This is a genomic window from Prauserella sediminis (genome assembly GCF_014195435.1).
GTDB lineage: Bacteria > Actinomycetota > Actinomycetes > Mycobacteriales > Pseudonocardiaceae > Prauserella > Prauserella salsuginis.
The window spans coordinates 1-57671 of sequence record NZ_JACIBS010000001.1 but is presented as its reverse complement, the minus strand read 5'-3'; the positions used below and the strand labels follow the sequence as shown (position 1 = coordinate 57671).

Annotated in this window: 48 protein-coding genes and 1 riboswitch (1 of these 49 running past the window's edge); of the genes, 32 read left to right on the top strand and 16 right to left on the bottom strand. The window is 70.9% G+C overall.

Annotation, left to right across the window (positions count from 1 at the left end; translation table 11 throughout):
- A protein-coding gene (gene def, locus FB384_RS00245) for a peptide deformylase (RefSeq protein ID WP_183778036.1) crosses the window boundary here: on the bottom strand, window positions 1-214 show its beginning. 287 nt of this gene lie to the left of the window's left edge; 214 of the gene's 501 nt are visible here — the first part of the coding sequence; its start codon is at window positions 212-214; its stop codon lies beyond the left edge, outside the window.
- Between the two features lie 99 nt (window positions 215-313).
- Window positions 314-4993, bottom strand: a complete 4680-nt coding sequence (locus FB384_RS00240) for a DEAD/DEAH box helicase (RefSeq protein WP_183778034.1) — start codon at window positions 4991-4993, stop codon at window positions 314-316.
- 236 nt (window positions 4994-5229) lie between these two features.
- On the opposite strand from FB384_RS00240, the gene FB384_RS00235 reads away from it, so the two are divergent.
- The 3 genes from FB384_RS00235 (at window position 5230) to FB384_RS00225 (ending at window position 7361) form a co-directional block, all read left to right on the top strand.
- Window positions 5230-5424 (top strand): DUF3046 domain-containing protein, encoded by a 195-nt coding sequence (locus FB384_RS00235; protein ID WP_183778032.1) that lies wholly within the window; start codon window positions 5230-5232, stop codon window positions 5422-5424.
- A 291-nt stretch (window positions 5425-5715) separates the two neighbouring features.
- Window positions 5716-6777 carry a recombinase RecA gene (recA, locus tag FB384_RS00230; protein ID WP_183654841.1) on the top strand — a complete coding sequence of 354 codons (1062 nt, stop codon included), beginning with the start codon at window positions 5716-5718 and terminating at the stop codon, window positions 6775-6777.
- Window positions 6778-6839: 62 nt separating this feature from the next.
- Window positions 6840-7361, top strand: coding sequence for a regulatory protein RecX (locus tag FB384_RS00225; protein ID WP_183784728.1), 522 nt, complete (start codon window positions 6840-6842; stop codon window positions 7359-7361).
- A gap of 243 nt (window positions 7362-7604) precedes the next feature.
- Here the strand turns inward: FB384_RS00225 and FB384_RS00220 are convergent, their stop codons facing one another.
- From FB384_RS00220 to FB384_RS00200, 5 genes are all read right to left on the bottom strand, one after another.
- Entirely contained in the window at window positions 7605-8012 is a 408-nt protein-coding gene (locus FB384_RS00220; protein WP_183778030.1) for a hypothetical protein, read from the bottom strand.
- A gap of 287 nt (window positions 8013-8299) precedes the next feature.
- On the bottom strand, window positions 8300-9175 hold the full coding sequence (locus FB384_RS00215) for an amino acid ABC transporter permease (RefSeq protein WP_183778028.1): 876 nt from the start codon (window positions 9173-9175) through the stop codon (window positions 8300-8302).
- On the bottom strand, window positions 9172-9840 hold the full coding sequence (locus FB384_RS00210) for an amino acid ABC transporter permease (protein WP_183778026.1): 669 nt from the start codon (window positions 9838-9840) through the stop codon (window positions 9172-9174). The genes FB384_RS00215 and FB384_RS00210 overlap by 4 nt, the downstream gene beginning before the upstream one ends.
- A gap of 85 nt (window positions 9841-9925) precedes the next feature.
- Window positions 9926-10783, bottom strand: a complete 858-nt coding sequence (locus tag FB384_RS00205) for a glutamate ABC transporter substrate-binding protein (protein WP_183778024.1) — start codon at window positions 10781-10783, stop codon at window positions 9926-9928.
- Window positions 10784-10874: 91 nt separating this feature from the next.
- Window positions 10875-11603, bottom strand: a complete 729-nt coding sequence (locus FB384_RS00200; RefSeq protein ID WP_183784726.1) for an amino acid ABC transporter ATP-binding protein — start codon at window positions 11601-11603, stop codon at window positions 10875-10877.
- A gap of 255 nt (window positions 11604-11858) precedes the next feature.
- On the opposite strand from FB384_RS00200, the gene miaB reads away from it, so the two are divergent.
- Together miaB and FB384_RS00190 are read left to right on the top strand one after the other, a co-directional pair.
- The gene (miaB, locus tag FB384_RS00195) at window positions 11859-13373 is read left to right on the top strand and encodes a tRNA (N6-isopentenyl adenosine(37)-C2)-methylthiotransferase MiaB (RefSeq protein ID WP_183778022.1); all 1515 of its coding nucleotides are present in this window, start codon (window positions 11859-11861) and stop codon (window positions 13371-13373) included.
- On the top strand, window positions 13361-13843 hold the full coding sequence (locus tag FB384_RS00190) for an Rv2732c family membrane protein (protein ID WP_183778020.1): 483 nt from the start codon (window positions 13361-13363) through the stop codon (window positions 13841-13843). The genes miaB and FB384_RS00190 overlap by 13 nt, the downstream gene beginning before the upstream one ends.
- A gap of 124 nt (window positions 13844-13967) precedes the next feature.
- Here FB384_RS00190 and FB384_RS00185 read toward each other — a convergent pair whose 3' ends face one another.
- Window positions 13968-15278: a DUF349 domain-containing protein gene (locus FB384_RS00185; protein ID WP_183778018.1), complete on the bottom strand. Its 1311-nt coding sequence runs from the start codon at window positions 15276-15278 to the stop codon at window positions 13968-13970.
- Between the two features lie 207 nt (window positions 15279-15485).
- On the opposite strand from FB384_RS00185, the gene FB384_RS00180 reads away from it, so the two are divergent.
- From FB384_RS00180 to FB384_RS00135, 10 genes are all read left to right on the top strand, one after another.
- Complete coding sequence (locus FB384_RS00180; RefSeq protein WP_183778016.1) at window positions 15486-16202, top strand: class III extradiol ring-cleavage dioxygenase family protein; 717 nt, start codon at window positions 15486-15488, stop codon at window positions 16200-16202.
- The gene (gene miaA, locus FB384_RS00175) at window positions 16199-17107 is read left to right on the top strand and encodes a tRNA (adenosine(37)-N6)-dimethylallyltransferase MiaA (protein WP_183778014.1); all 909 of its coding nucleotides are present in this window, start codon (window positions 16199-16201) and stop codon (window positions 17105-17107) included. Before FB384_RS00180 ends, miaA begins: the two co-directional genes overlap by 4 nt.
- A gap of 10 nt (window positions 17108-17117) precedes the next feature.
- A complete protein-coding gene (gene dapF, locus FB384_RS00170) occupies window positions 17118-17960 on the top strand; it encodes a diaminopimelate epimerase (RefSeq protein WP_183778012.1) in 843 nt (280 codons plus the stop codon).
- Between the two features lie 504 nt (window positions 17961-18464).
- Window positions 18465-19949 (top strand): bifunctional tetrahydrofolate synthase/dihydrofolate synthase, encoded by a 1485-nt coding sequence (gene folC / locus FB384_RS00165; protein ID WP_183778010.1) that lies wholly within the window; start codon window positions 18465-18467, stop codon window positions 19947-19949.
- Window positions 19946-20374, top strand: coding sequence for a DUF4233 domain-containing protein (locus FB384_RS00160; RefSeq protein ID WP_183778007.1), 429 nt, complete (start codon window positions 19946-19948; stop codon window positions 20372-20374). The genes folC and FB384_RS00160 overlap by 4 nt, the downstream gene beginning before the upstream one ends.
- Before the next feature lie 131 nt (window positions 20375-20505).
- A complete protein-coding gene (locus tag FB384_RS00155; protein WP_183778005.1) occupies window positions 20506-22089 on the top strand; it encodes an alkaline phosphatase D family protein in 1584 nt (527 codons plus the stop codon).
- Between the two features lie 94 nt (window positions 22090-22183).
- On the top strand, window positions 22184-22594 hold the full coding sequence (gene ndk, locus FB384_RS00150; RefSeq protein ID WP_183778003.1) for a nucleoside-diphosphate kinase: 411 nt from the start codon (window positions 22184-22186) through the stop codon (window positions 22592-22594).
- Window positions 22595-23362: 768 nt separating this feature from the next.
- Window positions 23363-24331: an ABC transporter ATP-binding protein gene (locus tag FB384_RS00145; RefSeq protein ID WP_228725933.1), complete on the top strand. Its 969-nt coding sequence runs from the start codon at window positions 23363-23365 to the stop codon at window positions 24329-24331.
- Window positions 24332-24377: 46 nt separating this feature from the next.
- Window positions 24378-25208, top strand: coding sequence for an ABC transporter permease (locus FB384_RS00140; RefSeq protein ID WP_183784722.1), 831 nt, complete (start codon window positions 24378-24380; stop codon window positions 25206-25208).
- Between the two features lie 104 nt (window positions 25209-25312).
- The gene (locus FB384_RS00135) at window positions 25313-26095 is read left to right on the top strand and encodes an ABC transporter permease (RefSeq protein ID WP_228726071.1); all 783 of its coding nucleotides are present in this window, start codon (window positions 25313-25315) and stop codon (window positions 26093-26095) included.
- Window positions 26096-26102: 7 nt separating this feature from the next.
- Here FB384_RS00135 and FB384_RS00130 read toward each other — a convergent pair whose 3' ends face one another.
- Both FB384_RS00130 and FB384_RS00125 read right to left on the bottom strand, forming a co-directional pair.
- On the bottom strand, window positions 26103-26681 hold the full coding sequence (locus FB384_RS00130; RefSeq protein ID WP_183777999.1) for a TetR/AcrR family transcriptional regulator C-terminal domain-containing protein: 579 nt from the start codon (window positions 26679-26681) through the stop codon (window positions 26103-26105).
- Between the two features lie 128 nt (window positions 26682-26809).
- Entirely contained in the window at window positions 26810-28306 is a 1497-nt protein-coding gene (locus FB384_RS00125; RefSeq protein WP_323985074.1) for a S8 family peptidase, read from the bottom strand.
- Window positions 28307-28901: 595 nt separating this feature from the next.
- Between FB384_RS00125 and FB384_RS00120 the strand changes: the two genes are divergently transcribed.
- From FB384_RS00120 to proB, 5 genes are all read left to right on the top strand, one after another.
- Window positions 28902-32666, top strand: a complete 3765-nt coding sequence (locus FB384_RS00120) for an Rne/Rng family ribonuclease (protein ID WP_183777995.1) — start codon at window positions 28902-28904, stop codon at window positions 32664-32666.
- A gap of 153 nt (window positions 32667-32819) precedes the next feature.
- Complete coding sequence (gene rplU, locus FB384_RS00115; protein WP_183656051.1) at window positions 32820-33134, top strand: 50S ribosomal protein L21; 315 nt, start codon at window positions 32820-32822, stop codon at window positions 33132-33134.
- 35 nt (window positions 33135-33169) lie between these two features.
- Complete coding sequence (gene rpmA / locus FB384_RS00110) at window positions 33170-33427, top strand: 50S ribosomal protein L27 (protein ID WP_183654789.1); 258 nt, start codon at window positions 33170-33172, stop codon at window positions 33425-33427.
- 244 nt (window positions 33428-33671) lie between these two features.
- Window positions 33672-35174 (top strand): GTPase ObgE, encoded by a 1503-nt coding sequence (obgE, locus tag FB384_RS00105; protein WP_183777994.1) that lies wholly within the window; start codon window positions 33672-33674, stop codon window positions 35172-35174.
- A gap of 84 nt (window positions 35175-35258) precedes the next feature.
- A complete protein-coding gene (gene proB, locus FB384_RS00100; protein ID WP_183777992.1) occupies window positions 35259-36371 on the top strand; it encodes a glutamate 5-kinase in 1113 nt (370 codons plus the stop codon).
- 45 nt (window positions 36372-36416) lie between these two features.
- Here the strand turns inward: proB and FB384_RS00095 are convergent, their stop codons facing one another.
- On the bottom strand, window positions 36417-37703 hold the full coding sequence (locus FB384_RS00095) for an MFS transporter (protein ID WP_183777990.1): 1287 nt from the start codon (window positions 37701-37703) through the stop codon (window positions 36417-36419).
- 255 nt (window positions 37704-37958) lie between these two features.
- A complete protein-coding gene (locus tag FB384_RS00090) occupies window positions 37959-40082 on the bottom strand; it encodes a RecQ family ATP-dependent DNA helicase (protein WP_183777988.1) in 2124 nt (707 codons plus the stop codon).
- 302 nt (window positions 40083-40384) lie between these two features.
- Between FB384_RS00090 and nadD the strand changes: the two genes are divergently transcribed.
- The 7 genes from nadD to FB384_RS00055 all read left to right on the top strand — a co-directional run bounded on the left by nadD (window position 40385) and on the right by FB384_RS00055 (window position 47557).
- Entirely contained in the window at window positions 40385-40981 is a 597-nt protein-coding gene (gene nadD / locus FB384_RS00085) for a nicotinate-nucleotide adenylyltransferase (protein ID WP_183777985.1), read from the top strand.
- Between the two features lie 78 nt (window positions 40982-41059).
- Window positions 41060-41461: a ribosome silencing factor gene (rsfS, locus tag FB384_RS00080; RefSeq protein ID WP_183777983.1), complete on the top strand. Its 402-nt coding sequence runs from the start codon at window positions 41060-41062 to the stop codon at window positions 41459-41461.
- Window positions 41458-42069, top strand: a complete 612-nt coding sequence (locus FB384_RS00075; protein WP_183777981.1) for a histidine phosphatase family protein — start codon at window positions 41458-41460, stop codon at window positions 42067-42069. Before rsfS ends, FB384_RS00075 begins: the two co-directional genes overlap by 4 nt.
- 8 nt (window positions 42070-42077) lie before the next feature.
- Window positions 42078-42857 (top strand): diglucosylglycerate octanoyltransferase, encoded by a 780-nt coding sequence (gene octT / locus FB384_RS00070; protein ID WP_183777979.1) that lies wholly within the window; start codon window positions 42078-42080, stop codon window positions 42855-42857.
- Between the two features lie 9 nt (window positions 42858-42866).
- The gene (locus FB384_RS00065) at window positions 42867-43721 is read left to right on the top strand and encodes a DegV family protein (protein ID WP_183777977.1); all 855 of its coding nucleotides are present in this window, start codon (window positions 42867-42869) and stop codon (window positions 43719-43721) included.
- Between the two features lie 204 nt (window positions 43722-43925).
- A complete protein-coding gene (locus FB384_RS27235; protein WP_323985073.1) occupies window positions 43926-45101 on the top strand; it encodes a ComEA family DNA-binding protein in 1176 nt (391 codons plus the stop codon).
- Window positions 45098-47557, top strand: a complete 2460-nt coding sequence (locus tag FB384_RS00055) for a ComEC/Rec2 family competence protein (RefSeq protein WP_183777975.1) — start codon at window positions 45098-45100, stop codon at window positions 47555-47557. Before FB384_RS27235 ends, FB384_RS00055 begins: the two co-directional genes overlap by 4 nt.
- Before the next feature lie 59 nt (window positions 47558-47616).
- On the opposite strand, the gene thrC is transcribed toward FB384_RS00055, so the two are convergent.
- A complete protein-coding gene (thrC, locus tag FB384_RS00050) occupies window positions 47617-48879 on the bottom strand; it encodes a threonine synthase (RefSeq protein ID WP_183777973.1) in 1263 nt (420 codons plus the stop codon).
- Window positions 48880-48892: 13 nt separating this feature from the next.
- Window positions 48893-49025, bottom strand: a riboswitch (SAM riboswitch).
- A gap of 113 nt (window positions 49026-49138) precedes the next feature.
- On the opposite strand from thrC, the gene holA reads away from it, so the two are divergent.
- Complete coding sequence (gene holA, locus FB384_RS00045) at window positions 49139-50119, top strand: DNA polymerase III subunit delta (RefSeq protein ID WP_323985072.1); 981 nt, start codon at window positions 49139-49141, stop codon at window positions 50117-50119.
- A gap of 522 nt (window positions 50120-50641) precedes the next feature.
- Here holA and rpsT read toward each other — a convergent pair.
- Window positions 50642-50902 carry a 30S ribosomal protein S20 gene (rpsT, locus tag FB384_RS00040; RefSeq protein ID WP_183777969.1) on the bottom strand — a complete coding sequence of 87 codons (261 nt, stop codon included), beginning with the start codon at window positions 50900-50902 and terminating at the stop codon, window positions 50642-50644.
- A 355-nt stretch (window positions 50903-51257) separates the two neighbouring features.
- Here rpsT and FB384_RS26630 point away from each other — a divergent pair, with 355 nt between their 5' ends.
- The 3 genes from FB384_RS26630 to lepA all read left to right on the top strand — a co-directional run bounded on the left by FB384_RS26630 (window position 51258) and on the right by lepA (window position 54831).
- Window positions 51258-52412: a DMT family transporter gene (locus FB384_RS26630; protein ID WP_323985071.1), complete on the top strand. Its 1155-nt coding sequence runs from the start codon at window positions 51258-51260 to the stop codon at window positions 52410-52412.
- A gap of 30 nt (window positions 52413-52442) precedes the next feature.
- Window positions 52443-52829 carry a VOC family protein gene (locus tag FB384_RS00025; RefSeq protein WP_183777967.1) on the top strand — a complete coding sequence of 129 codons (387 nt, stop codon included), beginning with the start codon at window positions 52443-52445 and terminating at the stop codon, window positions 52827-52829.
- Window positions 52830-52965: 136 nt separating this feature from the next.
- Window positions 52966-54831 carry a translation elongation factor 4 gene (gene lepA / locus FB384_RS00020; RefSeq protein ID WP_183777965.1) on the top strand — a complete coding sequence of 622 codons (1866 nt, stop codon included), beginning with the start codon at window positions 52966-52968 and terminating at the stop codon, window positions 54829-54831.
- A 136-nt stretch (window positions 54832-54967) separates the two neighbouring features.
- Here the strand turns inward: lepA and FB384_RS00015 are convergent, their stop codons facing one another.
- Window positions 54968-55177: a hypothetical protein gene (locus FB384_RS00015; protein WP_183785743.1), complete on the bottom strand. Its 210-nt coding sequence runs from the start codon at window positions 55175-55177 to the stop codon at window positions 54968-54970.
- Window positions 55178-55431: 254 nt separating this feature from the next.
- Between FB384_RS00015 and FB384_RS00010 the strand changes: the two genes are divergently transcribed.
- Window positions 55432-56484: an NAD(P)H-dependent flavin oxidoreductase gene (locus FB384_RS00010; RefSeq protein ID WP_183777963.1), complete on the top strand. Its 1053-nt coding sequence runs from the start codon at window positions 55432-55434 to the stop codon at window positions 56482-56484.
- 61 nt (window positions 56485-56545) lie between these two features.
- Here the strand turns inward: FB384_RS00010 and FB384_RS00005 are convergent, their stop codons facing one another.
- Complete coding sequence (locus tag FB384_RS00005; protein WP_183777953.1) at window positions 56546-57658, bottom strand: alpha/beta fold hydrolase; 1113 nt, start codon at window positions 57656-57658, stop codon at window positions 56546-56548.
- Window positions 57659-57671: the final 13 nt, after the last annotated feature.

Sequence of the window (57671 nt, the reverse complement as noted above, 5' to 3'; positions counted from 1 at the left end):
TCAGCACGTAACCGACCGTGCCGTCGAGACGGTAACTGAAGGCGCGCAGCCCGACCCCGATCTGCGGCGCGGCCAGTCCGGCGCGGCCGGGCATGTCGACGGTGTCCAGCAGATCGTCGACCAGCCGTTTCGTCGTGTCGTCGAACCGGTTCACCGGATCGGCCACGCTCTTCAGTACCGGGTCACCGAAATACCGCAGTTCGCGTACGGCCATCGCCAGTCGTCCTCCGCCGGGCTCGTGCTGCTCGCGTGCGGCCCTGTCCGCACCGGGTTCGTCGGGATGCCAGCTTAGGACCGCTCCGGCCGCCGCCGATCAGGCCCGCAACCGCAGGCCTTTCGGGGTGGCGCGGAAACCGGCCTCCCGCAGCACGTCCGCGAGTTGCGAGGTCAGCGCCTGTTCGCCGTCGGCGCGCTGTACCTGCAGTTTGCCCAGCCATCCCTCCCTGACCGCGGCCGAGAGCGCCTCTGCCGCCTGGCGCAGCGACTCGGTGTGTTCGGTGAACGACAGCATGGACCGGCCGCCGCGTTCGACGTAGAGCGCGGGGACGCCGTCGACCAGTACGACCAGTGCCCCGGCCTTGCGTGCGGGCCGGTGTTTGGTGGTGCCGAGCGGCTCGGGCCACGGCAACGCCGCGCCGTAGGGCTGGGCGGGGTCGCTTGCCGCGAGCACCACCGCACCCTGCGTGTCCCGCGTTCCGGAGGTGTCGGACGCCGCGCGGAGCCGGTCGACGGCTCCGCGCGCGGCGAACTGCGCGGCGCCCAGGCCGTCGACGACGTAGCCGCGGATGACCTGTCCCGAGTCCTCCATGCTCCGCAGCACCTTGTAGATGCCGGAGAAGCCGCCCGTGACGCGTTCGGTGTCGAGCGCTCCCTTGGTCAGGACGCCGTGCCGTTCGAGGAACGACTCGGTGCGCGCGTGGGTTCGCCGGGTCGGGTCGGTCTCCCGCGGCGGCGTCAGCCCCCACCGGCCCGCGACGGTGGGCGGTCCGGTGCGTGACGGCATCGCGGGCCTGCCCGCGCGCATGCGGGCGTAGCGGCCGCGTGGTGCGGACCTGCGGGGTTTGTGCGCCGCGCCGCCACCGGAAACCTGGGCACGCAGCGGCGCGAGGGTGTCACCGGCGATGAGGCCGGCCCAGGTGAGGTCCCACAGTGCGGCCACGACGTCGGCGTCGTCCGGGGGAGCGTCGAGCAGCGGCGTCACGCGGTCGACGAGTTGGCGGAAGAACAGTGCGCCGTGTTCGACCGCGGACAGCACGGCCGCGTGGACCGGGCCCGCCTCGGCGACGTCGTCGTCGGCGTCGGGCAGGAGCAGGTCGGCCACGTCGGCCGGTGCGAGCGCGACCCAGCCGTCCCCGCCGGACAGCGCGCCGCAGCCCGCCCAGACGACTTCGCCCGCGGTCGTCAGCTCGTCCAGCAGCGCCGGGTGGTAGCCGGGCAGCCTGCTCGGCAGGATCAGCGATTCGACGGCGCTGGCCGGCAGGGGCGCCCCGGTGAGCTGTTCCACGACGGACAGCACGTCGTCGGCGGTCGGCGCCGAGCGCAGCCGGCCACCGATGCCGTGCCAGGAGGGCAGGAACCGGCCGAGTGCCGCCGGTTCGACGGGTTCGACCTCGGCCCGCAGTTTCGCCAGGGACGCGCGCCGCAGCCGCCGCAGCACAGCGGCGTCGCAGTATTCGACTCCGCCGGGTGCGTGGGGTTGCGGGCTCAGCTCGCCGCGGACGAGCCTGCCGTCGGCGGTCAGCCGGTCGAGCACACCCGTGGCGACGGCCGTGCCGATGCCGAACCGCTCGGCGAGCCGCGCGGCCGCGAACGGCCCGCGCCCGCGCGCATACCGGGTGACGAGGTCGCCGAGCGGGTCGTCGACCGGTTCGGTGAACGTCTCGGGTACGCCGACGGGCAGGGCCGCTCCCAGTGCGTCCCGCACCCGCCCTGCGTCCTCGATCGCCAGGTAGCGGTCCTCGCCCGCGATGCGCACCACGATCGCGCGGCGGCTCTCGACCAGTTCGGTCAGCCATTCGCGCCGCACCCCGCGCGCCGCGGCCTCGTCGGCCGTCATGTCCCCGAGGAAGCGCAACAGGTCGGCGGTGTCCTCCGGGCCGCGGGCGTGGCGGTCCTCGTCGAGCCGCTGGAGCCCGCGTTCCACGTCCGCGACGGCATCCGGATCGAGCAGCTCCCTGACCGCCTCGGTGCCGAGCAGTTCGGCCAGCAGCGTCGAATCGAGCGACAGGGCCGCAGCCCTGCGTTCGGCCAGCGGCGCGTCGGTCTCGTAGAGGAACATGCCGACGTAGCCGAACAGCAGGCTGCGCGCGAACGGCGACGCCGACGGTGTTTCCACCTCGACGAGCTTCACCGTGCGGCTGCGCACATCGGTCATCAGCTCGCGCAGCCCGTCCACGTCGTAGACGTCCTGCAGGCACTCCCGCATCGCCTCCAGCACGACGGGGAAGCGTTCGTACTTGGCCGCCACGCTCAGCAGTTGCGCGGCGCGTTGCCGTTGCTGCCACAGCGGACTCCGCCTGCCCGGGTTGCGCCGCGGCAGCAGCAGCGACCGCGCCGCACATTCGCGGAACCGGGCGGCGAACAGTGCCGATCCGCCGACCTCGGTGACGATGAGTGATTCCACCTCGTCCGGGTCGAGCAGCACGTCCTCGCCGGTCAGCGTGATCTCTTGGCCGTCGGCGTCGAGTGCGTCGGGAAGGCGCAACACGATGCCGTCGTCGGAATGGGCCGCCTGGGCGTCCACGCCGCGTGTCTCACGCAGCCTCGCCGTGATCGCCAGCGCCCACGGCGCGTTGACCTGCGCGCCGAACGGCGAGTGCACCACGACGCGCCAGTCGCCCAGTTCGTCGCGGAACCGTTCGAGCAGCAGGGTCCGGTCGTTGGGCACGTGGCGGGTGGCCTCGCGCTGTTCGCGCAGGTAGGCGAGCAGGTTCGTGGCCGCGCGCTCGTCGAGGCCCGCGTCGGCCGCGCGTCGCAGGGCGGTGTCGTCGCGGGCTCCTGACACCTCGCGCAGGAACGCACCGAGGGCTCTGCCGAGTTCGAGGGGTCTGCCGGGCGCGTCGCCCTTCCAGAACGGCATGCGTGCGGGGACGCCGGGTGCGGGAACGACGATGACGCGGTCGTGGGTGATGTCGGTGATCCGCCACGACGAGGTGCCGAGCAGGACGGTGTCACCCACGCGGGATTCGTAGACCATCTCCTCGTCGAGCTCGCCGACGCGACTGCCCGAGGCACGTCTTCCCGTCGAGGGCACATCGGCACTGCCCGAGGCACGTCTTCCCGTCGAGGGCACATCGGCGCTGCCGGAAGCGCCTGCCGGCCGGTCGCCGTCGTCGCCGGGGGTCATCACGGTGAAGAGTCCGCGGTCGGGGATGGTGCCGCCGGAGGTGACGGCCAGCCGTTGCGCACCGGGCCTGCCCTGCAGTTCGCCGGTGACGCGGTCCCAGGTGATGCGGGCGCGCAGTTCGCCGAACTCCTCGCTGGGGTAGCGCCCGGCCAGCATGTCGAGGACGGCGTGCAGGGCGTCGTCCGGCAGGGAGGCGAACGGCGCGGCCCTGCGCACGGTGGTGGCCACGTCGTCGACGGTGCGCGGTTCGAGTGCCACCATCGCCACGATCTGCTGGGCGAGCACGTCGAGTGGGTTGCGCGGGTAGCGGGTCGCTTCGATCGCGCCGGATCCCATGCGCTCGGCGGTGACCGCGCAGGAGACGAGGTCGCCGCGGAACTTGGGGAACATCACGCCGCTGGAGACCGCGCCGACGTGGTGGCCCGCGCGTCCGACGCGCTGGAGACCCGAGGCGACCGTGGGCGGTGCCTCGATCTGCACCACCAGGTCGACCGCGCCCATGTCGATGCCGAGCTCGAGGGACGACGTCGCCACCACGCACGGCAACCTGCCGGTCTTGAGTTCCTCCTCCACGCGTGTGCGCTGCTCGCGGGACATCGAACCGTGGTGGGCCTTCGCCACGGTCGGTTCGGCGCCGGTGGTCAGGCCGGATTCGCCGATGGCTTCGGCGGGGAACTCGTCGCCGGGTTCGAGTTCGGTGCGTTCGGCGGCGAGTTCGTTGAGCCGGGCGGTGAGCCGTTCGGCCAGCCGCCGCGAGTTGGCGAACACGATGGTCGATCGGTGCGCGCGCACGAGGTCCAGCACGCGTCCTTCGACCGACGGCCAGATGGACGGCTTCGGTGCCCCTGCGGCGGGCACCTCGTCCTCGAGGGAGCCCGGTTCGGGCTGCGGTGCGGGGCCGTCCAGTTGGGCCATGTCCTCGACCGGGACCTCGACGCGCACCTCGACGGTCTTCGCGGCCTCGGGTTGGACGACCGTGACCGGCCTGCCGCCTGCGAGCAGCGAGCTCACTTCGTCGACGGGACGGACCGTCGCCGAGAGCCCGATGCGCTGCGCCGGTGTCGGGAGCAGGTCGTCCAGGCGCTCCAGCGACAGCGCCAGGTGCGCGCCGCGTTTGCCACCGGTGACGGCGTGCACCTCGTCGACGATCACCGTCTCGACACCCCGTAGCGATTCCCTGGACGACGACGTGAGTAGGAGGAACAGCGACTCCGGAGTGGTCACCAGCACGTCGGGCGGGGTGCGCTGGAAGGACCGGCGTTCGGCCGGGGTGGTGTCGCCGGTGCGCATGCCGACGGTGATGTCCGGCGCAGGCAGGTCCAGTCGTTGCGAGGCCTGTGCGATGCCGGTGAGCGGTGAGCGCAGGTTGCGCTGGACGTCGACGGCGAGCGCCTTGAGCGGGGACACGTACAGGACCCGGCACCGGTGTTGGGCGTCCTCCGGCGGCGGTGCGGTGGCCAGCCGGTCGAGGGCCCAGAGGAAGGCTGCGAGTGTCTTGCCCGAGCCGGTCGGTGCGATGACCAGCGCGTGCTGACCCGCGTGCGCGGCCCGCCACGCGCCCTCCTGGGCGGAGGTGGGCGCAGCGAAGGCCCCGGCGAACCAGTCCCTGGTCGCAGGGGAGAAGAGGTCGAGCGCGCGGTCGGTCACGTCCCCATGATGCGGCCGGTCACCGACATTCCGGGTGCGGGCCGGGTCCGGTCCTGCGCGCCGCGGTGGTTAGCGGTGGTCATTTCCGCCGGTTGCGCCGGATCTGCACGAGCAGTACCACGAGTGTGGCGGTCACGGTCGCGATGGCGGCCAGGGTGAGTGCGGTGGAGCCGATTCCGGAGTCGGGTGGCATGGTGCCCACGATACGGCGCCGCGGCGCGGCTACGCTGGCGTCGATGCGGATCACGGTGTTCCGTCGGTTGATGGCCGACGAGTTCGGCGCCACCAGGGCGGAGATGCTGGCCAAGGACCACGTGCTGAGCGGTCTCGACGGCCGGACGGTCGAGGAGGCGCTCGAGGCGGGGGTTCCCGCGAAGGAGATCTGGAAGCAGGTCTGCACGGAGTTCGAGGTGCCCGTCGAGCGCCGGTGAAGAGCGAAAGATCCTATCGCATCGGGGTGTCGCTTTCGATCTCGAACAGATGTTCTCTAGGATGTTGTCCACATCGGGGTTGGCTGTCCACAGATTCAGCGTGACTCGCGCCGACTGTCGGACCCCGCCCGTAGTGTCGGCCCCCGGCGACCGGCACGCGTGACCCGGCATGCGTGCACCGACTCGGTGCCGGCGCACGAGCACGACCCGGATACAGCAGATCCGGACACCGCAACTTCGGATACAGCAACTTCGGATACAGCAACCGCGAAGGCCAATGAGGTGGGTTCCATGGCAGCAGCATCGGACAAGGGTGCACCGGACAAGGGCAAGGCGCTCGACCTGGCGCTGGCCCAGATCGACAAGCAGTTCGGCAAGGGCTCGGTGATGCGACTGGGCGAGGACACCCGTCCGCCGGTCGAGGTCGTCCCGACCGGGGCCATCGCGCTCGACATCGCGCTGGGTATCGGCGGCCTGCCGCGCGGCCGGGTCATCGAGGTGTACGGCCCCGAGTCGTCCGGTAAGACCACCGTGGCACTGCACGCCGTGGCGAACGCACAGAAGAACGGCGGTATCGCCGCCTTCATCGACGCCGAGCACGCGCTCGACCCGGAGTACGCCAAGGTCCTCGGTGTCGACACCGACGCGCTGCTGGTGTCGCAGCCCGACACCGGTGAGCAGGCGCTCGAGATCGCCGACATGCTGATCCGGTCGGGTGCGCTCGACATCGTGGTCATCGACTCCGTTGCCGCCCTCGTGCCGCGTGCGGAGATCGAGGGCGAGATGGGTGATTCCCACGTCGGCCTGCAGGCGCGGTTGATGAGCCAGGCGCTGCGGAAGATCACCGGTGCGCTGCACAACTCCGGCACCAGCGCGATCTTCATCAACCAGCTGCGCGAGAAGGTCGGCGTGATGTTCGGCTCGCCGGAGACCACCACGGGTGGTAAGGCGCTGAAGTTCTACGCGTCGGTCCGGCTCGACGTGCGGCGGATCGAGACGCTCAAGGACGGTGGCGAGCCGGTCGGCAACCGCACCCGCGTGAAGGTCGTGAAGAACAAGGTCGCCCCGCCGTTCAAGCAGGCCGAGTTCGACATCCTCTACGGCGTCGGTATCTCCCGTGAGGGCTCGCTGATCGACATGGGCGTCGATCAGGGCATCCTGCGCAAGTCCGGTGCCTGGTACACGTACGAGGGTGACCAGCTCGGCCAGGGCAAGGAGAACTCGCGGCGGTTCCTCAAGGACAACCCGGACGTCGCCAACGAGATCGAGAAGAAGATCCTGGAGAAGCTCGGGGTCGGTGCCAAGGTCGACGCCGAGGAGGCCGCGGCCGAGCCTGCACCCGTCGAGTTCTGAGGGGTCTGCCGGTGAGCGAACCGGATTCGACGGGTGCGCGACGGTCGCGCGCCCGCACCCCGGTGTCCGAGCTTCCGCCGGAGGAGGCGAGGCGCAAGGCCAAGGAGGTCTGCTTCGACCTGCTGGCCGCTCGCCCTCGCACCAAGGAGGAACTGCGGTCGGCGCTGGCGCGGAAGGGCTTCGACGGCGAGGTCTGTGACGAGCTGCTGCGCAAGCTCGACGATGCCGGGCTGATCGACGACGCGGCGTTCGCGGAGACCTGGGTGCGATCCCGGCACACCCATCAGGGTCTGGGCAGGCGCGCGCTGGTCGCGGAGCTCCGGCGCAAGGGCGTCGACAGCGAGGTGGCTGCGGAGGCGGCGGGGGAGATCGATGCCCGCGCCGAGGAGGAGCGTGCGCGGGAGCTCGTCCGCAAGAAGCTGCGGACGATGACGGGTGTCGACGAGCAGAAGGCCACGCGTCGGCTGTTGGGCATGCTGGCGCGCAAGGGCTATCCGCAGGGCCTGTCCTACGGCGTCGTGCGCGAGGAACTCCGCAACGCCGGAGCCGAATCGACCCCGCTCGACGACGCCACCCCGGACTGACCACCCCGTGTGGGGCTACTCCTCCGAAGACGAGTCAGCAGTCAGGGTCCCCGATCGCGGTGGCCCTGACTGCTCCGGCATGGCGATCGGATGGGAATTGCTGATCACAGGGTCGGGCCCGGGTCGTAGGTAATGTCGGCTCCGTGGAGGTCAAGGCCTTCTGTGGGCAGGGGCTGTGAACATCACCTTCACTGTGACGCGGCAGTGATCATTCTCGACCGGTTCTTGTTCCCCTCGGTGTGTTCAGTTCCAGCAGACGAGCCCCGACTCCTGTGTCATCGTGACAGTGTTCCCGCTTCCTGACAGTCCGATATAGGTAACGACGGCCGAAGCGCAGTACTCGGCGTACTTGGTGGGGGCGTCGGCCCGAACCAGCATGGAGTGCGCCCCTTCCGCGCCGTACGCTACGTTGTTCCCTTTGGCTGCGCTGACGAAATAGTGTTTCGAATTGCCCTGGACGGCAAAGTATGTGAACTCGGTCTTGATCTGCAGTAGGTTGTGCTGATCTTTACTACATTCGGCGGAGATGGTGAGCCGTTCCCGCGCACCCATGTTGTCCGAGGCGGTGTGCCCCTTGAGGCTGCCCTTGCAGTTTCCCCCGCCGAACGGGGTGTTCGTGCCGGCGTGCGCCGGCGAGGAAAAGAGCGCCATCGAGTGTGACAATGCCGAGCGGGGGTGCTCCGCGTCGCGTTTTATGAGTATTGTTCACGATTCGCCCTTCGTTCATCGGAATCTCGACGAAACGATTTCGATGCTACGCAAGGGTTGTGCCGCGTGAAGTCCCTCGTTCCGGTTATCTTGAATCGAACGTGGATATTCGTGAGGTTCAGTCGATTGAAAAGCAGAAGGGCCACCTTCCCGGGCTGGGGGAAGGTGGCCCTTCGCGGTCGTGGCCTGGAGTCGCAGGCCCACACTCGGACGCGAACCGGGCGGAGTGACTACAACTCGTTGTTACCGTCGTCGAGCGGCTTCACCACGGTGCCGGAGCTCGTCTTTCGCTGCCGGGACCATTTCTCCAGCCAGCCTGCGGCGGCCGTGAGCAGGTTGTTCAACAGGATGTAGATCACCGCGACGATCGTCAGGGTGGCGATCGTGTTCGCGAAGTAGTTGTTCGAGATCGGTCGGATCTGGCTGAACAGGTCGCTGAAGCCCAGCGCGGCACCACCCAGTGCGGTGTCCTTCACGATCACGACGAGCTGGCTGACGATTGCCGGCAGCATCGCGGTGACGGCCTGGGGCAGCAGCACGTTCGTCATGGTCTGCGTCTTGCGCATGCCGATCGCCTTGGCCGCCTCCGTCTGGCCAGTGGGCAGCGACTGGATGCCCGCACGCACCACCTCGGCGAGCACGGCTCCGTTGTACAGCACCAACGCCGTGACCACGGCCAACAGTGGCCGGTAGTCCGAGTCGACGTCGGTGTACTCGGAGTAGAACTCGTTGGCGAAGAACATGAGGATCAGCACCGGAACGGCGCGGAAGAACTCCACCACGGTTCCGGCGGGCACGCGGATCCACACGTGATCCGACAGTCGCAGGATGCCGAACAACGAGCCGATGGGCAGCGCGATCACGATCGCCAGCCCCGCGGCGATGAGCGTGTTCAGCAGTCCCGGGAAGATGAAGGTCGTCCACACCTGGCCCTCGGTGAAGAACGGACCCCACTTCTGCCAGGTGAGCTGGTCCTTCTCCGCCAGCGTCGCAATGATCCACCAGCCGACACCGGCGAGCGCGAGAAGGAACAGCACCGTGTAGACGGCGTTGCGCGTCTTGGCCTTCGGCCCGGGGACGTCGTAGAGGACGGAGGGAGCGCTCATCGTTTCACCGTCGCTTTCTTGGCGACCCGGCCCAGCAGGAGCCCGATGGGCAGGGTCAGGATCACGAAGCCCATCGCGAAGGTCATGAAGACCAGCCCGATGACGTCGCTCTCGTTCTCGATCATCTCGCTCATCAGCAGCGAGGCTTCGGCGACGCCGATAGTGCTGGCCACCGTCGTGTTCTTGGTCAGCGCGATCAGCACGCTGGTCAGCGGACCGATCACGGACCGGAACGCCTGCGGCAGCACGATCATGCGCAGGACCTGGCCGAAGTTCAGGCCCAGAGCCCGCGCCGCCTCGGCCTGTCCGACCGGGACGGTGTTGATGCCCGAGCGCAGTGATTCGCACACGAACGTCGACGTGTACAGCACGAAGCCGAGGACGGCGAGCCGGAAGTTGATCGTAGTGAGGACATCCCCGCCCAGCGCCGCCCCCAGGGTCTGGTTGAGACCGAGGGACATCGAGATGATGACCAGGGTCAGCGGGATGCTTCGCACGATGTTGACGTAGGCCCCGCCGAATGCCCGCATGATGGGGACCGGGCTGACCCGCATACCGGCGAGAATGGTTCCCCAGAGCAGCGAACCGATCGCCGAATACACGGTGAGCTGGACGGTGACCCAGAAAGCGCCGAGTATGTCGTACTCGGTCAGAAAATCGAACACGTGGTGCTCCTCCGGAGACCGAACGAGCCCGGGCCGACCCCGTTGAGGCGGGCCCGAGCTCGAATCGGTGTCTGTCTCAGGTCAGTTACTCGACCACTTCGCCGACGGTCGGCGCCTCCGGGACCTCGTAACCGGCCGGCCCGAAGTGCTGCTGGGCGGCCTTCTTCCACTCGCCGGAGTCGATCATCTTCTGGATCGCCTCGTCGAGTGCCTTCTTGCCCTCGTCGTCGCCCTCACGCAGGCCGATGCCGTAGTTCTCGTTGCTGAGCTCGGCGCCGACCAGCTGGAACTTGCCGGGCTGCTGAGCGGCGTAACCGGCGAGAATCGTGTCGTCGGTGGTCATCGCGTCGATGGCCTCGTTCTCGACGCCGGTGAGGCACTCGGAGTAGCCGCCGTACTCCTGCAGCTGTGCCTTCGGGGCGAAGTCGTCGCGGACGTTCTGCGCCGAGGTCGATCCCTTGACCGAACAGAGCTTCTTGTTCTTGTTGAGGTCCTCGGCACCCTGGATCGAGTCGTCGCCCTTCCGCACGAGCAGGTCCTGGTGGGCCAGGAAGTACGGGCCTGCGAAGTCGACCGCCTCGTCGCGTTCGGGCGTGATCGAGTAGGTGGCGACGATCATGTCGACGTCGCCCTTCTGGATCATGTTCTCGCGCTGGGCGGACGGCGTTTCGACGAACTCGATGTCGCCTTCCTCGACGCCCAGCTCCTTGGCGACGTACGTGGCGACGTCGACGTCGAAGCCCTCGTACGAGCCGTCCGGCTTCTTCAGGCCGAGGCCGGGCTGGTCGATCTTGACGCCGATGGTCAGCGAACCGTTGTCCTCGGCGCGCTGGACGAGCGATTTGTTCGCGTCCTCTTCGCTGTTCGGTTGGCCGCAGGCTGCGAGCGTCAGGCCGACCGCCGCCACCAGGGCGCCGGTACGTAGTACTCGGCTGAAACGCATGTCGTGTTCCTTCCGTTGCCAGGTGGTTCGCCCGCCTCCGGCGGGTGTCGGGACAGGCCCCGGCAGGGGTATCGCGGGGCCGGATGTGCGATCAGTGGGTGAGGATCTTGCCGAGGAAGTCCTTCGCGCGGTCCGATTTCGGCGCAGTGAAGAAGTCGGTCGGTGTGGAATCCTCGACGACCTCGCCGTCGGCCATGAAGATCACGCGGTGGGCGGCCCGGCGGGCGAAGCCCATCTCGTGCGTGACGACGACCATCGTCATGCCTTCGTCGGCGAGTGAGGTCATCGTGTCGAGCACCTCCTGCACCATTTCGGGGTCCAGTGCGGAGGTCGGCTCGTCGAACAACATCACCTTCGGCTTCATCGCCAGCGCGCGGGCGATCGCCGCGCGCTGCTGCTGGCCGCCCGAGAGCTGTGCCGGGTACTTGTCGGCCTGGTCGGCGATGCCTACGCGCTCGAGCAGCTCCATCGCGGTCTCGCGAGCCTCGCTCTGCGAGGCCTTACGCACCTTGACCGGGCCGAGCGTGACGTTCTCGACGATCGACTTGTGCGAGAACAGGTTGAACTGCTGGAACACCATGCCGACGTCGGCGCGCAGCGCAGCGAGCGCCTTGCCCTCGGCCGGCAGCGGTTCGCCGTCGACCTCGATCGTGCCCGAGTTGATCGGCTCGAGGCGGTTGATGGCGCGGCAGAGGGTCGATTTACCCGACCCGGACGGTCCCAGCACGACCACGACCTGCCCGCGTGGGACCTCGAGATTGATGTCCTTCAGTACGTGCAGGTCGCCGAAGTACTTGTCCACGGACGCCGCCTTGATCATCGGCGGGGTGGTGCCCGTGGACGCGCCGCCGGAGCCGGACGCCTCGGTACTCAAATCTTGCCTCCATAACGGTGAGCTGCCGGTTCGACGAGCATGTCCGGCAACCCCGAGATTGAACACCATCGGGTCAATCCCGGTGCGCCATTTAAGTCAAATCGCAATCTTTCGCCCCGGGTCGCCTACGGCGCGTGACCGGAGCTGCTCGCGGGAGCCTATCCACTCGAGCCCGATCCGGCCCACCGAGGTGCCCGTTAGATGCCTGATTACCCTGGTGACGTGACCCGTTCGTACTCCATCCGCACCTTCGGCTGCCAGATGAACGTCCACGACTCCGAGCGTCTCGCGGGACAACTGGAGGACGCGGGATACGTCGCGGCCGCCGAGGGCGACGCCGCCGACATCGTCGTGCTCAACACGTGCGCCGTGCGGGAGAACGCCGACAACAAGCTGTACGGCAACCTCGGTCATCTGCGCGCCCGTAAGAACGAGAAGCCCGGCATGCAGATCGCGGTCGGCGGCTGTCTCGCGCAGAAGGACCGCGGCGAGATCGTCAAGCGGGCGCCCTGGGTCGACGTGGTGTTCGGTACCCACAACATCGGGTCGCTGCCGACACTGCTGGAACGCGCTCGCCACAACGCCGAGGCCGAGGTCGAGATCCTCGAGGCGCTCGAGACGTTCCCGTCCACGCTGCCCGCCCGGCGCGACTCCGCCTACTCGGGCTGGGTGTCGATCTCGGTGGGCTGTAACAACACGTGCACGTTCTGCATCGTGCCGTCGCTGCGGGGCAAGGAACGCGACCGCAGGCCAGGCGAGATCCTGGCCGAGGTCGAGGCGCTGGTCGCCGAGGGCGTGCTCGAGGTGACCCTGCTCGGCCAGAACGTCAACTCCTACGGGGTCGAATTCGGCGATCGGCACGCCTTCGGCAAGCTGCTGCGCTCGTGCGGCTCGGTCGACGGGCTCGAGCGCGTGCGGTTCACCTCCCCGCACCCGGCTGCGTTCACCGACGACGTGATCGACGCGATGGCCGAGACCCCCAACGTGTGCCACCAGCTGCACATGCCACTGCAGTCCGGTTCCGATCGCATCCTGAAGGCGATGCGCCGCTCGTACCGGTCGGAACGGTTCCTGTCCATCTTGGACAAGGTGCGCACCGCGATGCCCGACGCCGCGATCACCACCGACATCATCGTCGGCTTCCCCGGGGAGACCGAGGAGGACTTCGAGCAGACGCTCGAGGTGGTGCGCCGCGCCCGGTTCTCCAGCGCGTTCACGTTCCAGTACTCGAAGCGGCCCGGAACGCCCGCCGCCGAACTCGACGGTCAGCTGCCCAAGGAGGTCGTGCAGGAGCGGTACGAGCGGCTCGTCGCCCTGCAGGACGAGATCTCCTGGGAGGAGAACCGCAAGCAGGTCGGCAGGCGGGTGGAACTCCTCGTCGCCACAGGTGAAGGCCGTAAGGACGCGGAGACACGGCGCATGAGCGGACGCGCCCGCGACGGCAGGCTCGTGCACTTCACGCCCACCGGTCCGGAGATCGACACGGCCGTGCGGCCCGGCGACATCGTCGAGACCACGGTGACCTACGCCGCGCCGCACCACCTGGTGGCCGACGGCGACCTGCTCAGCCACCGCAGAACCCGCGCGGGCGACAACGCCGAGGCGGGGCAGCGGCCCAAGACCGACGGCGTCAGCCTCGGCCTGCCGAGCTTCGGCCGCCCCGCCGAAGCCGCGGAAGCCGCCGCGACGACCACGGCGACGGGATGTGGACTGTGACCGACGACGAACGGGACCCCGCGGTCGAAGAACTCGGCGCCGACGTCGACGCCACCCTCTCCAAGGCCGAGAAGACCATCGAGCCCGGGCGCTCCGGGTTCACGATCGCCGTCGTCGTGTTCGTGGCGCTCATCGCGATCCTGCTGCCATGGGCCGGCGGCGAGCCCGGCTGGCGCATGTTCGCGGGTGAAGGCGGCGCGATCCCGCTGCTGTTCGTGTCCACCAGCGCGTTGTTCGCTGTGCTGGCCTCGGCCGCCGCCCTCGTGACCCGTCGCTGGTGGCTCAGCTGGATCTGCACGGTCGGCTGCTGGGTCTCGTCGGTGGACGGCCTGCTGGCCATCTGGTCGCAGCAGTCGTCACCCGTCAGCGGTCACGCCGGCACCGGCCCCGGTGCGGGCATGATCGTCATGTGGATCTGCGTCGTCGTGCTCGCTGTGCAGTGGACGCGCCTCGCGTGGTCGCGCTCCTGACGGGCACTCGCCCCGGTATCGCCTGACCGGCTGGTTGGCCCGGGCCCGGCGTCGACGGACCGGCTTCGGCGTCCGGGTGACCGCGCCCCGGTGAGCAGGGCCGCGGTCACCCGGCGCAGCCGGATCAGCGGTCGGCGATCGCGGCCTCGGCCGCCGACAACCACTCGCGCCACTGCGCGGCCTGCTGCTCGGCCTTCGCCGCGCGCTTGTCGTCCCCGGCGTCGCGGGCCTTGGCGGCCTGCTCCTCGAACTGCTCCACCTTCTCGCGGAACTGCGCCACGCGCGCCTGCGCCTCGGGGTCGGTCCGGCGCCACTTGGCGTCCTCGGCCCCGCGCACGCGGTCCTGCACCGCCTTGAGCCTGCCGTCGAGCTCGCGGATGCGTTCCCGTGGCACCTTGCCGATCTCGTCCCACTGCTCCTGAATGCGCCGCAGCTGCGAGCGAGCCGCCTCCAGGTTCGCCGACGGGTCGATCTTCTCCGCCTCGACCAGCAGTTCCTCCTTGCGGGAAGCGTTCTCGGCGAACTCGGCATCCCGTTCGGAGAACGCCGCCGCCCTGCGGGAGAAGAACGCGTCCTGGGCGGCGCGGAACCGCTGCCACAGCGCGTCGTCGGCGTCCTTCGGCGCCCGGCCCGCGGCCTTCCAATCGGCCATGAGCTGCTTGTACCGCGCGGCGGTCGGGCCCCAGTCGGTCGACTCGGTCATCGACTCGGCCTCGGCGATGAGTTCCTCCTTGCGCCGCTTCGCCGTGGCCCGCTGTTTGTCCAGCTCGGCGAAGTGCGAGCCGCGCCTGCGGTTGAACGCCTCCCGCGCCTTCGAGAACCGTTTCCACAGTTCGTCGTCGGTCTTGCGGTCGATGCCCTTGATCGTCTTCCACTCCTCGAGGATCGCCTTGAGGCGGTCGCCGGCCCACTTCCACTGGGTCGACTCGGCGGCGATCTGCTCGGCCTCCGCGGCGAGCTCCTGCTTGCGGGCGACGGCCTCGGCGCGCGCCTGCTCCCGCTTCTCCTTCACCTGGGAGACGGCCTGCTCGGCGTGTGCGATCACGGCGTCCAGTTTCGCCGCCAGGGCGTCGACGTCTCCGACGATCGCCGCGTCGGGGAGGCCTTCCTTGAGGTGTGTGGCACTGCTGAGCGCCTGCTTCGGGTCGCCGGCACCGGAGGAGAGGCGGGTCTCCAGCAGCTCCACCTCGGTGCGCAGGTCGTCGAACCGCCGCGCGAAGTGGACCAGGCCCTCCTGGGCCGTGCCCGCCTGCCACACGCCGACCTGCCGTTCACCGTCGGAGGCGCGGACGAACACCGCACCCTCGTCGTCGATGCGGCCCCAGCGCTCGGGGTGCGGTTCCGCCGCGGGAACCGTGGAAGCGGCCTGTGTGTGCGGCACCTCGCTGGGCGCCGGCACGTGCGTCGTGTTCTCCGGGGTGTTCTGCTCGGCCATGGCCGGCTCCTTCTCACCTAGGCCCGTGGTGGGCGCCCCGCCGCGGGCGGGGCCGGGTGGTGCTGTCGGTGTCACTGCCTGGGATCGCGGGCGATCCGGTGGGTCGTTGTCCGCATTCAAACAGGTCAGCGCGGTTCTCGGTACTCCGTTGCCGGAAGATTGCCTCAAGACGTACCGCGGAGAGTGCTGCCGGTAGCCTCTGGACGCGTGATCTCGTGTGCCGTCGTGGTTCCCGCTGCACCGCTTCTGGTGCCGGAGTTGGTCCCCGGTACGCGGCTCGCCGACGCGGTGCGCGCCGCCGCCGTCGACGCGGCGTCCCGGTTGCCGTCCCGGTGGATCGCCGTGGGCGCGGCTGCCGCGGGCAGCGCGCCCGCCACCGTCGAGGCCGACCGGGCCGGCACGTTCCGCGCGTTCGGCGCCGACGTGGTCGTACCTCTTGGCGAGCATGCCGCCGGACCGCCGGAGGACCTTCCGCTGTCCGCGCTCGTCGCCGCGTGGCTGCGGGTGCGGGCGGGCGCGCACACGGTGCGTGCGGAACTGATCGCCGAGGACGCGAGCCCCTCCGACTGCGTGACGCTGGGCGAGAAACTGGCCGCGACCGACGACCCGGCCGGCGACCCGGTCGGACTGCTGGTGGTGGGTGACGGATCGGCGCGCAGGGACACCGCACCGCCCGGTGAGGAGGACGAGCGGGCAGAGGGCTTCGACAGTGCCGTCGCCGCCGCGCTCGCCGCCGCCGACCCGGAGGCCCTGCTCGACATCGACCCCGCCCTGGCCGATGAGCTGCGAGTGGTCGGCCGCGCCCCGTGGCAGGTCCTCGCCGGCTTCGCCCGCGCCTGCGGCGTCGCCTGGCGCGGTGACCTCGTGTATTCGGACGCTCCTCGCGGTGTGGGCTACCACGTCGCGTACTGGGAGGCGGGATGAGCATCCGACCGGTGGCGGTCGTCGGGCCGACGGCCACGGGGAAGACGGCGCTCGGTGTGGAGCTGGCACTCGCCCTGGGAGGGGAGGTCGTCAACGCCGACGCGATGCAGCTGTACCGCGGCATGGACATCGGTACGGCGAAGGCGACCGTGGCCGAACGCCGGGGCGTGCCGCACCGGCTGCTCGACGTGCTGGACGTGACGGAGACGGCGTCGGTGGCGGCCTACCAGCGTGACGCGCGTGCCGAGGTGGAGCGGCTGCTCGCCGAGGGGCGGGTGCCGGTGCTGGTCGGCGGATCGGGACTGTACGTGCAGGCCGTCGTCGACGAGCTGCGGTTCCCCGGTACCGACCCCGAGGTGCGGGCCGCGCTGGAGGCCGAGGCACAGCGGGTCGGCGCAGCGGCGCTGCACGAACGACTCGGCACTCTCGATCCGGATGCGGCCGCGGCGATCCTGCCGGGCAACGTGCGGCGGATCGTGCGCGCACTGGAGGTCATCGAGATCACCGGGCAGCCGTTCTCGGCGAATCTGCCGACCCCGGGCGAGCCCCGGTACGGCACCGTGCTGGTCGGCGTGGACCGCGACGTCGCCGAGCTGGACGAGCGGGTGAACCTGCGCGTGGAGCGGATGTTCGCCGACGGGCTCGTCGAGGAGGTGCGCACCCTGGAACGACGGGGGCTGCGCGAGGGCAAGACCGCGTCGCGGGCGCTCGGGTACCAGCAGGTGCTGGCGGCCATCGACGCCGGGACCGGGAATTTCACGCAGGCCGCCGACGAGACGGCGCAGGCGACCCGACGGTTCGTCCGCAAACAGCGCAAGTGGTTCCGGCGTGACACGCGCATCCACTGGTTCGACGGTGGAGATCCGGAACTGGGTGATCGCGTCCGCCGTCTGGTGACGCCGTAATCTGGACGGCATGGGTGGAATCGAGTTCCTCAAAGGGCACGGCACGCAGAACGACTTCGTGATCCTGCCCGATGCGGTCGGTGCGCTGGAGCTGACGCCGGAGCGTGTCGCCGCGCTGTGCGACCGGCAACGAGGGCTCGGCGCCGACGGTGTGCTGCGGGTCGTGCGCGTGTCGGCCGTGGACAGGGACGTCCCGGGCACCGAGGACTCGGCCGCCGAATGGTTCATGGACTACCGCAACGCCGACGGTTCGGCCGCGGAGATGTGCGGGAACGGGGTGCGGGTGTTCGCGCGCTACCTCGTCGAATCCGGCCTCGAGGAGCGGCGGGAGTTCGCCGTCGGCACCCGTGCGGGGGATCGGCCGGTGCAGGTGCACCGGGATCTGTCGGTGACCGTGGAGATGGGGCCGGCGCGGATCATCGGCACCTCGGTCGCGGTGGTCGACGGGCGAGAACTGTCCGGGGTCGCCGTCGACGTCGGCAACCCGCACCTGGTGTCCACAATGGATGACGACGTGTCGGGTCTCGATCTGCGGGAGCAGCCCCGGTTCGACCACGACTTCTTCCCCGACGGCGTCAACCTCGAGTTCATCAACACCGTCGAGCCCGGCGCGCTCCGCATGCGCGTGTACGAACGGGGAGTGGGGGAGACCCGGGCGTGCGGCACCGGCACCGTGGCCGCCGTCGCGGCGGCGCTGCATCTCTCGGGGACGGACCACGGTTCGTCCACAGTGGATATCCCGGGTGGGCGGGTGACCGTGACGGTCGACCGCGAGGGAGCGACGCTGACCGGCCCGGCCGAGTTCGTCGCCCGCGGCGAACTCGACGCCGGCTGGTGGGGCCGCAACCGCTGATCCGTCGCCGCCGACCCGCTGCCCTGCGGATCTGCTGCCCCGCGGATCTGCGAGCCGGCGGATGCGTCGCCCACGTGCCGCCGACGAGCCGGCGGATGCGTCGCCGACGTGCCGGAGCGTATGTGCCGAAGTGCATGTGCCGGAGCGCAGGGCGGGCACCATCGGCCGGCGGTGCTCGGCCGGTGGTGCGTGCGACGGCGTCGGCCGCGCCGGCCAGGGACTGGACCCGCCGTCGACCTGCCGACCCGGGGTGACGGTTCGGCGGGTCCGTAGCTCCGTCACCCGCGTGTCCTGCGCTCATACCCGCGTGTCCTGCGCTCGTGCATCGCCGGCAGGCCGTGGCCGCGAACGGCGAACACGTGCCGGAGTGCAGCACACGCGGTGTTGCCGTAGTGGTCCGGGGGAAGGACGGGTGGTCATGATCATTGTGGACGGAGGGTGTGGCCGCTCGTGACACGCGGCGCACGTAGACTCGAACCTGTCAATGCAGTACCAGCAGGGAGAATGTGCGTGTCGGACGACGAGCAGGAGTTTCCGCCCGAACTCACCGAGGGCGACAACTTCATCGCCGGTCCGCTGCCGGACGACCCGGAGCCGCTCAGCGACGAGGCCGAGGCCGCCATCGAGCAGCAGTCCCGGCGTGAGTTGCAGATCGTCGAGGCCGAGCTGAACGAGCGGTGGCCGGAGACGAAGCTGGAGCCGTCGCTGACGCGCATCTCCGCGCTGATGAACCTGCTCGGTGACCCGCACCGCACCTATCCGGTGCTGCACGTCGCCGGCACCAACGGCAAGAGCTCGGTCTCGCGCATGATCGAGGCGCTCATGACGCAGATGGGCCTGCGGGTCGGCCGCTACACCAGTCCGCATCTGCAGCTGGTGACCGAGCGGATCAGCATCGACGGGCAGCCGATCTCCGCCGAGCGCTATGTCGACACTTACCGCGACGTCGCGCCGTTCGTGCAGATGGTCGACCAGGCGGGCGCCGCCGATGCGCCGCCGATGAGCAAGTTCGAGGTGCTCACCGGTATGGCGTTCGCCGCGTTCGCCGACGCGCCCGTCGAGGTCGCAGTGCTCGAGGCGGGCATGGGCGGCGCGTGGGACGCCACGAACGTCGCCGATGGCCAGGTCGCCGTCGTCACGCCGGTCGGCATCGACCACGCCGACTACCTCGGTGACGACCGCGCGACCATCGCAGGGGAGAAGGCGGGCATCATCAAGGCCGGTTCGGTGGCGGTCATCGCCGAGCAGGAATCCGACGCCGAGCGCGTGCTGCTGGAACGGGCCGTCGAGGTCGACGCCGCCGTCGCACGTGCGGGCAGCGAGTTCACCGTGCTGGACCGCACCAAGGCCGTCGGCGGGCAGATGCTCACCATCCAGGGTCTCGGCGGCGTGTACGAGGAAGTGTTCCTGCCACTGCACGGCAAGCACCAGGCCGACAACGCCGCACTGGCGCTGGCCGCGGTCGAGGCGTTCTTCGGGGCGGGCAAGGAGCGCCAGCTCGTCGGGGAATCGGTGCGCGCGGCGTTCGCCGAGATCGTCACGCCGGGCAGGCTGGAACGTGTCCGCGCCGCGCCTGCGGTGCTCGTCGACGCGGCGCACAACCCGCACGGCGCCGCCGCGCTGGCCGCCACGATCGACGAGGAGTTCGCGTTCCGCAGGCTCGTCGCCGTCATCGGCGTCCTCGAGGACAAGGACGTCCGGGGCATTCTGGAGGCGCTCGACCCGGTCGTCGACGAGGTCGTCGTCACCGTCAACACCTCGCCGCGGGCGATGCCCGCCGAGCAGCTGGCCGAGCTCGCGATGGCTGTGTTCGGCGAGGAGCGGGTGACGGTCGAGCCCGCGCTCGACACCGCGATCGAGACCGCCATCAGTCTCGTCGAACAGCCCGACGACCCCGAGGAACCCCTCGCGGGCGGCGGGGTGCTCGTCACCGGTTCGGTGGTCACCGCGGGCGAGGCCCGCACGCTGTTCGGCAAGGAGCCCGCATGAGCGACGACGGCACCCCCTCCGCGGGCGCGGCCGAGCCCACCGGCGACGCGCCGGCCCCGGCGACCGACCCGATGAAGGGTTTCCGCGGTGTCCAGGCAGGGACGCTGGTCATCGAGGCGATCGTCGTCGCGCTGGCGCTGCCCGTGGTCGGCACGCTCGGTGACGGCGTGACGAGCTTCCAGGGCTGGACCGTCATGGCCGTCGTCGCCGCGCTGCTCGTGCTGTGCGGGCTGCTGAAACAGCCCTGGGCGGTATGGGCGATCCTCGGCCTGCACGTCGTGCTGCTGGCGTTCGTCGTCGCGCTGCCGTCGATCGCCGTGATCGGGCTGATCTTCCTCGGGGTGTGGCTGTGGCTGTTGTGGCTGCGCCGCGACGTCGCGCGGCGCATGGCCCAGGGCACGCTCCCCAGCCAACAGCAGGGGTAGACACCGCCCGTCTCCTGTTGGCACGGCGGCGCGGAGGCGCCGGGGCGTGAGATCGTCACCGCCCCGCGCCGTTCACCGCCCGGCCACGCGGCGTTGAACCGGCGGCCCCGCCCGCCCGGTAGAAGTGCGGCATGACCGATCTTCCTCCCCACCACGATGTTTCCGCGGCCGATGACGGCTTCGAGCGCCGCAGACTGCTGAAAGCGGGTGCCGTCGGCGCGGGCGTGCTCGCCGCCGCCACGCTGACCGGCGGCACGGCCGCCGGGTTCACCCGTTCCGGCCGTCCGGTGCTCACCCACGGCGTGCAGTCCGGCGACGTCGACATGCACTCGGCGATGGTGTGGACGCGCGCCGACCGCCCCTCGCGCATGCTCGTCGAGGTCTCGGCCGACCCGTCCTTCCGCCGCAGTCGCCACGTGCGCGGCCCCGTACTGAGTCCCGAGACCGACGGTACCGGCAAACTGCGGTTGCGTGGGCTGCCGACCGGCGCCGACACGTACTACCGCGTCACCGCCGAGGACCTGGACGGGCGCGTGACGTCCGAACCGGTGATCGGCAGGCTCCGCACCGCGCCGAAGGGCCGCTCCGACGTCCGCCTCACCTGGTCCGGCGACGTCGCGGGCCAGGGCTGGGGCATCAACGCCGACATCGGCGGCATGCCCGCCTACACGGCGATGGCCGAGCGCCGCCCCGACCTGTTCCTGCACTGCGGCGACACCGTCTACGCCGACGGGCCCCTCGAGGACTCGGTGACGCTGCCGGACGGGCGGGTGTACCGCAACCTGGTCACCGAGGCCAAGTCGAAGGTCGCCGAAACGCTCGAGGAGTACCGCGGCCAGTTCGCCTACAACCTGCTCGCCGACGCCGTCCGCGAGTTCAACGCCGTGACTCCCAGCTACGTGCAGTGGGACGACCACGAGGTCGTCAACAACTGGTACCCCGGCGAGATCCTGGACCTGCCCGAATACACCGAGAAGCGTGTCGACGTGCTGGCGCGGCGCGCGTTCCGGGCGTTCCACGAATGGCACCCGATCGACCCGAAGGCCGCCGAGGACGGGCGCGTGTACCGCAACTTCGCCTACGGCGACCACGTCGAGGTGTTCGTGCTCGACATGCGCAGCTACAAGGACCGCAACGACGGCGACGCCCGCCGCGACGGTTCCGTGCTGGGCGAGCGGCAGGCGGCCTGGCTCGTGCGCGCCCTGGCCCGCAGCAAGGCGACGTGGAAGATCGTGCAGGCCGACCTGCCCATCGGCCTCGTCGTCGCCGACGGCGACGACGGCGACATGGAAGGCGTGTCCAACGGGATCGGCGGCGCCCCCGGCGGGCGCGAGACCGAGCTGGCGTGGGTGCTGTCGCAGATCGCCCGCAGGCAGATTCGCAACGTCGTGTGGCTGACCGCCGACGTGCACTACACGGCGGCGCACCACTACAGCCCCGAACGGGCGAGCTTCACCGACTTCGCCCCGTTCTGGGAGTTCGTCTCCGGCCCGCTGCACGCGGGCGCGTTCGGACCCGGCGACCTGGACGGCACGTTCGGTCCGGAGGCCGTGTTCACGCACGCACCGCCCGCCGACGGGCAGAACGCCTCGCCCATGGAGGGCTTCCAGCACTTCGGCGAGATCAACGTGGACGGACGGAGCGGTGCACTCACCGTCGATCTGCGTGACGGCACCGGCGCCGCCCTGTGGTCGAAGACGCTGCAGCCGGAGTGAACCGGGCCGGCGGCCTCCCGCCCTCACGAGAAGGCGCGGGGAGGGGCCGCTACGCTTTTTCCAATACCGTTTTGTGTTGAAGGAGAAATACCCCGTGACTGAGCGCACGTTGGTTCTGGTCAAGCCCGATGGCGTCAAGCGGGGCCTGGTCGGTGAGGTCATCTCGCGCATCGAGCGCAAGGGACTGTCGCTCGCCGCGATGGACCTGCGCACCGTCGAGCGTTCCGTGGCCGAGGAGCACTACGCCGAGCACAAGGACAAGCCGTTCTTCGGCGAGCTCGTCGACTTCATCACCTCGGGTCCGCTCGTGGCGATGACCGTCGAGGGCCCGCGCGCGATCGCGGCCTTCCGCCAGCTGGCAGGCGGCACCGACCCCGTCGAGAAGGCGACGCCGGGCACGCTGCGCGGCGACTACGCCCTCGAGGTGCAGTTCAACCTGGTGCACGGCTCGGACTCGCCCGAGTCGGCCGAGCGCGAGCTGAAGCTCTGGTTCGGCAGCCTCTGAGGCACGTGCCTCGGGCACGCTGAGCATTCGACACCCGGTGGCCGCTTCCTCCCGCGAGGAGGAAGCGGCCACCGTCGTTCGTGAGGGGGACCGATGAATCAGCCGTACAGCCACGGTCCGCAGGGTGCGCCCGGCCCGCAACCGTCGCAGCAGCCGCAGGGGATGCGCGGTCCGCACGGCGCGCCCGGTCCGCAGGGAGTACCCGGCGGAGCGCCGGGGCCCGGTGGCGCACCCTGGCAGGCGCCCGGTCCGTATCACTAGACGGCGTATCAGCAGGCTCCGTATCTGCAGCAGCCCGGGCACGGGTGGCCGCCGCAGCAGCAACCGCCGTACGGAGCCGTTCCGCCGGGCGGCGGGCCACCCACCTCGCGCGGGCCCGACGGACTGTCGATCACAGCTCTCGTTCTCGGCATCCTCGCCCTGCTCGGGGTCGGTGTGCTCACTGTGATCGGCACCGGTCCGTTGGGTCTCGTCCGGTTGGGCGTGGTGTCATTGATCCTTGCCGCGGTTCCCCTAGCCTTGTCAATCATGGCGTGGGTCAAGGCGCGCGCAGCCGGGCGTCCGACGACCTTGGCGGTCGTCGGGTTGGTGCTTGCCGGATCGACGGCTGTCCTGGCAGTGTTGATCGGTGCCCTGGGTCCTCTCCTGAGCTGACGGCATCTGCCCACGGACTCGTCGTGCCCGGCACCGGCCCGCCTGCCGTGTCGAAATCCGTCGTTTCCTGTCGGTGGGTTGTGGCAATGTTCCGCGGGTGAGCGGTGAGACCACATGAGCGGTGAGGCGGCAGCCCGGAAGACGGCAGCCCCGACGATGGCAGCCCCGATGGTGGAGGCCAAGGCGCTGGTGAAGCGCTTCGGCGACTTCGAAGCCGTCCGTGGGATCGACGTGCAGGTGCGCAAGGGCGAGGCGTTCGGTTTCCTGGGGCCGAACGGTGCCGGCAAGTCGTCGACGATGCGGATGATCGCGTCGACCTCACCGCGGTCCGACGGCGACCTGCGCGTGCTGGGCATGGACCCGGACGTCGACGGGCCGCGGATCCGTGCTCGTCTCGGTTCGGTGCCGCAGCAGGACACGCTGGACACCGAGCTGACGGTGCGGCAGAACCTGCAGATCTACGGCCGGTACTTCGGCATGTCGCGGGCCGACGTGCGCCGCAAGGCGACAGAGCTGATGGAGTTCGCCCAGCTCTCCGAGCGCGCCGACGGCTTGGTGGACGCGCTGTCCGGCGGTATGAAACGGCGGCTGACGATCGCCCGCTCGCTCGTGAACGATCCCGACCTGCTGCTGCTCGACGAACCGACCACCGGGCTGGATCCGCAGGCGCGGCACATGTTGTGGGACCGGTTGTTCCGGCTCAAGGCCGGCGGCGTCACCCTCATCATCACCAGTCACTACATGGACGAGGTCGAGCAGCTGTGCGACCGGCTCGTCGTCATGGACGACGGCCGCATCGTCGCCGAGGGTTCGCCCTCGGAACTCATCGCCCGGTACTCGACCCGTGAGGTGCTCGAGCTGCGGTTCGCGCCGGGGGAGCAGGGTGGCATCGCGGAGCGGGTGGCCGAGTTCGGCGAACGGGTCGAAGAGCTGCCGGACCGCGTGCTCGTCTACACCGGGGACGGCGAACGTGCGCTGGAACAGGTCCACGGCCGGGACGTGCGGCCGGCGTCGAGCCTCGTCCGGCGCAGCACGCTCGAAGACGTCTTCCTGCGCCTGACCGGCCGGACGCTGGTGGACTGACATGGCGGGCAGGGACACGGCGGGCAGTGACATGACGGGCGGGAACATGGCGGGCGCGACGGCGCGCGTGGAGACCGGATCCCGCTCGGCCGGCCGGGTGGTCGGATCGTGGCGCGCGGCCTGGCTGCGGGTCGAGGCGCACTGGACGTGGTATCGGCGGTACTGGCAGTCGAGCCTGTACTCGTCGGGGCTGCAACCGGTGCTGTTCCTCGCGGCGATGGGCCTCGGTTTCGGTTCCCAGGTCGAGGCGGGTCCTGCCACCGGCGGGCTGGCGTACCTGCATTATGTGGCGCCCGCGCTGCTGGTCGCCGGCGCGGTGCAGAACGCCATCGGCGAGTCGAGCTATCCCGTGCTGTCCGGGTTCAAATGGCAACAGGACTACTACGCGGTGACCGCGACGCCCGTGACGGCGGGACAGCTGCTCGGCGGGCAGATCATCTGGATCGCGCTGCGAGTGGGGATCGCCTGTGTCGTGTACGCGATCATCGCGCTGTTGTTCGGCGCCTGGCTGAACGCCGGGGCGCTGCTGGTCATCCCCGTCGGCGTGCTCGCGGCCGTGGCGTGCGGCGTGCCGATCATGGCGGTCGCGGCGACGACCTACAACGAAGGGGAGCGGTTCGCCGCCATCTTCCGGTTCCTCGTCATGCCGATGATCCTGTTCTCCGGCACGTTCTTCCCGATCGAGCAGATCCCCGGTGCGGTCCGGTGGCTCGCCTGGATCTCGCCGGTCTGGCACGGCACCGAACTCGCGCGCGGCGTGACCCTCGGCGGTCTCGGCATCGGGCCCGCGCTCGGGCACCTGGCGTTCCTGGGTGCGCTGTTCGGCGTCAGCGCCGTGCTGGCGCGCCGGTACTTCTATCGGCGGCTGGTGGTGTGATGCGGACCTCCCCGACGACTTCGACGACCGCACCGGGCGCCGCCGGGCCGGACGCCACGAAGCCGGACACCACGAAGCCGGCGCGGCGCGGCCTGCTCCTGGGGATGCTGCCGGCGCCCCTCTACGCGGGACGCGCGCGTGCCCTGCTGGAGCGTTCGGCGATGGTGTACTCGCGCGCCTGGCTCGTGTTCGTCTCCGGCGTGGTCGAGCCGCTGCTGTACCTGCTGGCGTTCCAGGTCGGCTTCGGCAAGCTCGTCGAGGAGGTCACCGGTCCCGGCGGGCAGACGATGAGCTACGTCGCGTTCGTCGCACCGGCACTGCTGGCGGCTTCGGCGATGAACGGCGCGGTGTTCGACTCGACGTTCAACGTCTTCTTCAAGTTCCGCTACAACAAGACCTACGACGCCATCCTCGCGACCCCGCTCGGGCCGCTCGACATCGCGCTCGGCGAGATCAGCTGGGCGGTCCTGCGTGGCGGGCTGTACGCGCTGGCGTTCCTCGGTGTGATGACAGGTTTCGGGCTCGTCACCTCGCCGTGGGCGCTGCTGCTCCTGCCGGTGGCGTTGCTGGTGTCGTTCGCGTTCTCCGCCGTGGGCATGGTGTGCGCGACGTTCCTGAAGTCCCCTGCGCAGTTCGACTTCGTCCAGCTCGCAGTGATGCCGATGTTCCTGCTGTCGACGACGTTCTACCCACTGTCGGTCTACCCGGAGCCGCTGCAGTACGCGGTGCAGTGCCTGCCGCTGTACCACGGTGTCGAACTCACCAGGGGGCTGGCGGTCGGCGTGCTGGACGTGAGCATGATCGGCCACGCCGCGTACCTGTTCGTGCTCGCCGCGGCCGGTTCCTACTTCACCGCGAAACGCCTGGCGCGCCTGCTGCTGCGCTGACCGTTCCTCACGTGTGCCGGGCGTGCTCGTCGCCGGCGGCCACGCGTGCGCGCAGTCCGTCGAGCAGGAGCTCGAGGGAGGGTTCGACATCGGACCGGCCGACGGGAACGCCATCGATAGCTCCTGCGCTGGCGGCCTGCAACGCGGTCTGCTCCTCGGCGGTGTGCCCGAACACCAGGTGCAGCAGGGCGCGCGCCCCGGTTTCGACCAGGTCGGCGGGCAGCCCGCCGTCGCGGAGGGCCGTGCGCAGCCGCTCCGCGGGACCGTCCGCCCCGAGCCCGAACGTGTGCGCCGTGACGACGACCTCCGCGCCGTCGCGATACGCGAGCATGGCGTCCCGTAGCTCGGTGCAGATCTCGACAGCCCGGGCGTCCCACCGGTGCGCCCGTGCCGGCCGCCGGCCTCTCGCCAGGATCTCGTCGGCGACGGCGGCCAGCAAGGTCTGCTTGTTCGGCACGTGGTGGTAGAGCGCGCTGGGACGCACTCCCAGCTCTGTGGCCAGCCTGCGCATCGTCAACGACTCGAGTCCGTACTCGTCGAGCACGGTGATCGCGTGCGCCACGACATCGGACCGGCTGTGACGCATGCGGACTCCTCTCGTCGGTCGATCGGTGCCCATCACCCTAACCTGAGCACTGTTCACCTGAACGTCGTTCAGCTGCTCCTTGGTGCGGCGACTGGTTCGGCGACGCGACGTGCGCGTGGCTGGCGCCGTCAGTGCTGCTCGCCGAGCCGCACCAGCAACCGGTGCACCGCGTGGGTCGCGTGGGCCGCACCGGCGTCGACCATGCCGCTGCCGTGGAACGTGTTGTCCTCGCGCGGTCCCGTGCAGGCACCGTCCTCGTGCGCGGCCCCGGGGCACGCGATCGGCCGGGCCTGGCGGTGCAGCATCCGCCGCAGCGTGTCCGGGGAACGCCCGTCGGAACCGCTCGCGGCCAGGAGCGCGGCCGCGCCCGCGACGTGCGGGGCCGCCATCGAGGTGCCGCACATCCGGTCGTAGCCCCCGGGCACGGTCGACAGCACGCAGTGACCCGACGAGCCGCCCGGCGCGGCGAGATCGATCACGTTCCGCCCGTAGGAGCTGTAGTCGGTCTTGGTGCCGCGATGGTCGACGGCGGCGACCGTGACCGTGTTCCGGAGCCCGGCGGGCACGGCCACACAGTTCCGCGTGAGGTCACCGTTCCCGGCGCTCCCGCCGTGGTGTAGCTCGCTGTGGGGGAGGGGGCCCAATTCGAAGCCGTCGTTGGTGGCCGCCGCGACGGTGAGGGTGCCCGATCGCTCGGCGAACTCGACGGCCCGCGCCACGGCCTCGTGCACGACCCGGCTGCCGCGGCTCGCCGCACACGACACGCCCGACGGCGCGACGGTGACGCTGCTGTTGGCCACGGCCATGCCCCGGCGCGCCGCCCACATGTACCCGCACACGGCGGCCTCCGGGGTGACGTACCCGTCGTCGTCGACGACCCGCAGGGACGCGAGCCGTACGCCGGGTGCGGTGCCGGTGATGCCGCGGCCGTCGTCGGCCGCGCCGACGAGGCCCGCGACGTGGGTGCCGTGTGCGGAACGGCGCGCCGACCACGCCGATCGGCGCCGGTCGGGGACGCCGCGCACGCAGCCTGCCGAGGCGGCGGGGTCGACGGCCTCGGCCAGGTCGGGGTGCGTCGCGTCGATGCCCGAGTCGAGGACACCCACGGTGACGTCGGCGAGGTCGGCCTGCGCCGGGTGGGTGCGATCCGCGTCGACACCGGGAGCGCCGGTCATGTGCAGGTTCCACTGCTCGCCGGTCCGATCGGGGGTCCGCGCGCCATCGTGGCCCGTTTCACCGGTGGCGGCCGTCGCCGCACCCTCCTGCCGTGGGGTCCGCCGGCTGGTCGCCCCGGTGGTGGAGCCCCACGCGCGCAGGTGGCGGGCGCGCTGGGCGCTGAACGTCCGGTCCGGTCCCAGCGCCGTGTCGAAGTCCGGGTCGCTCGACGTGGCGACGGCGACCGCGATCTCGGGAAAGTAGCCGGTCAGGGCGCCGCATGCGGTGTCGACGGCGTGGCGGGCCTCGGAATCCGACGTTCCCGGGGCGAACACCACGACATACCGCCACGCCCGGGAGTCGGTGTGACAGGTCTCACTGTGTGCGGCGTGCGCCGGTGTCGTGGCCGTCAGTTGTGCGGCGACGGCGAGTGCGGCGCACGCGAGCGGCAGGCTCCTCCGGCCGAGCACGGGACCTCCGTCGATGTCGGCGGGACAGCCGCGTCGGCATCCGTGATCCGCGACTACCCCATGACGCACCGTAGCCACGGGTCTGTGCGAGCGCCAAGCATCTCGCACCACCCGGGTGACCGGACCGGAGGCCGCGCCGCGCGGTGCCCGCCGCGGTGTGTGGGATACTGGACGCGGCCATCGAGCCGTCGTCGCCGGATCAGTACGGCGCACGCAGGGGCGGTGGCCCGGTGACGTGCCGATTCCGGATCCGAGTCGTCGCCGCGGGCACGCGCCATGTGCCTGGCGGCTGGGACGACGTGGACACCGGGCTCGGACGCCGGAACGCTGTGTCGACGTCGACGGCTCGGGAGGCACCGAGAGGTCGCGAACAGGGCGGCCGCGTCGCCGCGGGACCCGCCACATCGGGCATGTCGGAAGATCCGGCGCTCACGTGGCACGAGTGACAACAGGATTCCCGCCGGTGGTGAGCCCACCACGGCGGTAAACAAGGAACGGCCCCTGTGCGGCCGCGTCCTGTGAGCCGGTGCCGGCAGCGAGGTGAGAAGCCTCGGCCGCCCCCGGACGCAGGCGCGCCCGGGGGCGGAGGAGACATATGTCGAACGCGGACACACCCGCCGAGAACACCGGCGGGGCCGCCGCCACACCCACCGCACGTGCACTGGCAGACCTGCCCAACCGGGTGCGGGTCCACGCGCTGGCGAAACTGCTCGGCTCGAGCAGCAGGGAAGTGCTCGGGATGCTCGCCGACCTCGGCGAGACCGCACGGAGCCCGCAGTCCAGCGTGCACCGGGACGTCGCGCTGAAGGTCGCCGAGAACGCAGGCGTGCTGACCGAGGAAGGCGAAGCGGGTGCCGGGGACACGGTGGCCGCAGCCGACTCGGCGGGGGAACAGGCGGCGAAGCCGACTCCGGAGGAGTCGAGCCCGGACCCGGCGCCAGCTGCGCAACCGGCGACTGCCGGGGCCGCGACGGCAGCGAAGCCCGCCGCTGCCGAGGAGGCCGCGGCCCAGGACACCGCGGCGTCCGCCGCCGCTGCCGGCAACGCTGCAGCCGGCAACGCTGCTGCCGAGAACGCTGCTGCCGAGAACGCTGCTGCCGAGAAGACGGCACCGAAGAGTGGGGCGCCGGCGGCCGCCGAGTCCACGAGTGCGTCGAAGGGCGCCGCCGGTGAGACCGGCCCGGCCGCCGCTGCGCACACGCCGCTGTTCGCGGCGCCGTCACCGGTCTTCCTGCCGCCGGAGCCGACGGTGGAGACCGCTCCGGCCGGCGGTGCGGCCGACGAGGCGGAACCGGAAGACACGGCCGCGCAGGACGAGAGTGCGGCCGACGCCGACACAGCCGGTGAGCGCGACACGAGCGACTCCTCGTCGTCGGACGACACGGGCGACGACCAGTCCGGTGACGGCGGCCGCCGCCGTCGCCGCCGTGGCCGCCGTGGCCGCGGCCGTGGCAAGGGTGGCGACGAGAACGGCGGTGACGACCAGCAGGGCGACATCGCGGACGAGGCCGCAGGTCAGGACGACACGTCGGGCGGGGATTCCTCGACGGGCGAGTCGTCGAGCGACCAGTCGGCCGGTTCCGACGAGCAGGCCGACGGCGCGGACGGTGACGACACCGACGGCGAGTCCGGCCAGTCGGACGCGGGCAGCAAGCGCCGCCGTCGCCGCCGTCGCCGCAAGGGTGGCGGCAGTGACGACGCCGACGGCCAGTCGCAGGACGATCCGCCCAACACGGTGGTGCACGTCCGCGACGGCAAGCAGGACAAGGGCGACAAGAACGACAAGGGTGACAAGGGCGACAAGGGTGGCGACGGCGTGCGCAGTGTGCGCGGGTCGACGCGGCTCGAGGCGAAGCGCCAGCGTCGCCGGGACGGCCGGGAGGCGGGCCGCCGCCGCGCGCCGATCCTGTCCGAGTCGGAGTTCCTCGCCCGGCGGGAATCGGTCGAGCGCACGATGGTCGTCCGGGAGCACGGTGAGTCGACACAGATCGGCGTGCTCGAGGACGGGGTGCTCGTCGAACACTTCGTGACCTCGCAGGGCAGCGGTTCGATCGTCGGCAACGTCTACCTGGGCCGGGTGCAGAACGTGCTGCCGTCCATGGAGGCGGCGTTCATCGACATCGGCCGCGGCCGCAACGCCGTGCTGTACGCGGGTGAGGTCGACTGGGACGCGGCCGGTCTGGAAGGCAAGGCGCGCAAGATCGAGCAGGCGCTCTCCAGCGGCGACCAGGTCCTGGTGCAGGTCACGAAGGACCCGGTCGGCCACAAGGGTGCGCGGCTGACCACGCAGATCTCGCTGCCCGGCCGGTTCCTGGTGTACGTGCCCTCGGGTGGTGCGACGGGCATCTCGCGCAAGCTGCCCGAGACCGAGCGTCGCAGGCTCAAGGACATCCTCAAGCGCATCGTGCCGGAGGACGCGGGTGTCATCATCCGCACCGCTTCCGAAGGCATCAGCGAGGACGAACTGGACCGCGACGTCCGCAGGCTGCAAGCGCAGTGGGAGGTCATCAAGGAGAAGTCGGAGTCGACCTCCTCGTCGTCGGGCAAGAAGTCCGGCGCCCCCGCGTTGCTGTACGAAGAGCCGGACCTGCTGGTCAAGGTCGTGCGGGACCAGTTCACCGAGGACTTCGTCAAGCTCGAGGTGCAGGGGCAGACGGCGTGGGAGACGATCAGCTCGTACGTCGAGCACGTCGCGCCGGACCTGATGGACCGTGTCAAGCGCTACGTCGGCAACGGCAACGTGTTCGCCGACTACCGGATCGACGAGCAGATCACCAAGGCACTCGACCGCAAGGTCTGGCTGCCGTCGGGCGGTTACCTGGTGATCGACCGCACCGAAGCGATGACCGTCATCGACGTCAACACCGGTAAGTTCACCGGTTCGGGCGGGAACCTCGAAGAGACCGTCACGCGGAACAATCTCGAGTCGGCGGAGGAGATCGTCCGCCAGCTCCGTCTCCGCGACATCGGCGGCATCATCGTCATCGACTTCATCGACATGGTGCTGGAGTCGAACCGCGATCTGGTGCTGCGCAGGCTCACCGAGTGCCTCGGCCGGGACCGCACACGGCATCAGGTGGCCGAGGTGACGTCGCTGGGCCTGGTGCAGATGACGCGCAAGCGGGTCGGCACCGGTCTGCTCGAGGCGTACTCGTCGACGTGCGAACACTGCAAGGGCCGCGGCGTGCTCGTCACGTCGGAGCCGAACGGCAACGGCGGCGGTCACCAGCACGGCAACGGCGGAGGTGGCCGCAAGCGCGGCCGGGGTAAGGGCGGCGACCAGCCGGACCAGGCCGAGAAGTCGAAGCAGGCCGACCAGGGACGGACGCCCGAGCAGCGCGAATCCGTGGTCACCGCCGTGCAGGCGGTGGCGAACGCGTCCAAGGTTGCCAAGCACGAGGACACCGCGGAGACCGGTGCGGCCCAGGCTGGTTCCGCCGATGAGCAGGCAGCCGCGGCTTCGTCCGACACGGCCGGATCGGCCGGTCAGGAGACGTCCGGCAAGCCCGGTAAGCGCAGCCGCGACCGCAAGAGCCGCCGCGACCGGGGCCCGGCCAAGGACCAGGTGTCCGAGTCGGCGCCGGAGGGCGCGAAGACGTCGGTGGCCGAGTCCTCGGTCTCCGGTGACACGGCTTCGGGGGACGCGGCTTCGGGTGACGCGGCTTCGGGTGACGCAGCCACCGGAACTCCGGTGCCCACGGCCAAGCCCGGGGTCACCGAGCAGCCCGAGGCCCCTGCGCAGCCCGAGGTCACCGAGCAGGTCGGGGCCGCCGCCGAGCGGACCGCGGCTGCAGAACAGGCCGAGTCGGCAGCGGACGTGTCCGGCGCCCCGGCGACGTCCGGTGAGGACGAGCCCGTCGCAGCGAGGACCGGCGACGACAGGACCGGCGAGGACAGCGCCGTCGAGGACACGGCGGCCGCTCCGGCGACTGACGCTGCGACCTCTGAGGCGGCGGCTTCCGAGGCTGCGACCTCCGCGACGGCGACCTCCGAGGCGGCGGCTTCCGGGACGGCGGCGTCGGCCACACCGGCGTCCGGGGAGGCCGGCGGTGGCACCGCGCGGAGGGGCCGTCGCTCGGCGCGTCGCGCCGCGGGCAGGCCCACCGGGCCGGCAGCCGGCGCCTCGGGGAGTGGCGTCGAGGTGCAGACGGTGATGACCGGTACCATGAGCTCCTCGGCATCGTCCCCGGCGGAGTCGGGGACCCAGAGCAACGGGACCTCCGACGCGAGCGTTCCGGGCACGGCGGAGCAGGACGCGACCTCGGTCGCAACCGTCTCCGCGGTGCGGAGCAGTACCCGGCGTCCGCGCCGGGCGGCGGGCCGTCCCGCGGGACCGCCCGTCGATGACGAGAGCAGCTGATCGTGACCCCGGTGTCCCAACGTCACCGGGTGGCACGTAAGCTGGACAGCGGCCTGCTGTTGGAGCGGGCCGCTACACGCGAAGGCCGGATCGCCACGGGCGGTCCCCATCGCGTGAGCCCCCACCCACAGTCGAGCAATGCAGGAGACTTCCGTGTCGGCGTATGCAGTCGTCCAGACCGGCGGCAAGCAGTACAAGGTCGCCGTTGGTGACGTCGTCGAGGTCGAGAAGCTCGAGGGCGAGCCGGGCACCGAGCACACCTTCCCCGCCGTGCTTCACGTTGACGGCGGCAAGGTCACGTCGGACGCCGACGCGCTGGCGAAGGTCTCGGTCACCGGCAAGGTCGTCGAGCAGACCAAGGGTCCGAAGATCCGGATCCACAAGTTCAAGAACAAGACCGGCTACCACAAGCGCCAGGGTCACCGTCAGAAGCTGACCCGCGTTGAGGTCACCGGAATCAGCAAGTAAGGCTTTCGCCTTTTTCCAGAGGAGACTGAGCTCAGATGTCAACCAAGAAGGGCGCTTCCAGCTCCAAGAACGGTCGTGACTCCAACCCGAAGTACCTCGGTGTGAAGCGGTTCGGCGGTCAGGTCGTGAAGGCCGGCGAGATCCTGATCCGGCAGCGCGGTACCAAGTTCCACCCGGGTGACAACGTCGGCCGTGGCGGTGACGACACGCTGTTCGCCCTGGCCCCTGGCTCGGTCGAGTTCGGTGAGAAGCGCGGCCGCAAGATGATCAACGTGGTTCCGGGCGAGGGCTGAACGGCCCGACCAGCTACCACGAGTAACTCCGACGAGGGGCGGGGCCGGAACAATTCCGGTCCCGCCCCTCGTTGTTTTTCGTGGTGCGCCTGTGCCGCCGCGGGTTCGCACACCCCGAGCTCGGACACCCTGAACGCGCACACCGAGGTGCATCTCGATCGCCTGCACATCGCGGCCCGAGAGCGCCGGTCACAACCGAAAGCGCCCGTACTCCGGCAGCGCTTGTACTCCGAAAGGCAGAGCCATGACAACCCGATTCGTCGACCGGGCGGTGATCCATCTGACCGCCGGCTCGGGTGGGAACGGCTGCGCTTCCGTGCACCGGGAGAAGTTCAAACCGCTCGGCGGTCCTGACGGAGGCAACGGCGGCACGGGTGGTGACGTGCTGCTCGTCGTCGACCCGGGCGTGCACACGCTGCTGGACTTCCACTACCGGCCGCATGCGCGTGCGGGTAACGGCAAGCAGGGGCAGGGCAGCCACCGCAACGGTGCCGCGGGAGAGACGCTCGAACTGCGCGTGCCGGAGGGCACGGTCGTGCTGACCGAGGACGGCGAGGTGCTGGCCGATCTGGTGGGCGCCGGTACGACGTTCGTGGCGGCGAAAGGCGGCCGGGGCGGCCTCGGCAACGCCGCGCTGGCCTCGCGCGCCCGCAAAGCCCCGGGGTTCGCGCTGCTCGGGGAGGAAGGCGAATCCCGTGACCTGGTGCTCGAGCTGCGGTCGATGGCCGATGTCGGGTTGCTGGGCTTCCCCTCTGCCGGCAAGTCGTCGTTGATCTCGGTGCTGTCGGCGGCCAAGCCGAAGATCGCCGATTACCCGTTCACCACGCTCGTGCCGAACCTGGGTGTCGTCACCGCGGGTGACACGGTGTTCACCATGGCCGACGTGCCCGGTCTCATTCCCGGGGCCAGCGGGGGTAAGGGTCTCGGTCTGGACTTTCTGCGGCACATCGAACGCTGCGCCGTGTTCGTGCACGTCATCGACTGCGCGACGTACGAGGTGGACCGTGACCCGGTCTCGGACGTCGACGCGCTGGAGGAGGAGCTCGCGCGCTACACCCCGGCGCTGGGTGAGAGTCTCGCCGACCGGCCGAGGCTGGTCGTGCTCAACAAGGTGGACGTGCCCGACGCTGCCGAGCTCGCCGAGTTCGTGCGACCGGACCTGGAACAGCGTGGACTGCGCGTGTTCGAGGTGTCGACCGTGTCGCGCCAGGGGCTGCGGGAGCTGGGCTTCGCGCTGGGGGAGATCGTCGAGCGGACGCGCGCCGAACGGCCTGCCGCCGAGCCGACGCAGATCGTGCTCGCGCCGCCCGCGGTGGACGACAGCGGATTCACCATCGAGGCGGACCCCGACGAGCCCGGCGGGTTCATCGTGCGCGGGCCCAAGCCGGAGCGGTGGGTTAAGCAGACCAACTTCTCCAACGACGAGGCCGTGGGATACCTCGGCGACCGGCTCAACCGGCTCGGCGTGGAGGAGGAGCTCGCGCGGATGGGTGCCGAACCGGGATGCCCGGTGACGATCGGCGACTACACGTTCGAGTGGGAGCCGTCCACGCCGAGCGTCGTGACGCAGCTGGCGGGACGGGGCACGGATCCGCGCCTCGAGCGCAGCGACCGGGTGTCGGCGGCCGACCGGAAACAGGCGCGCCGGGCCCGCCGGGTGTCCGGCACCGGCGACACCGACGACGCCGGCGACGAGACCGCCGACATCAATCCGGACATCGACGCCGGCGGCGACGGCGACCGGTGACGGCGTTCGATCACGGCGTGCGGTGCCGGGCACGGCGAGCGAGTTCAGCGAGGGAACGGAGAGCTGCGGTGAGTGAGGGCGCCGGTGAGTGAGGCACGTGCGGCGATCGCGGGCGGGAGCCGGGTCGTCGTCAAAGTCGGGTCGTCGTCTCTGACGACCGCCGATGACGGTCTGGACGTCGCACGGCTCGACGCGCTCGTCGACGCCGTCGCCGGCAGGGTCGGGCGTGACGGTCAGGTCGTGCTCGTCTCCTCCGGTGCCATCGGCGCCGGGCTCGCGCCGCTGTCGCTGGACACCCGGCCACGGGATCTGGCCACGCAGCAGGCCGCGGCGAGTGTCGGCCAGCTGGCACTCGCGCACGCCTACGCGGCGTCGTTCGGCCGTCACGACCTCACCGTCGGCCAGGTGCTGTTGACGTCCAACGACGTGGTGCGCCGGGCGCACTATCGCAACGCGGAGCGGACACTGGGCCGGTTGCTCGCGCTCGACGCCGTGCCGGTGGTCAACGAGAACGACACGGTCGCCACGGAGGAGATCCGCTTCGGTGACAACGACCGGCTCGCCGCCCTCGTCGCCCATCTCGTCGGGGCGGACGGGCTCATCCTGCTGTCCGATGTGGACGCGCTGTACGACGGTGATCCGCGCGCGGGCGGCACACGGAAGATCGCCGAGGTGGCAGACGAGTCCGATTTGGACGGCCTGAAGGTCGGGATGTCCAGTTCGGGTCTCGGAACCGGTGGCATGATGTCGAAGGTCGCCGCCGCGAGGATGGCCGCATCCAGCGGTATTCCGGTGCTGGTTGCCGCGGCGGCGGACGCTCGGCGCGCACTGACCGGTGCGGACGTCGGCACGGCGTTCCACGCCGCGGGCAAACGGTTGTCGGCGCGCAGGTTCTGGCTCGGCTACGCCGCGGGCACCGAGGGCAGGCTGCAGCTCGACGACGGGGCGGTCGCCGCGGTCGTCGGCAAACGCCGGTCTCTGCTCGCCGCCGGCATCGTCGGGGTGGACGGGGACTTCCGCGCAGGCGACGTCGTCGACCTCGTCGACCCGGCACAGCAGGTGGTGGCCAGGGGAGTGGTGGCCTACGACGTCACCGAACTGCCCGAGATGATCGGCCGATCGACCCACGAACTGCCCGACGAGCACCGCCGCGAGGTCGTGCACGCCGACGACCTGGTGCCGATCGGCCGGCACTGAACCGCTGCGGTCGGTGCTGCGCCGGGTGAAGCGGGCCGCGCCTCGTCAGCGCAGTTCGCTGCCACGGGTCTCCGGCAGCCGGAGGATGACGAGAAACGCCACCGCCGAAGCCGCAGCGACGTACCAGAAGAACGCCACTCCGGCGCCCGCGTCGGACAACGCCGTGATGACGAGCGGGGCGGTGCCGCCGAACAGCGCGACCGTGAGGTTGTACCAGGCGCCGATGCCGAGAGCGCGCACCGACGTCGGGAACAGCTCGCTCATGACCGCTGGCGCGATCGACGTCATCGCCGTGTAGAGCCCGAGTCCGACGCAGAACACCAGGAGCAGGCCGCCGAATCCCGGGCCGACCAGGGTCGACAGCGGCACGATCAGCACCGCCGTCGCCGCGGACCAGACCAGTAGTTGCGGTTTGCGGCCCAGCCGGTCGGCGAGTGCGCCCATCGGATACTGCAGCGCGACGAAGAGGGCGGTCGCGATCGACAGGGCGAGGAAGACGTCGACGTCGTCGGCGCCCCGCGAGTTGACCGCGAACGGCGTGAGTGCGCTGAAGAAGGTGTAGTAGCAGAGCGTCGACAGCATCGTGAACCCGACGAGGTGGCCGACGGCCTTCGGGTGCTGGCTCAACGTCGTCAGCAGTGGGCGCCGCACGCGCCGGGCGGTGGCCTTGTTCTCCTCGAACTGCTCGGTCTCGGCGAGGGCGCGGCGCAGCCACAGTGCCACCAGTCCGAGCACGCCGCCCAGCAGGAACGGCAGTCGCCAGCCCCAGTCGTACAGCTGGGCCTCGGACAGACCGCGCGCGAGCCCGAACCCGAGCAGGGACGCGAGCAACACCGCCGATCCGGTGGAGATGTAGAAGAACGAGGAGTATCGGCCCCGGCGGGCGGGCGGAGCGATCTCGCCGAGGTAGGCCGAGGCGTTCGAGACCTCGCCGCCGAGCGACAGCCCCTGTGCGATGCGGGCCAGCAGCAACAGGATCGGTGCGAGCCAGCCGACCTGCTCGAACGTCGGCAGGACGCCGATCATTATCGACCCGCCGGCCATGAGCAGGATCGTGAAGATCATCGCTGGTCTGCGCCCGCGCACATCGGCGAGCCTGCCGATCAGCATCCCGCCGAGCGGGCGGAAGAAGAAGGCCAGGGCGTACGTCGCGAACGTGTTGATCGTGGCGAGCTCGCCGGGAAAGAACGCGCTCGCGAAGTAGATACTGAACGTCGCGTAGATGGTCCAGTCGAACCATTCCAGCGCGTTGCCCGCGCTGGCCGCGACCAATCTGCGTACCGGCAGCCGGTGTGGCGCGGTGCGGGATGCGGACACGTGCGATTCGACCATGTCGGCCCTCCACCTCGGCGTGGCATACGCCGCTGCGGCGGAGAACGCGCCGCGGCAGCAGAACGCACCGTGCCACAGTGACCACGACAGGGGAAGCCTCCGGACGCGCGATCGACGCCGCGCAGCCCGGAAGCGCCCGACGGAACCGGCCACGACCGGACCGACAGCGACAGAGCCGGCCGCGGAGCCGACGGAGCCGGCCGCGACGGAACCGACTCCGACGGTCCGCGGCACGAGCGGGACCGGGTCCGCCGGTCAGCTCGTCGAGGCCAGCGCGAGCGGCAGGACCTCGGCAGCACCGGCCCGCCGGAGCAGGCGGGCGCCGACCGTCATCGTCCAGCCGGTGTCGACGAGGTCGTCGACGAGCAGCACCGGACCGTCCAGTTCGCTCAGTGCCGCGTGGAGATCCACCGGTACCCGGAGCCGCTGCCACAGGTCCGCGAGTCTCACCGCGCTGTTGGCGCGGCGTGGCGGCGGCCCGTCGGCGTCGAGCGTGCCGATCAGCGGCAGCCTGCCGATCGAGGCTAGCCTGCCCGCCAGATCGGCCGTGAGCCGTGGCCTCCGCTGTGAGCCCACCGCCACGATGCCGGCGGGTCGCTCCTGCCAGTCCCACGAGGCCAGCACGGCGATACAGGCCTGGACCAGTTCGTCCGGCACGGGCCCGTCCGGCGACTCCGGACCGAGCAGGTCGCGCAGCCGCCCGCCCCATCCGACGTCGGTGAGCCTGCCGACGACCCGCCCCGGTGCGGCCTGCTCGCCGGTGCCGATGCGGCCGGACAGCGGTACGTCGAGCGCCGCCAGTCCCGTCGGCCACTGTTTCCGCGGTGCGAGCTCGACACCGGGTTTGGCCAGTGTTTCGGCCGTCTGTCCGACGATCTCGTCGGCGACGCGCGACGGCCAGCCTTCGCCGGTGCAGTTGTCGCACCGGCCGCAGGGCTGTGCGTGCGGATCGTCGAGTTGCCTGCGCAGGAACTCCATCCGGCAGTCGCCGGTCGCCGCGTAATCGACCATGGCCTGCTGTTCGGCTTCGCGAGCGATGCGCACACGCTCGTAACGCTCGGCGTCGTAACTCCACGGCGTTCCGGTGCCGACCCAGCCGCCCTTGACCCGCCGGACCGCGCCGTCGACGTCGAGCACCTTCAGCACCATCTCGAGTCGCGACCGGGACAGCTCCACCCGCGGTTCCAGCGCCGCCGTCGACAGGGGTCGGTCGGCGTAGGCGAGGGCGTCGAGCACCTGGTTGACGCGGTGTTCGTCGGGGAAGGCCAGTGAACCGAAGTAATCCCAGATCGCCTTGTCACCCGGTCCCGGCAGGAGCACCACCTCGGCCCGCTCCACGCCGCGGCCCGCGCGGCCGACCTGCTGGTAGTAGGCGATCGGCGACGACGGTGCGCCGAGGTGGACCACGAAGCCGAGGTCGGGCTTGTCGAATCCCATGCCGAGCGCGGAGGTGGCGATGACGGCCTTGACCTTGCTGGCGAGCAGGTCGTCCTCGATGGCCTGACGGTCGGCGGGCTCGGTCTTGCCGGTGTAGGCGGCCACCTCGTAGCCGCGCTGGGCGAGCAGGGCGGCGGTGTCGTGCGCGGCGGCGACGGTGAGGGTGTAGACGATGCCGGAACCGGGCAGATCCGCCAGGTGCTCGGCGAGCCAGGCCAGCCGCGCCGTTTCCGTCGGCGTGTCGACCACGGCCAGGCGCAGGCTCTCGCGGTCGAGCGGACCCCGCAGGACGAGTGTGTCGGACTGTCTGCCGATGCCGAGCTGTTCGGCGACGTCGGTGACCACCCGGTCGTTGGCCGTCGCGGTCGTCGCCAGGACGGGAACGCCGTCGGGCAGCTCGGCCAGCAGCGTGCGGAGCCTGCGGTAGTCGGGGCGGAAGTCGTGGCCCCAGTCGGAGATGCAGTGGGCCTCGTCCACCACGAGCAGGCCGGCGGACGCGGCCAGCTTCGGCAACACGGCGTCGCGGAAGTCGGGGTTGTTGAGCCGTTCGGGGCTGACGAGCAGTACGTCGATCTCGCCCGCGTCGACGCCTGCCTGCACCTCGTCCCACTCCTGCTGGTTCGCCGAGTTCATCGTGGCGGCCCTGATGCCCGCCCGTGACGCGGCCGCGATCTGGTTCCGCATCAGCGCGAGCAACGGCGAGATGATCACCGTCGGGCCGGCGCCCTGCTGCCGCAGCAGTGCCGTGGCGAGGAAGTACACGGCCGATTTGCCCCAGCCCGTGCGCTGCACCACGAGCGCGCGCCGGTGTTCGGCGACGAGCGCCTCGATCGCTGTCCACTGGTCGTCGCGTAGCTGCGCGTGTTCACCCGCCAGCGCACGAAGCAGTGTGGCGGCGCGGTCGCGGAGGCTCTCGCCGGAGCCGTGTTCCTCGGTAGTCACGGGTCCAGCTCTACACCCGGGCGCCGACACTGTCCCCGCCGCGGGTCCGGTTGCCTGTCACGAACGGACCCTTCACTACTGGAATGTGACCCAGGTCACTTGAAAGTGTCGTCATGGGGCCGCGGCGGGGCGGTCTCATCCGTGATCGGAACGGGGACCCGGTCATCGGCGTGGTGCGTCCCCCAGATCACCACGCCGCCCCGTGTGGTGCGGGCCGACCCGGCAGGGGAGGGCCGGCCCGCATCACACGGACCACCGGCGCACGTCAGCGCCGAATCGGACGCGGTATAGGGTGGGTGGCCATGTCGTCGCGACGCATCGGGGTCATGGGCGGAACCTTCGATCCCGTGCACCACGGTCATCTCGTCGCCGCCAGCGAGGTACAGGCCAGATTCGAACTCGACGAGGTCATCTTCGTCCCGACCGGCCAGCCGTGGCAGAAGGCCGATCGGGTGGTCACGCCCGCCGAGGACCGCTATCTCATGACGGTCATCGCCACCGCGTCGAACCCGGTGTTCTCCGTCAGCAGGGTGGACATCGACCGCGGCGGTCAGACCTACACCGTCGACACGCTGCGTGACCTGCGCGTGCAGTATCCCGATGACGACCTGTTCTTCATCACCGGCGCCGACGCGCTCCAGCAGATCCTCACGTGGCGCGCCGCGGACGAAGTGTTCGCCAACGCCCACTTCATCGGCGTGACCCGGCCCGGATACCGCCTCGACGACGACCACCTGCCTCCCGGTAAGGCGAGTTTGGTCGAGGTCACGGCGATGGCGATCTCGTCGACCGCACTGCGCCAGCGGGTCGCAGGCGGTGAACCGGTCTGGTACCTCGTGCCCGACGGCGTCGTCCGCTACATCCACAAACGCGGGCTGTATCGCACGGATCACGCCTGACCGGGCGGAGTCGGCGGGCGCGTCGGCCCCTCCGGGTACCCTGCACCCGGCGTACGTACTAATCCGGAGGGCACCACCGTGGCAGCGACGGCCGAAGCACGAGACCTCGCGAACGTGGCCGCGCACGCGGCCGCTGACAAGAAAGCGACCGACATCGTCGTGCTCGACGTCTCCGATCAGCTCGTCATCACCGACGCCTTCGTCATCGCGTCCGCACCGAACGAACGGCAGGTCGGTGCGATCGTGGACAACGTCGAGGAGAAGATGCGCAAGGCCGGGCACAAGCCGGTGCGCCGCGAGGGCGAGCGGGAAGGCCGATGGGTGCTGCTCGACTTCGTCGACGTCGTGGTCCACGTGCAGCACGACGAGGAACGCGCCTTCTACGGGCTCGAACGCCTGTGGAAGGACTGCCCGCAACTCGAGGTCGACGGTCTGGACGAGGCGGTGGCCAGGGCCGCCGAGGAATCGGACGTCCCGTGAGCGTCGAGCGGATCGTACTCTGGCGGCACGGTGAGACCGATTACAACGCCGTCGGCCGGATGCAGGGCCACCTCGATTCGGCACTCACCGAGGTCGGCTGGAACCAGGCGCGCTTCGCCGTGGCCGCGCTGGCGCGGTTCGAACCGGACCTGGTGATCGCCTCCGACCTGCGCCGTGCCACCGACACCGCCACGGTGCTGACCGACGCGATCGGCGTGCCGCTGCGGCTCGACAAGCGGTTGCGCGAAACCCACCTGGGCGAGTGGCAGGGCATGACGGGCTCCGAGGTCGACGAGCAGTCGCCCGGTGAGCGGGACCGCTGGCGGCTCGACGCGACGTGGGCCCCGCCCGGCGGGGAATCACGGGTCGACGTCGCCGAGCGCGCCGGCGAGGTCGTCACCGACCTGCTGCGCGACGACGAGGAGTACGGCACCGTGCTGCTCGCGGCCCACGGTGGACTGATCCTCGCGCTGACCGCGTACCTGGTGGACCTGCCGGTGGAGCGGTGGCCGTCGCTCGGCGGTATCGGCAACTGTCACTGGGTGGACCTGCGCCGCCGTGACGACCGCTGGCGGCTGCAGGCCTACAACGCCGGTATGACGGGATAACACCGGCGATGACGGAGCAGGCCCCGGTGACCGCGCCGCGGATCCTCGTGCTCGGCGACTCGCTCAGTTTTCACGGACCGGACAGCGGACATCCGGCGGACGAACCACGGCTGTGGCCCAACGTGTGCGCCCGGCACCTCGGCGGGGAGGCGGTCCTGTTCGCCGGTTTCGGGTGGACCGCCCGTGACGCGTGGTGGGCACTGATCGGCGATCCGCAGCTGTGGGCGGAGCTCCACCGGGCCGACGTCGTCGTGCTGGCCGTCGGCAGCATGGACACGTTGCCCTCGCCGCTGCCGACCTACCTGCGCACCGGCTTGCGCTATCTGCGCCCCGACGGATTCCGGCGGTTCGCCCGCGGCGCCTACCGTCGCGCACAGCCTGCGCTCGCACGGCTGACGCGGGGCCGGCCCGCCGTACTGCCCGCCCGGCTGACCGTGCGCTACCTCGACACGGCCGTCGGCGCGCTGCGCGTGCTTCGTCCCGAACTGCCGATCGTGGGCTGGCTGCCGTCGGTGCACCGGTCGGCCGACTACGGCCGGGTACACAGCGAACGGGCCGCGACCGCGGCACGGCTGACCGCGTGGTCCGAGCACGCCGACGTGCCGATGCTCGACGTGGCCGCCGTCGTCGGTGCGCACGTCCTCGGCGGGCACGGCAACCCCGACGGCATGCACTGGGGCTGGGACGGCCACGCCGCCGTCGGCCGGGCGATGGCGGACCGGATCTCGGCGGTCCGGCCCGGCGTGGCGGCCGCGCCGGTCCCCGGACGCGACGCTCACGGAACGTAGGCTGACGGCGTGCCGGTCGCCGTCGTCACCGATTCCACCGCTCACCTCCCGGAAGGCTGCGCCGAGAGGCTCGGCATCCGGGTGGTCCCGTTGCACGTGCTCGTCGACGGGCTGGCCGTTCCCGTCGAGGAGTTCGGCGCCGAGGAACTGACCGGTGCGCTACGGCGGAAACGGATCGTGACGACATCGCGGCCGACGCCCACGGAGTTCGCGGCGCAGTTCCGGGCCGCCCTCGACGCGGGCGCCGACTCGGTCGTGTCGGTGCACCTGTCGAAACGTCTCTCCGGCACCTGGGAGGCCGCGGTGCTCGCGGCCCAGGAGGTCGGCCCGGACCGGGTGCGCGTCGTCGATTCGCGGACCACGGCCATGGGACTCGGATTCGCCGCCAGCCACGCCGCGGCGGCCGCGCAGGCCGGCCTGACCGGTGCCGAGGTGGAGGACGCTGCGACGGCCACAGCGTTGCGGTCGCGGACGTTGTTCGTCGTCGAAACCCTCGAACATCTGCGCCGTGGTGGGCGTATCGGCCACGCGGCCGCACTGCTCGGGACCGCGCTGATGGTCAAGCCGGTGCTGCACATGGCCGAAGGGGAGATCACGCCGCTCGAGAAGGTACGCACCACCGGCAGGGCGATGGCACGGCTGGTCGAGCTGGCGGCCGAGGCAGCGGCAGGTGAGCCGGACGTGGAGGTCGCGGTGCATCACCTCGCGGCACCGGACCGCGCGGCCGAACTGGCGACCCGGCTCGACGAACGCCTCCCCGCCTCGCGTGGCTGTGTCGTCACCGAACTGGGCGCCGTGATCGGCGCACACACCGGCCCCGGCGTCCTCGGCGTCGTGGTGCAGCGCCCGACTCCCCGGCAGTGAGGCCGCGGCGGTGTGAGGGTTGCCCGGGCGCGTGGCGCCGGGCCGTGATGCCGGGCCGTGGCGGCCCGGCATCGTAGCGCACCTCACCGACGACGACCGGCGACGATGGCGCTCGAGCCGGGAGTTGTCCACACCGCCCCGGCTGTCCACAGAATGCGGTTTTCCCTCTGCCGCCCCGGTCGCCGGCTTCCTAACGTCGAGCGGGTGTTCGACGAAACAGCGCAGGTCCGGGCCGGTCGCTCCGCCACGGCGGCCGCAAGGGGACCGCAACGACGACTGGCAGAGCTGGCCGCCCTCGCACCCCTCGACGACGCACTCCGCGCGCCGCCGGAGGAGACGGCGCCGCGCGGGCGGCCGGGGAGTGACACCGGCACCGGGCGCGGTGGCACGGCCGCCGGGCACGGTGGCACGGCCGCCGCGCCGGGATCAGGCCGATCCGGATCCGGCGACGACGGCCCCGCCCCGCCGGATGCGGTGACCGCACCGCCGGATGGGGCGCCGGTGTCGCCGGATCCGGCGGCGTCCCCGATCGACGCCGCATCCCCGATCGAGGCGATGCGGTCGGCCAGTGAGACAGCGGCGCAGGACGAGCACGCCGGGCCGCTGCGCGAGAACCCGATGACCGCGGCATTGCGCGGCCGCGCCGGACGTCTCGTCGAACGATGGGTGCCCGCCGGTCTTGCAGGCTCCGGCCGCAGGCCGTCGCGGCGGTTGCTGGTGTCGGTGGCCGCGGGGGTGGTCATCGCGCTCGGCCTGGCCGGATTCGTGCTCGCCGACGAACCCGCCGCGGAGGCGCCGCCGCCGCTCCCCGCAGCCCAGCAGACGTCCGGATCCGCATCACCCCGTCCCACGTCGGCGTCGCAGTCCGCGACGGCACCATCGACGTCGGGCTCCGCCGCGGCGTCGTCGGGAGCGGCGGGCGAACGACTGGTCGTCAGCGTGGTCGGCAAGGTGCGCAGGCCCGGCCTCGTGCGGATGCGTGCCGGGGCGCGTGTCGCCGATGCGATCGAGTCCGCGGGCGGCGCGCCGCGCCGGGCCGACCTGCTGTCGGTCAACCTGGCCCGTGTGCTCGTCGACGGCGAGCAGATCTACGTCGGCGTGCCGGTGCCGCCGGAAGTGCGTGCCGGCGGCACCGCGGACGGCGCGCAGCCGAACGGCACCGGGACGGCCGACGAGACCGGCGACGAGCGCGTCCCGCTGAACACCGCCGACCAGGAGGCGCTGGAGAGCCTGCCCGGGGTCGGCGAGGTCACTGCGCAGCGAATCCTCGAGTGGCGTGACGACCACGGCGAGTTCACCGCGGTGGAACAACTGCGCGAGGTCGACGGGATCGGTGACAAACGCTTCGCGGACCTGCGCGACGCGGTGAGCATCGCATGACGCTCACCGCCGGTATCGGTGCCGCGTCCGAGGTCACCGCGGATCCCGCGGCGCGGCCACGTCGGGACATGCGGCTGGTGCCGGCGGCGCTCGCCGTGTGGGGCGGCGCTCTCGCGGGCCTGCAGTGGGGCTGGCAGTCGGCGGTCGCGGTCGGTGGCGTCGCCGTCGTCGCCGGAGGTCTCGTCGCGGTGCGCGCGCGGCGCCGTGGCGCGCCCAGGGTGGCCGCGGCGGCGATGGCCGTGGGCTGTTGCGGACTGCTGGTGCTGGTGCCCGTCGGCCTTCGGGTGCACGAGGCGGATGCGGACCCGCTCCGGGCGGTGGCCGCCGACGGCGGCGAAGTCCCGATGCGCACCGAGGTGCGGGAGCGACCACGCCCGCTGCGGGACGACGGGTACGGCGCTCAGCGCGGCGGGGCCCGGTCGGTGCTGGTGCCCGTGGACGTCGTGAGCGTCCATGATCGAGACGAGGCCGCCCGTGTCGGCACGGGCGGGGCCGGGTCCGGCGGCGACGGCCTCTCGTCGACGGGACGTGTCCTGCTCATCGGGCCGGTAGGCGAGTGGGCCCGGCTCCTGCCGGGGCAGCGGGTCAGCGTGACGGTCTCGTTGGCACCGGCCCGCCGCGGGGATCTGACCGTGGCGGTCGGCTACGTGCGCGGACCACCGGAGCGGGTCGACGCGGCCCCGGTCTGGCAGCGCGCGGCCGACGTCGTGCGCAGCGCACTGCGGGATGCCTCGGGAGTGCTCGGCGAGGACGAAGCGGGCCTGCTGCCCGGGCTCGTCGTCGGCGACACCGGTGATCAGTCGGCGTGTGTGGAGAAGGAGTTCCTCGACGCCGGGCTGTCCCACCTCACGGCGGTCAGCGGTTCGAACGTCGCCATCGTGTGCGGTGCGGTGCTCCTGCTCGCGCGTGCCGTGCGGCTCGGTCCACGCGTCTCGGCAGGTGCGGCCGGGATCGCGCTGGCGGGGTTCGTCGTGCTCGTCGGCTACGAACCGAGCGTGCTGCGCGCCGCGGTCATGGGAGCCCTGGGACTCGCCGCCCTCGTGCTCGGACGCCGGCGCTCCGTGGTGCCGGCGCTGGCGGCGGCCGTCTGCGGACTGATACTCGTCGACCCGGCGATGGCCACGAGCATGGGCTTCGCGCTGTCGGTCGTCGCGACCGGGGGTCTGATCTTCCTGGCACCCCGGTGGGCCGCCGCGCTCGCTGCGCGGCGCGTCCCGCCCGGCATGGCGGAGGCGCTCGCCGTGCCTGTGGCCGCCTTCGTCGCCACCGCACCGGTCATCGCCGGCATGGCGGGCGAGATCAGCATGGTCTCCGTCGCCGCGAATCTGCTCGCAGCGCCGGTGGTCGCGCCGGTCACGGTGCTCGGCGTGGCGGCGGCCGCGCTCGCCGTGCCTGCACCGGCGGCGGCCGAGGTCCTGGTGCACCTCGCCGGGCCGGGGGTGAGCTGGCTCGTGATCGTCGCCCGGGAGGCGGGCGCAGTGCCCGGGGCGGTCGTGTCCTGGCCGTCGGGGTGGTGGGGCGGGGTCGCCGCCGCGGGCATCGCCGTCGGTGCCGTCGCCGCGCTGCGGTACCGAAAGGCGCGCATGGCCGTGGCGATCGGTGTGACGGCAGCGCTCGTGGTGACCGTGCCACCACGGTTCCTGCAGGCCGGATGGCCGCCCGCCGGCTGGACGGTCGTGGCGTGCGATGTCGGCCAGGGTGACGGGATCGTGTTGGCCACCGGTACGCCCGGCCGGGCCGTGGTCGTCGACGTCGGTCCCGATGCCAGGGAGATCGACCGCTGTCTCGACCGGTTGGACGTCCGGCGGGTGCCACTGGTCGCGTTGAGCCACCTCCACGCCGACCACGTCGGCGGCCTGCATGCCGTGCTCGACGGCCGCAGTGTCGGTGCGATCGCCGTCGGCCGCGGACGCAGTCCGGCGTGGGCGTGGCGCGAAGTGTCGACCACGGCCCGTCGCCGCGCGGTGCCGCTGGTCGACCTGACGGTCGGCAGGACGCTGCGCTGGGACGCACTCACCCTCGAGGTCCTCGGTCCGCACTACACGCCGCAACGCGCACGCGCAGGCGAGAGTGAGGACGGCACCGTCGTCAACGACACGTCGGCCGTGTTGCGCGCGTCGACGCCCGCGGGACGCGTACTGCTCAGCGGGGACATCGAACTGACCGCCCAGAGCGACCTGCTCGCTCGCGACGTCGACCTGGGGGCCGAGGTGCTCAAGGTGCCACACCACGGCAGCCGCTACACCAGGCCCGAGTTCCTGGCCGCGGTGCGACCGCGCATCGCGCTGGTCAGCGTCGGTGCAGACAACGACTACGGGCACCCCAGCGACACCACCACGGATGCCTTGGAGGCAGTGGGCGCGCTCGTCGCGCGGACCGACCGGGGCGGAGACCTCGCGGTCGTCCCTGGCGACGGGGACGAACCCGCGCTCGTTCGACGCGGACCGGGACCGTGACGGAACGGCCCGCGTCGAACGAGGGAGTCGGAAGCAGCCGAGACCCGGCCGTCCGGTCGTCAGCCGCCGAGGACCTCGTTCACCGCGGCCGCCGACGGTGCGACCGTCGCCTTCGGGCCGATCTTGTCCTCGACCGCATCGAGGGTCTTGAGGCCGTCGCCGGTGATCAGCAGTACGGTCTCGGCGTCCGGGTCGATCTTGCCTGCCTCGATGAGCTTCTTCGCCGTCGCGACGGTCACGCCGCCCGCGGTCTCGGTGAAGATGCCTTCCGTGCGGGCCAGCAGCCGGATGCCTTCGACCACCTCGTCGTCGGTGACGTCCTCGACCGCGCCGCCGGTGCGGTTCACCGTGTCGAGCACGTAGGGCCCGTCGGCCGGGTTACCGATCGCCAGCGACCGCGCGATCGTGTCGGGCTTGACAGGCTGGACGACGTCGTGACCGTTGCGGAAAGCCGTCGAGACGGGCGAGCAGCCGCTGGCCTGGGCACCGAAAATGGTGTATGGCGAGTCCTCGACGAGGCCGAGCTGCGCCAGCTCCTTGAAACCCTTGTCGACCTTGGTCAGCTGCGAACCGGAGGCGATCGGCACCACGATCTGTTCGGGCAGGCGCCAGCCGAGCTGCTCGGCGACCTCGAAGCCGAGCGTCTTCGACCCCTCGGAGTAGTACGGCCGCACGTTGACGTTCACGAACGCCCACGACTCGTGCTCGGCGGCCAACTCGGTGGCCAAGCGGTTGACGTCGTCGTAGTTGCCGTCGACGGCGAGCAGTGCGCCGTCGTACACCGCGGTCGTGAGGATCTTCGCGCGCTCGAGCGAGGACGGCACGAGCACCACCGACTGCCAGCCGGCGCGGGCGGCTGCGGCAGCCACGGCGTTGGCCAGGTTGCCCGTCGAAGGGCAGGCGAGCGTGTCGAAGCCGAACTCACGTGCCGCCGCGAGCGCCACGGCGACCACGCGGTCCTTGAACGAGTGCGTCGGGTTGCCGGTGTCGTCCTTCACCCAGAGGCGCTTCACACCGAGCGCCTTCGCCAGGTTGTCGGCCCGCACCAGCCGGGTACAGCCCGGTTCGGTGTTCGGGATCTCTTCGACGTTGGACGGGACGGGCAGCAGCTTCTTGTAGCGCCAGATGTTGCGCGGCCCGGACTCGATGTCCTCCCGGCGGACCCTGCCGAAGTCGTACCCGACCTCGAGCGGCGAGAAGTCCTCCGCGGAGACGAACTCCGGGGCGAGCGGCTGGCGGTGCCCCTCTTCCTTCGACACCAGTTCGACGGCCGGACCGAGGTCGACGGCCTTGGTGGTGGAGGGGGTCAGGGCTGCAGTCATCGCGAGGTTCCTTTCCTCATCTGCCCCGCTGGCACGGGTCGGAATTAGCACCGTTGTCGTCAGCTACCTCGCGGAATCGAGATGACAGGCTGACGCCGGTTGCCGGGGCTTCTGCGGGCCGTTCCCTCTGCCCCTCTTGATGAGCGGTATTCGATTGTCCGCCGTATGCCTGCGCGGCGTGTGTGGGGACCACATTAGGGCATAGCGATCAGTCCCGGCCATGCCGTTGCGCTCCATGTCACCGTGGCAGGATCAGGGTGTGACCGCGTCGACCGCCGCCCCTGCGCCCCTGCACCTCGTGCTGGGCGACGAAGAACTACTCGTCGACAGGGCTGTGCACGCCGCCGTAGGCGCGGCCAGAGCCGTGGACGAGACGGCCGAACTGACGCGGATGAAAGTGTCCGACCTCACGCCCCCGGAGCTGGCCGAACTCGTCAGCCCGTCGCTGTTCAGCGAGGGCCGGGTGATCGTGTTGGAACAGGCGCAGGACATCGGGCAGGAACTCGCCGACGCCGTGTCGGCCTATCTGAAGGACCCGGCCGACGGCGTGACGCTCGTCGTGGTGCATTCCGGGGGTGGCCGGAGCAAGGCCGCCAAGTCGCTGCCGACGGCGCTGAGGAAGGCGGGCGCCGAAGTCACCGAATGCGCCAAGATCACCAAGCCCGCCGAACGGGAGGCCTTCGTGCGTGCGGAGGTCAAACGGGCGGGTGGCCGGATCGATGCGGCGGGGGTGTCCGCCCTGGTCGACGCCGTCGGCTCGGACCTGCGGGAACTGTCGTCGGCGGCGACGCAGCTGGTGGCCGACTCGGGGGGCAAGGTCGACGAGGAGGCCGTCCGCCGCTATCACCGCGGCAAGGCCGACGTCACCGGTTTCCTGGTCGCGGAGAAGGCTGTCGGCGGGGATCGGGCCGCGGCGTTGGAGACGCTGCGGTGGGCACAGCAGATCGGTGTGCCGCACGTGCTCATCGCGGACGCGCTCGCCGACGCGGTACGGACCGTCGCCCGGGTGTCGGCCGCGGGCAGGGGGAACCCGAACCAGCTGGCGGGCGAGCTCGGTATGCCGCCGTGGAAGATCCGCAAGGCACAGGGACAGACGCGCGGTTGGAACGCGGCGGGACTCGCCGAGGCCATGCGGACGGTCGCCCGGGTGAACGCCGAGGTCAAGGGTGCGGCGGCCGATCCCGACTACGCGCTGGAACGCGCTGTGCTCGACGTCGTCGGCGCGAAGCAGAACCGCTGAGCAGAACCGCTGAGCAGGGACGAACGCCGGGAACCGGGCTACGGTCGTCGAACCGGACAGGACCAATGCGCCGGCGGAATCGGCGAGCCGCGCGGAACCGTCCAGTCGGCGGATTCGGCGCCGCGAGGTGCCGAGTGGGCAGCATCGCGGACCCGGGCCGGGCCGATCACCCGGGCGATGTGGGCGGCCCGGCCGGAGCGGCAGTACCGGGTTCGAGTGCATCGCGGTCCCGGAGGCGACAACGTGAGGCCGTGACAGGCGGACTGTGACACCGACACGCGGGCTGTGACACCGACACGCGGGCTGTGACACCGACACGCGGGCTGTGACACCGACACGCGGGCTGTGACACCGACACGCGGGCTGTGACACCGACACGCGGGCTGTGACACCGACACGCGGGCTGTGGCTCTGCAACGGGAACCTCGGGCTGCAACACGGGCCGGGGACGCAGCCGCGCATGACGAAGCCCCCGGCTTCCTGAGGAAACCGGGGGCTTCGCCCGAGTCGACGAGTGACAGCTCAGAGGTTGTTCACGCGCTGGGCCATGGCCGACTTCTTGTTCGCGGCCTGGTTCTTGTGGATGACGCCCTTGCTGGCGGCCTTGTCCAGCTGGCGGCCCGCGGCGCGCAGCATCTCGACGGCCTTGTCCTTGTCGCCGGCGTCGGCGGCCTCGCGGAACTTGCGGATCGAGGTCTTCACCGTGGACTTGACCGCCTGATTGCGCTGACGGCGCTTCTCGTTGGTCTGGATGCGCTTCATCTGGGACTTGATGTTGGCCACGAGGTGACTCCTTCATGTTCGGCCGTGTCCTACGGCTACTGGCGATCGCTGCCGCGCTCGTCTCGGCACCGGCTGAGCCGGGTTTCCTCCCTGGCGGAATGCCGCACGGCAGCGGTGGAACAGCTTATCAGCGCCGGTCAGGATCCTTGCGTGCGGAGGTAGGCTGCCGCCGAGAGTGCCTAGGGTTCCGCCGCGCCCCGCTCGTTCCCGCGGGAACGACGACACCGACAACGAGGGCAGCGCGGGTCCGGTCCGAGCGGCACCCGGGTGCGCGAGTGGCCGCACCCGCATATGACGGGACAAAAGCCTGGAGTAGCCGGCCTGCCGTGACCGCGGCGGGCCAGGAAGGCTACCCGTGTCCCTTACCGCATTCGTTCTCGTTCTGCTCGCCGCCGCGTTCCACGCCGCGTGGAACCTCGTGGCCACCCGCGTTCCCGGCGGGGCCCGCTTCGTCTTCTGCTACTACACGGTCTCGGCGGCGGTGCTGCTGCCGTTCGGGATCGCGCACGTCCTGGTGAGCGGTGAGCAGCCCCGCTGGACGTGGCTCCTGGCCGCCGCGGTCACGGCCGTGGCGCACGTGGCCTACGGCGTGGTGCTGCAGCGCGGCTATGCCGTCGGCGACCTGTCCGTGGTCTACCCGCTGGCGCGAGGGTGCGGTCCACTGCTGGCCGTGGTGGTGGCCGTGCTCGTGCTGCACGAGCGCCCCGGCTGGCCGGGCCTCGTCGGCGCCGTCCTCGTCGTCGGCGGGGTGTTGGTGATCAGTGCGCCCAGCACGACGCCCACTCGTGGCCGCGGGCGGGCAGGGGCCGGCTACGGCGTGCTCACCGGGGTGACCATCGCGGCGTACACACTGTGGGACGCCTACTCCGTCGACGAACTCGGGGTCCCGCCGGTCGTCTACCTCGCTGCCGGAACGGCGCTGCAGAGCCTGCTGCTGGCGCCCCATGCACTGAGTGGGACCCGAATGCGCGTACTGGTACCCGGCGACGACCGGACCGACGGTGTCCGGCGCAGCGAAACTCCGCGCAGCGAGGCCGTGCACGGCGAGGCCCCGCACGGTGGCGCCACGCCGCGAGGTGCCGCGGGCGCCGGTGCCGACGGCAGTGGCCCCGACGGCAGTGGCCCCGACGACGCACGGTTCGACGACGCACGGTTCGACGACGCACGGTTCGACGGCAGTGGCCTCGATGGCGCCGCGCCTCGAGGCGCCGAGGACCGTGATGCCGAGGACCGTGATGCGGGGGTCGCGTTCGAAGGGCCGACCGGCAGGCTGTGGCGGGAGCATCGCCGGTCCGTGGTTCTCGTGGGCCTGCTCTCGCCGGTCGCGTACCTGCTCGTGCTGTTCGCGATGCGGCTGGCCCCGGTGAGTTTGGTGGCGCCGTTGCGCGAGGTGAGCATCGTGCTGGCCGGGTTGGCGGGGTGGTTGATCCTGGGCGAACCCCACGGCCGCAGGAGAGTGGCGGGCTCGTTGGTGGTGCTGGCGGGAATCGCGGCGATCGCGCTGGCGTGAGCCGCCGCCGAGGTGTGAGACCCTGCGGCCATGGACGTGCTGAACAGCCGCATCCTGCTGCACCCGCGTGATCCGGAGGTCACGACCGCGTTCTACCGGGACACGCTCGGGTTGGCGATCTACCGCGAGTTCCCCGGGGGAACGGTGTTCTTCGCCGGTGGTGGGCTTGTGGAGATCGTCGGCCGCGCGAGCACGGGGCCGAGCGAGGCGATGGCGCTGTGGCTGCAGGTCCGCGACCTGCCCGCCGAGCTGGCGACGCTGCGGGAGCGCGGGGTGGAGCCGGAACGTGACGCCCGTCGTGAACCGTGGGGTCTCGACGAGGCGTGGTTGCGGGACCCGGACGGCGTGCGGATCGTGCTGGTGCAGGTCCCGTCGGACCACCCGTTGCGGACCGACGTCCGGCCCGCCGCGGGCTGACGCCCGCCGCGGCGCGCCCACGGTCCGTGCCGTCGGGCGGGGCTGACCTCGCTCGACGTCCGGCCTCCGGGGGAACCTCACGGGCGGCGGCATGGGACCATGGGGGTGGCCGTCCACGAGCGATCCGAGGAAACGAGTGACAAAGAACCGCCCGTCCGCCGAGAAGACGTTCACGCCGCCGGAGTTCATCCGCAACTTCTGCATCATCGCCCACATCGACCACGGCAAGTCGACGTTGGCCGACCGGATGCTGCAGCTCACCGGCGTGATCGAGCAGCGGGCCATGCGCGACCAGTACCTCGACCGCATGGACATCGAGCGGGAACGCGGTATCACGATCAAGGCGCAGAACGTGCGGCTGCCGTGGCACGTCGACGGCCAGGACCACGTCATGCACCTCATCGACACCCCGGGCCACGTCGACTTCACCTACGAGGTCTCCCGCGCGCTCGAGGCGTGCGAGGGCGCGATCCTGCTCGTGGACGCCGCCCAAGGCATCGAGGCGCAGACGCTGGCCAACCTGTACCTCGCGCTCGAGAACGATCTGCAGATCATCCCGGTCCTGAACAAGATCGACCTGCCGGCGGCCGAACCGGAGAAGTACGCAGCCGAGCTGGCGCACATCATCGGCTGCGAGCCCTCCGACGTGCTGCGGGTGTCGGCGAAGACCGGTGACGGCGTCGAGGCACTGCTCGACGAGATCGTGCGCCAGGTGCCGCCCCCGGAGGGTGATGCGGAGGCTCCGGCCCGCGCGATGATCTTCGACTCGGTGTACGACACCTATCGCGGTGTCGTGACCTACATCCGCGTCGTCGACGGCAAGATCACGCCGCGCGAGAAGATCCGCATGATGTCGACGGGCGCGACGCACGAGCTGCTCGAGGTCGGCATCATCTCGCCCGATCCGAAGCCGTCGGAAGGGCTCGGGGTCGGCGAGGTCGGTTACCTCATCACCGGGGTGAAGGACGTCCGGCAGTCGAAGGTCGGTGACACGGTCACGTTCGAGCGGCGCGGGGCGGAGAAGCCGCTGGCCGGCTACCGCGAGCCCCAGCCGATGGTGTTCTCCGGGCTCTACCCGGTGGACGGTTCGGACTACCCGGTGCTGCGTGACGCGCTCGACAAGCTGCGCCTCAACGACGCCGCGCTGTCCTACGAGCCGGAGACGTCCGTGGCGCTGGGCTTCGGCTTCCGCTGTGGCTTCCTCGGGCTGCTGCACCTCGAGATCACCCGTGCCCGGCTGGAGCGCGAGTTCGGCCTGAACCTGATCGCCACGGCGCCGAACGTCGTCTACGACGTCTTCCTCGACGACGGCACCGAGCACGTCGTCACCAACCCGTCGGACTGGCCGACCGAGGGCAAGATCGCCGAGACCCACGAGCCGATCAGCAAGGTGACGATCATCGCTCCCTCGGAGTTCGTGGGCGCGATCATGGAGCTGTGCCAGGGCAAGCGCGGCACGATGCTCGGTATGGACTACCTGTCGGAGGATCGTGTCGAGCTGCGGTACAAGTTGCCGCTCGCCGAGATCATCTTCGACTTCTTCGACTCGCTCAAGTCCCGCACGCGTGGCTACGCCTCGCTGGACTACGAGGAGGCGGGCGAGCAGACGGCCGATCTGGTCAAAGTGGACATTCTCTTGCAGGGCGAGGCCGTCGACGCGTTCTCGGCGATCGTGCACAAGGACTTCGCTTACAGCTACGGCAACAAGATGACCAAGCGATTGCGCGAGCTGATCCCGCGGCAACAGTTCGAGGTGCCGATCCAGGCTGCCGTCGGCTCCCGCATCATCGCGCGCGAGACGATCCGGGCGATCCGCAAGGACGTGCTCGCCAAGTGCTACGGCGGTGACATCTCGCGGAAGCGCAAGCTGCTGGAGAAGCAGAAGGAAGGCAAGAAGAAGATGAAGACCGTCGGCCGCGTGGAGGTGCCGCAGGAGGCGTTCGTCGCCGCACTGTCCGCGGACGAGGGGGAGAGCAGCGACAAGGGCAAGGGAAAGAAGTAACGGCAGACTGTCGTGATCGGACTGTCCGATCACGACGGTTCCGTGAACCCGGTACCACGAGGGCCGCGCGATCCGCCCGGATCGCGCGGCCCTCGTCGTCGACCGGATCACGCCCGGTGTCCGGTCATGCCGCGGGTCAGCGCACGCCGAGCAGTAGGGCCAGGGCTTCGACCAGCGAGGCGGACGTGGTGGCGATCGTCTCGTCGAGATACTCGGCGATCGGCGTGAGTTCCGCCGCCGACGCCGTGCCGCCGAGGACGGCCAGCATCGGAACGGCCAGCGCGCTCACGGCGAGGCCGCGTACGGTCCAGCGCTGCGCGGGGCGCGGGGTCTGCTTCTCGGTCATGGGTCCTCTTCCTCTCGGGTGCTGCGCGAAGGGCTTTCGCGTATGGCGAGGAAGCCTGGCCTGGCCCGAACGGCCCATTCAAGGTTCGGCGACGAGGCTTAGCGTGCTCGAAACGCGGTGTAGCTCACCCGGGTGACGGCGGGTCATGTCGGTGTTACGTTGCCGACTGATATGTCACGCGGTCGCCACGTGGCGTCGGCGGCACCTCGGTGCCGCATCGAATCCCGGCAGCGTCCGTTCGTACGATGAGGGGCATGTTCGAGTCCTTGCGCGTCCCGGTGATCGCGGCGCCGATGGCCGGCGGTCCGTCCACGCCGGAATTGGTCACCTCGGTCGTGCGGGCGGGTGGCTTCGGGTTCCTCGCCGGGGGCTACCTCACGGCCGCCACGCTGGCCGATCAGATCCACAAGACCCGCGAGCTCGCGGGGGAGTCGTTCGGGGTGAACCTGTTCGTCCCCGGCGTGCGGTCGCTGGTCGATGTGACCTCGTACGCCGACCGGTTGCGCGGTGAGGCCGACCGCTACGGCGTCGCGCCGGGTGCGGGCCGGTGGGACGACGACGGCTACGCGGCGAAGCTGGACCTCGTCGTCGAACGGCGGGTGCCGGTGGTGTCGTTCACCTTCGGTACGCCGTTGGTCGCCGATATCGAGCGGCTCCACGAGGCGGGCGTGACCGTCGTGGTGACCGTGACGACCCCCGACGAGGCCCGCGAGGCCGCCACGGCGGGCGCCGACGTGCTCTGCGTCCAGGGGTTCGAGGCGGGTGGCCACCGCGCGGTGTTCACCGACGACGCGAGCAGTGACAGCGGTGGACCGCTGCTCGGCCTGCTGTCGGCGCTGCGGCTCATCGGCGCCGAGACCGACCTGCCGCTCGTGGCCGCGGGCGGGCTCGTGCACGGCGCGGACGTCGCCGCGACGCTGTCGGCGGGCGCGGTCGCCGCACAGCTCGGAACGGCATTCCTGCGGGCGGACGAGGCAGGCACGAACGGCACCTATCGCGCGGCCCTCGACGCCGGCGGACGGCAGACGGCGATCACGCGTGCGTTCAGCGGGAGGCCCGCGCGGGGTCTGGAGAACCGGTTCCTCCGGGAGAACTCGGCCGCCGCGCCGGCGGCGTATCCGCAGCTGAACAACATCACCAAGCCGGTGCGTGCCGCGGCTACGGCGGCGGGCGACCCGGAGGCGGTGTCGCTCTGGGCGGGCCAGACCTACCCGCTGACGGAATCGGGTCCTGCGGAACGGATCGTGGCGCGGCTCGCCGAACAGGCGCGGGAGGCCGTGTCGGCGGCCGCTCGCAGGTTCGGCTGAGGGCGGCCGCCGACACCGCGCGCCGGCTCACGGCAGCCGCGCGCCGGTTCACTGTCGCGTGTCAGCCCACCGCATCGGACAGGGATCGGCCGCGCGTGTGCCGGTCCTCGTCCCGGGGTCGTTCGGACAGCGCACTGCCGGCGAAATAATGCAGTGCCTGTGCCAGACCACGCGGATCGTCGAGCTGGGGGCAGTGTCCCCAGTCCTGGCGGACCAGCAGTCTGCTGTGCGGCACGAGCGAATGCAGCCGCTGGCCCGAATCGGCGTTGACCAGCCGGTCTCGTCCGCAGGCCACCACGAGCAGCGGCAGCGTGATGCGGTCGAGCTCGTAGGCGTCGTCGAGCTCGGTGATCAGGCGGGCCGCCTGGTCCAGGCGTTCGCCGGTCGTCTTGAAGTCCGGGAACAGCTCGACGAACCGGGCGACGTGCTCGGCTGCGGCCTTTCCCGAGTCGGCGTAGAGCAGCCGCGGCACGATCTGTTCGGCGACGCTCTTGACCAGGAACCGGGGCACGGGCAGCGGAAGCGACGTGGCGAGCCGCGTGAGCGGATTGCGCGCCACACCGCGGACGAGCCACGAGTCGGACAGTCCGGGCGCCGCGATCGAGGCGACGCCCGCGAGCGGCAGGGACGGGTTCTGCGCCGCCCGCAGTGCCATCGTGCCGCCGAGCGAATTGCCGGCCACCACGACACCGCCCAGCGCGGACTGGTCCCCTATGACGGCGGCGGTGAACACGTCGAGCTGCGGCAGTATCGCGCCGGACCGTAGCGCCGAGGCCTCGCCGAACCCGGGGAGGTCGACGGCCACCGCGGCCACGCCCGCGCGCGCCAGCTCCGTGAGCGCCGGGCGCCAGGTGTCGGCGCTGTCGCAGTAGCCGTGCAACAGCACGAGACGGGGTGTGCGGCGCCGCTGCTCGTCGGAACGCCGGCGGAACCGTCGTCCCGCCGGGCGTTCCACGGGCCGGGGTCCTGCCTCCAGGACGCGGGTCGAGAAGCCGCCGAACCGCCGGTACGTGGTGCGGATCTCGACATCGTGCTCGGGGCCCGCGCCGGGGTGGCCGGAGCGGGCCGCGGTATCCGGAGGTTCCAGGGAGTCCGGAGCGTCGTCCGGGTCCGGAATCCCTGGAACCCCGGCTGCTGCCGGGGAGCCTGATGCCTCCCGCCGGGATGCGATCATGGAACCAGGCTAA

Bases quoted from the DNA above. Each gene is read 5' to 3' on its own strand.
- FB384_RS00135 (WP_228726071.1), top strand. From the start codon at position 25,313: ATGCTGCCGGCGCCCCTCTACGCGGGACGCGCGCGTGCCCTGCTGGAG.
- FB384_RS00005 (WP_183777953.1), bottom strand. From the start codon at position 57,658: ATGATCGCATCCCGGCGGGAGGCATCAGGCTCCCCGGCAGCAGCCGGG.
- FB384_RS00130 (WP_183777999.1), bottom strand. From the start codon at position 26,681: ATGCGTCACAGCCGGTCCGATGTCGTGGCGCACGCGATCACCGTGCTC.
- miaA (WP_183778014.1), top strand. From the start codon at position 16,199: ATGAGCATCCGACCGGTGGCGGTCGTCGGGCCGACGGCCACGGGGAAG.
- FB384_RS00220 (WP_183778030.1), bottom strand. From the start codon at position 8,012: ATGGCGCTCTTTTCCTCGCCGGCGCACGCCGGCACGAACACCCCGTTC.
- dapF (WP_183778012.1), top strand. From the start codon at position 17,118: ATGGGTGGAATCGAGTTCCTCAAAGGGCACGGCACGCAGAACGACTTC.
- FB384_RS00095 (WP_183777990.1), bottom strand. From the start codon at position 37,703: ATGGTCGAATCGCACGTGTCCGCATCCCGCACCGCGCCACACCGGCTG.
- FB384_RS00155 (WP_183778005.1), top strand. From the start codon at position 20,506: ATGACCGATCTTCCTCCCCACCACGATGTTTCCGCGGCCGATGACGGC.
- FB384_RS00025 (WP_183777967.1), top strand. From the start codon at position 52,443: ATGGACGTGCTGAACAGCCGCATCCTGCTGCACCCGCGTGATCCGGAG.
- FB384_RS00190 (WP_183778020.1), top strand. From the start codon at position 13,361: ATGTGGACTGTGACCGACGACGAACGGGACCCCGCGGTCGAAGAACTC.
- recA (WP_183654841.1), top strand. From the start codon at position 5,716: ATGGCAGCAGCATCGGACAAGGGTGCACCGGACAAGGGCAAGGCGCTC.
- octT (WP_183777979.1), top strand. From the start codon at position 42,078: ATGACGGAGCAGGCCCCGGTGACCGCGCCGCGGATCCTCGTGCTCGGC.
- obgE (WP_183777994.1), top strand. From the start codon at position 33,672: ATGACAACCCGATTCGTCGACCGGGCGGTGATCCATCTGACCGCCGGC.
- FB384_RS00015 (WP_183785743.1), bottom strand. From the start codon at position 55,177: ATGACCGAGAAGCAGACCCCGCGCCCCGCGCAGCGCTGGACCGTACGC.
- FB384_RS00205 (WP_183778024.1), bottom strand. From the start codon at position 10,783: ATGCGTTTCAGCCGAGTACTACGTACCGGCGCCCTGGTGGCGGCGGTC.
- FB384_RS00200 (WP_183784726.1), bottom strand. From the start codon at position 11,603: ATGATCAAGGCGGCGTCCGTGGACAAGTACTTCGGCGACCTGCACGTA.
- miaB (WP_183778022.1), top strand. From the start codon at position 11,859: ATGCCTGATTACCCTGGTGACGTGACCCGTTCGTACTCCATCCGCACC.
- thrC (WP_183777973.1), bottom strand. From the start codon at position 48,879: ATGACTGCAGCCCTGACCCCCTCCACCACCAAGGCCGTCGACCTCGGT.
- FB384_RS00145 (WP_228725933.1), top strand. From the start codon at position 23,363: ATGAGCGGTGAGGCGGCAGCCCGGAAGACGGCAGCCCCGACGATGGCA.
- FB384_RS00235 (WP_183778032.1), top strand. From the start codon at position 5,230: ATGCGGATCACGGTGTTCCGTCGGTTGATGGCCGACGAGTTCGGCGCC.
- nadD (WP_183777985.1), top strand. From the start codon at position 40,385: ATGTCGTCGCGACGCATCGGGGTCATGGGCGGAACCTTCGATCCCGTG.
- FB384_RS00055 (WP_183777975.1), top strand. From the start codon at position 45,098: ATGACGCTCACCGCCGGTATCGGTGCCGCGTCCGAGGTCACCGCGGAT.
- FB384_RS00140 (WP_183784722.1), top strand. From the start codon at position 24,378: ATGGCGGGCGCGACGGCGCGCGTGGAGACCGGATCCCGCTCGGCCGGC.
- FB384_RS00185 (WP_183778018.1), bottom strand. From the start codon at position 15,278: ATGGCCGAGCAGAACACCCCGGAGAACACGACGCACGTGCCGGCGCCC.
- FB384_RS00215 (WP_183778028.1), bottom strand. From the start codon at position 9,175: ATGAGCGCTCCCTCCGTCCTCTACGACGTCCCCGGGCCGAAGGCCAAG.
- FB384_RS00160 (WP_183778007.1), top strand. From the start codon at position 19,946: ATGAGCGACGACGGCACCCCCTCCGCGGGCGCGGCCGAGCCCACCGGC.
- folC (WP_183778010.1), top strand. From the start codon at position 18,465: ATGTGCGTGTCGGACGACGAGCAGGAGTTTCCGCCCGAACTCACCGAG.
- rpmA (WP_183654789.1), top strand. From the start codon at position 33,170: ATGTCAACCAAGAAGGGCGCTTCCAGCTCCAAGAACGGTCGTGACTCC.
- FB384_RS00010 (WP_183777963.1), top strand. From the start codon at position 55,432: ATGTTCGAGTCCTTGCGCGTCCCGGTGATCGCGGCGCCGATGGCCGGC.
- FB384_RS00120 (WP_183777995.1), top strand. From the start codon at position 28,902: ATGTCGAACGCGGACACACCCGCCGAGAACACCGGCGGGGCCGCCGCC.